Source organism: Bacillota bacterium, from assembly GCA_009711825.1.
Classification (GTDB): domain Bacteria; phylum Bacillota; class Proteinivoracia; order UBA4975; family VEMY01; genus VEMY01.
Genome location: VEMY01000021.1, coordinates 57,306 through 114,036, shown reverse-complemented (window position 1 = coordinate 114,036; position 56,731 = coordinate 57,306). Strand labels below are relative to the sequence as shown.

At 49.7% G+C, this 56,731-nt stretch carries 67 protein-coding genes (2 of these 67 only partly in view); 22 read left to right on the top strand and 45 right to left on the bottom strand.

Going from position 1 to position 56,731, the window contains the following annotated elements:
* From FH749_08210 to FH749_07995, 44 genes are all read right to left on the bottom strand, one after another.
* Positions 1-117, bottom strand: the 5' portion of a protein-coding gene (locus tag FH749_08210) for a hypothetical protein (protein MTI95460.1). The gene continues 450 nt to the left of window position 1, outside the view; the window shows 117 of its 567 coding nt (coding positions 1-117); it begins with the start codon at positions 115-117; its stop codon lies beyond the left edge, outside the window.
* A gap of 9 nt (positions 118-126) precedes the next feature.
* Complete coding sequence (locus FH749_08205; protein MTI95459.1) at positions 127-321, bottom strand: hypothetical protein; 195 nt, start codon at positions 319-321, stop codon at positions 127-129.
* Positions 322-335: 14 nt separating this feature from the next.
* Positions 336-2,849 (bottom strand): hypothetical protein, encoded by a 2,514-nt coding sequence (locus FH749_08200; GenBank protein ID MTI95458.1) that lies wholly within the window; start codon positions 2,847-2,849, stop codon positions 336-338.
* Between the two features lie 5 nt (positions 2,850-2,854).
* A complete protein-coding gene (locus FH749_08195; protein MTI95457.1) occupies positions 2,855-3,628 on the bottom strand; it encodes a phage tail family protein in 774 nt (257 codons plus the stop codon).
* Positions 3,629-3,640: 12 nt separating this feature from the next.
* Positions 3,641-5,923, bottom strand: coding sequence for a phage tail protein (locus FH749_08190; GenBank protein MTI95456.1), 2,283 nt, complete (start codon positions 5,921-5,923; stop codon positions 3,641-3,643).
* Positions 5,924-5,951: 28 nt separating this feature from the next.
* Positions 5,952-6,143, bottom strand: coding sequence for a hypothetical protein (locus tag FH749_08185; protein MTI95455.1), 192 nt, complete (start codon positions 6,141-6,143; stop codon positions 5,952-5,954).
* Entirely contained in the window at positions 6,140-6,529 is a 390-nt protein-coding gene (locus tag FH749_08180; GenBank protein MTI95454.1) for a hypothetical protein, read from the bottom strand. Before FH749_08180 ends, FH749_08185 begins: the two co-directional genes overlap by 4 nt.
* Positions 6,529-7,128, bottom strand: a complete 600-nt coding sequence (locus FH749_08175; protein MTI95453.1) for a phage tail protein — start codon at positions 7,126-7,128, stop codon at positions 6,529-6,531. The genes FH749_08180 and FH749_08175 overlap by 1 nt, the downstream gene beginning before the upstream one ends.
* A 3-nt stretch (positions 7,129-7,131) precedes the next feature.
* Positions 7,132-7,476 carry a hypothetical protein gene (locus FH749_08170; GenBank protein MTI95452.1) on the bottom strand — a complete coding sequence of 115 codons (345 nt, stop codon included), beginning with the start codon at positions 7,474-7,476 and terminating at the stop codon, positions 7,132-7,134.
* Positions 7,473-7,904 (bottom strand): HK97 gp10 family phage protein, encoded by a 432-nt coding sequence (locus tag FH749_08165; GenBank protein MTI95451.1) that lies wholly within the window; start codon positions 7,902-7,904, stop codon positions 7,473-7,475. The genes FH749_08170 and FH749_08165 overlap by 4 nt, the downstream gene beginning before the upstream one ends.
* The gene (locus FH749_08160) at positions 7,891-8,232 is read right to left on the bottom strand and encodes a head-tail adaptor protein (GenBank protein ID MTI95450.1); all 342 of its coding nucleotides are present in this window, start codon (positions 8,230-8,232) and stop codon (positions 7,891-7,893) included. Before FH749_08160 ends, FH749_08165 begins: the two co-directional genes overlap by 14 nt.
* 3 nt (positions 8,233-8,235) lie before the next feature.
* On the bottom strand, positions 8,236-8,544 hold the full coding sequence (locus tag FH749_08155; protein MTI95449.1) for a phage gp6-like head-tail connector protein: 309 nt from the start codon (positions 8,542-8,544) through the stop codon (positions 8,236-8,238).
* Between the two features lie 19 nt (positions 8,545-8,563).
* Positions 8,564-9,757 carry a phage major capsid protein gene (locus tag FH749_08150; protein ID MTI95448.1) on the bottom strand — a complete coding sequence of 398 codons (1,194 nt, stop codon included), beginning with the start codon at positions 9,755-9,757 and terminating at the stop codon, positions 8,564-8,566.
* Positions 9,758-9,778: 21 nt separating this feature from the next.
* Positions 9,779-10,468, bottom strand: coding sequence for a Clp protease ClpP (locus tag FH749_08145; protein ID MTI95447.1), 690 nt, complete (start codon positions 10,466-10,468; stop codon positions 9,779-9,781).
* Positions 10,465-11,718 (bottom strand): phage portal protein, encoded by a 1,254-nt coding sequence (locus FH749_08140; GenBank protein MTI95446.1) that lies wholly within the window; start codon positions 11,716-11,718, stop codon positions 10,465-10,467. The genes FH749_08145 and FH749_08140 overlap by 4 nt, the downstream gene beginning before the upstream one ends.
* On the bottom strand, positions 11,715-13,319 hold the full coding sequence (locus FH749_08135) for a terminase large subunit (GenBank protein MTI95445.1): 1,605 nt from the start codon (positions 13,317-13,319) through the stop codon (positions 11,715-11,717). Before FH749_08135 ends, FH749_08140 begins: the two co-directional genes overlap by 4 nt.
* Before the next feature lie 85 nt (positions 13,320-13,404).
* Complete coding sequence (locus tag FH749_08130; protein ID MTI95444.1) at positions 13,405-13,593, bottom strand: DUF5049 domain-containing protein; 189 nt, start codon at positions 13,591-13,593, stop codon at positions 13,405-13,407.
* On the bottom strand, positions 13,586-13,840 hold the full coding sequence (locus FH749_08125; protein ID MTI95443.1) for a DUF4314 domain-containing protein: 255 nt from the start codon (positions 13,838-13,840) through the stop codon (positions 13,586-13,588). Before FH749_08125 ends, FH749_08130 begins: the two co-directional genes overlap by 8 nt.
* Positions 13,833-14,495, bottom strand: a complete 663-nt coding sequence (locus tag FH749_08120) for a virulence protein (protein ID MTI95442.1) — start codon at positions 14,493-14,495, stop codon at positions 13,833-13,835. The genes FH749_08125 and FH749_08120 overlap by 8 nt, the downstream gene beginning before the upstream one ends.
* A gap of 91 nt (positions 14,496-14,586) precedes the next feature.
* Positions 14,587-15,828, bottom strand: coding sequence for a site-specific DNA-methyltransferase (locus FH749_08115; protein MTI95441.1), 1,242 nt, complete (start codon positions 15,826-15,828; stop codon positions 14,587-14,589).
* 6 nt (positions 15,829-15,834) lie between these two features.
* Positions 15,835-16,413, bottom strand: coding sequence for a P27 family phage terminase small subunit (locus FH749_08110; GenBank protein MTI95440.1), 579 nt, complete (start codon positions 16,411-16,413; stop codon positions 15,835-15,837).
* 116 nt (positions 16,414-16,529) lie between these two features.
* Positions 16,530-16,886: an HNH endonuclease gene (locus FH749_08105; GenBank protein ID MTI95439.1), complete on the bottom strand. Its 357-nt coding sequence runs from the start codon at positions 16,884-16,886 to the stop codon at positions 16,530-16,532.
* Positions 16,887-17,006: 120 nt separating this feature from the next.
* Positions 17,007-17,465: a hypothetical protein gene (locus FH749_08100; GenBank protein MTI95438.1), complete on the bottom strand. Its 459-nt coding sequence runs from the start codon at positions 17,463-17,465 to the stop codon at positions 17,007-17,009.
* Positions 17,462-18,844, bottom strand: coding sequence for a DEAD/DEAH box helicase (locus tag FH749_08095; GenBank protein MTI95437.1), 1,383 nt, complete (start codon positions 18,842-18,844; stop codon positions 17,462-17,464). Before FH749_08095 ends, FH749_08100 begins: the two co-directional genes overlap by 4 nt.
* Entirely contained in the window at positions 18,798-19,079 is a 282-nt protein-coding gene (locus FH749_08090; protein MTI95436.1) for a VRR-NUC domain-containing protein, read from the bottom strand. Before FH749_08090 ends, FH749_08095 begins: the two co-directional genes overlap by 47 nt.
* A 225-nt stretch (positions 19,080-19,304) precedes the next feature.
* Positions 19,305-21,638 carry a hypothetical protein gene (locus FH749_08085; GenBank protein MTI95435.1) on the bottom strand — a complete coding sequence of 778 codons (2,334 nt, stop codon included), beginning with the start codon at positions 21,636-21,638 and terminating at the stop codon, positions 19,305-19,307.
* Positions 21,635-22,066 carry a DUF4406 domain-containing protein gene (locus tag FH749_08080; protein MTI95434.1) on the bottom strand — a complete coding sequence of 144 codons (432 nt, stop codon included), beginning with the start codon at positions 22,064-22,066 and terminating at the stop codon, positions 21,635-21,637. The genes FH749_08085 and FH749_08080 overlap by 4 nt, the downstream gene beginning before the upstream one ends.
* Entirely contained in the window at positions 22,047-22,832 is a 786-nt protein-coding gene (locus FH749_08075; protein MTI95433.1) for a phage antirepressor Ant, read from the bottom strand. The genes FH749_08080 and FH749_08075 overlap by 20 nt, the downstream gene beginning before the upstream one ends.
* A gap of 92 nt (positions 22,833-22,924) precedes the next feature.
* The gene (locus FH749_08070; GenBank protein MTI95432.1) at positions 22,925-24,859 is read right to left on the bottom strand and encodes a hypothetical protein; all 1,935 of its coding nucleotides are present in this window, start codon (positions 24,857-24,859) and stop codon (positions 22,925-22,927) included.
* 65 nt (positions 24,860-24,924) lie between these two features.
* The gene (locus FH749_08065; GenBank protein MTI95431.1) at positions 24,925-25,506 is read right to left on the bottom strand and encodes a DUF2815 family protein; all 582 of its coding nucleotides are present in this window, start codon (positions 25,504-25,506) and stop codon (positions 24,925-24,927) included.
* A 2-nt stretch (positions 25,507-25,508) separates the two neighbouring features.
* Positions 25,509-26,645 (bottom strand): DUF2800 domain-containing protein, encoded by a 1,137-nt coding sequence (locus FH749_08060; protein ID MTI95430.1) that lies wholly within the window; start codon positions 26,643-26,645, stop codon positions 25,509-25,511.
* Positions 26,642-26,965: an rRNA biogenesis protein rrp5 gene (locus tag FH749_08055; protein ID MTI95429.1), complete on the bottom strand. Its 324-nt coding sequence runs from the start codon at positions 26,963-26,965 to the stop codon at positions 26,642-26,644. The genes FH749_08060 and FH749_08055 overlap by 4 nt, the downstream gene beginning before the upstream one ends.
* On the bottom strand, positions 26,940-27,152 hold the full coding sequence (locus FH749_08050) for a hypothetical protein (GenBank protein ID MTI95428.1): 213 nt from the start codon (positions 27,150-27,152) through the stop codon (positions 26,940-26,942). Before FH749_08050 ends, FH749_08055 begins: the two co-directional genes overlap by 26 nt.
* 79 nt (positions 27,153-27,231) lie before the next feature.
* The gene (locus FH749_08045) at positions 27,232-27,624 is read right to left on the bottom strand and encodes a hypothetical protein (protein ID MTI95427.1); all 393 of its coding nucleotides are present in this window, start codon (positions 27,622-27,624) and stop codon (positions 27,232-27,234) included.
* 470 nt (positions 27,625-28,094) lie between these two features.
* The gene (locus tag FH749_08040; protein ID MTI95426.1) at positions 28,095-28,808 is read right to left on the bottom strand and encodes an ImmA/IrrE family metallo-endopeptidase; all 714 of its coding nucleotides are present in this window, start codon (positions 28,806-28,808) and stop codon (positions 28,095-28,097) included.
* Positions 28,805-29,182, bottom strand: coding sequence for a helix-turn-helix transcriptional regulator (locus FH749_08035; protein MTI95425.1), 378 nt, complete (start codon positions 29,180-29,182; stop codon positions 28,805-28,807). The genes FH749_08040 and FH749_08035 overlap by 4 nt, the downstream gene beginning before the upstream one ends.
* 156 nt (positions 29,183-29,338) lie before the next feature.
* Positions 29,339-32,344, bottom strand: a complete 3,006-nt coding sequence (locus tag FH749_08030; protein MTI95424.1) for a type I restriction endonuclease subunit R — start codon at positions 32,342-32,344, stop codon at positions 29,339-29,341.
* Positions 32,345-32,347: 3 nt separating this feature from the next.
* On the bottom strand, positions 32,348-33,643 hold the full coding sequence (locus FH749_08025; GenBank protein MTI95423.1) for a hypothetical protein: 1,296 nt from the start codon (positions 33,641-33,643) through the stop codon (positions 32,348-32,350).
* A gap of 3 nt (positions 33,644-33,646) precedes the next feature.
* On the bottom strand, positions 33,647-35,716 hold the full coding sequence (locus tag FH749_08020; GenBank protein ID MTI95422.1) for an SAM-dependent DNA methyltransferase: 2,070 nt from the start codon (positions 35,714-35,716) through the stop codon (positions 33,647-33,649).
* Entirely contained in the window at positions 35,706-35,885 is a 180-nt protein-coding gene (locus FH749_08015) for a type II toxin-antitoxin system Phd/YefM family antitoxin (protein ID MTI95421.1), read from the bottom strand. The genes FH749_08020 and FH749_08015 overlap by 11 nt, the downstream gene beginning before the upstream one ends.
* 411 nt (positions 35,886-36,296) lie before the next feature.
* On the bottom strand, positions 36,297-37,793 hold the full coding sequence (locus tag FH749_08010; GenBank protein ID MTI95420.1) for a recombinase family protein: 1,497 nt from the start codon (positions 37,791-37,793) through the stop codon (positions 36,297-36,299).
* Positions 37,793-38,659 (bottom strand): hypothetical protein, encoded by an 867-nt coding sequence (locus FH749_08005; protein MTI95419.1) that lies wholly within the window; start codon positions 38,657-38,659, stop codon positions 37,793-37,795. Before FH749_08005 ends, FH749_08010 begins: the two co-directional genes overlap by 1 nt.
* A 15-nt stretch (positions 38,660-38,674) precedes the next feature.
* Entirely contained in the window at positions 38,675-39,130 is a 456-nt protein-coding gene (locus tag FH749_08000) for an ImmA/IrrE family metallo-endopeptidase (protein ID MTI95418.1), read from the bottom strand.
* A gap of 119 nt (positions 39,131-39,249) precedes the next feature.
* A complete protein-coding gene (locus FH749_07995; GenBank protein ID MTI95417.1) occupies positions 39,250-39,582 on the bottom strand; it encodes a helix-turn-helix transcriptional regulator in 333 nt (110 codons plus the stop codon).
* Positions 39,583-39,715: 133 nt separating this feature from the next.
* Between FH749_07995 and FH749_07990 the strand changes: the two genes are divergently transcribed.
* From FH749_07990 to FH749_07910, 17 genes are all read left to right on the top strand, one after another.
* A complete protein-coding gene (locus tag FH749_07990; protein ID MTI95416.1) occupies positions 39,716-39,928 on the top strand; it encodes a helix-turn-helix transcriptional regulator in 213 nt (70 codons plus the stop codon).
* Between the two features lie 613 nt (positions 39,929-40,541).
* Entirely contained in the window at positions 40,542-40,883 is a 342-nt protein-coding gene (locus FH749_07985) for a DUF3846 domain-containing protein (protein ID MTI95415.1), read from the top strand.
* An 11-nt stretch (positions 40,884-40,894) separates the two neighbouring features.
* Positions 40,895-41,155 (top strand): hypothetical protein, encoded by a 261-nt coding sequence (locus tag FH749_07980; GenBank protein ID MTI95414.1) that lies wholly within the window; start codon positions 40,895-40,897, stop codon positions 41,153-41,155.
* Complete coding sequence (locus tag FH749_07975) at positions 41,152-41,352, top strand: hypothetical protein (GenBank protein ID MTI95413.1); 201 nt, start codon at positions 41,152-41,154, stop codon at positions 41,350-41,352. The genes FH749_07980 and FH749_07975 overlap by 4 nt, the downstream gene beginning before the upstream one ends.
* An 83-nt stretch (positions 41,353-41,435) precedes the next feature.
* Positions 41,436-41,678, top strand: coding sequence for a hypothetical protein (locus FH749_07970; protein MTI95412.1), 243 nt, complete (start codon positions 41,436-41,438; stop codon positions 41,676-41,678).
* Complete coding sequence (locus FH749_07965) at positions 41,675-42,037, top strand: hypothetical protein (GenBank protein MTI95411.1); 363 nt, start codon at positions 41,675-41,677, stop codon at positions 42,035-42,037. Before FH749_07970 ends, FH749_07965 begins: the two co-directional genes overlap by 4 nt.
* Positions 42,028-42,333 carry a hypothetical protein gene (locus FH749_07960; GenBank protein MTI95410.1) on the top strand — a complete coding sequence of 102 codons (306 nt, stop codon included), beginning with the start codon at positions 42,028-42,030 and terminating at the stop codon, positions 42,331-42,333. Before FH749_07965 ends, FH749_07960 begins: the two co-directional genes overlap by 10 nt.
* Positions 42,330-43,487: a DUF2800 domain-containing protein gene (locus tag FH749_07955; GenBank protein MTI95409.1), complete on the top strand. Its 1,158-nt coding sequence runs from the start codon at positions 42,330-42,332 to the stop codon at positions 43,485-43,487. Before FH749_07960 ends, FH749_07955 begins: the two co-directional genes overlap by 4 nt.
* A 140-nt stretch (positions 43,488-43,627) precedes the next feature.
* Positions 43,628-44,194 (top strand): DUF2815 family protein, encoded by a 567-nt coding sequence (locus FH749_07950; GenBank protein ID MTI95408.1) that lies wholly within the window; start codon positions 43,628-43,630, stop codon positions 44,192-44,194.
* Between the two features lie 2 nt (positions 44,195-44,196).
* The gene (locus tag FH749_07945) at positions 44,197-46,134 is read left to right on the top strand and encodes a hypothetical protein (protein MTI95407.1); all 1,938 of its coding nucleotides are present in this window, start codon (positions 44,197-44,199) and stop codon (positions 46,132-46,134) included.
* A gap of 11 nt (positions 46,135-46,145) precedes the next feature.
* Positions 46,146-48,500, top strand: coding sequence for a hypothetical protein (locus FH749_07940; GenBank protein MTI95406.1), 2,355 nt, complete (start codon positions 46,146-46,148; stop codon positions 48,498-48,500).
* A gap of 388 nt (positions 48,501-48,888) precedes the next feature.
* Positions 48,889-49,179, top strand: a complete 291-nt coding sequence (locus FH749_07935; GenBank protein ID MTI95405.1) for a VRR-NUC domain-containing protein — start codon at positions 48,889-48,891, stop codon at positions 49,177-49,179.
* 129 nt (positions 49,180-49,308) lie between these two features.
* Complete coding sequence (locus FH749_07930; GenBank protein ID MTI95404.1) at positions 49,309-50,544, top strand: DEAD/DEAH box helicase; 1,236 nt, start codon at positions 49,309-49,311, stop codon at positions 50,542-50,544.
* 3 nt (positions 50,545-50,547) lie between these two features.
* The gene (locus FH749_07925) at positions 50,548-51,306 is read left to right on the top strand and encodes a lytic transglycosylase domain-containing protein (protein ID MTI95403.1); all 759 of its coding nucleotides are present in this window, start codon (positions 50,548-50,550) and stop codon (positions 51,304-51,306) included.
* Between the two features lie 317 nt (positions 51,307-51,623).
* The gene (locus FH749_07920; protein MTI95402.1) at positions 51,624-51,806 is read left to right on the top strand and encodes a hypothetical protein; all 183 of its coding nucleotides are present in this window, start codon (positions 51,624-51,626) and stop codon (positions 51,804-51,806) included.
* A 102-nt stretch (positions 51,807-51,908) separates the two neighbouring features.
* Positions 51,909-52,388: a hypothetical protein gene (locus tag FH749_07915; protein MTI95401.1), complete on the top strand. Its 480-nt coding sequence runs from the start codon at positions 51,909-51,911 to the stop codon at positions 52,386-52,388.
* A 218-nt stretch (positions 52,389-52,606) separates the two neighbouring features.
* A complete protein-coding gene (locus tag FH749_07910) occupies positions 52,607-52,768 on the top strand; it encodes a BC1881 family protein (protein ID MTI95400.1) in 162 nt (53 codons plus the stop codon).
* On the opposite strand, the gene FH749_07905 is transcribed toward FH749_07910, so the two are convergent.
* Positions 52,765-52,974 (bottom strand): KTSC domain-containing protein, encoded by a 210-nt coding sequence (locus FH749_07905; protein MTI95399.1) that lies wholly within the window; start codon positions 52,972-52,974, stop codon positions 52,765-52,767. The two genes, FH749_07910 and FH749_07905, sit on opposite strands and share 4 nt — an antisense overlap.
* A 90-nt stretch (positions 52,975-53,064) precedes the next feature.
* On the opposite strand from FH749_07905, the gene FH749_07900 reads away from it, so the two are divergent.
* The 5 genes in view from FH749_07900 to FH749_07880 are tightly spaced (at most 43 nt apart) and all read left to right on the top strand, a layout consistent with a single transcriptional unit that may run on beyond the window.
* Positions 53,065-53,265, top strand: a complete 201-nt coding sequence (locus FH749_07900) for a hypothetical protein (protein ID MTI95398.1) — start codon at positions 53,065-53,067, stop codon at positions 53,263-53,265.
* Between the two features lie 43 nt (positions 53,266-53,308).
* Positions 53,309-53,809, top strand: a complete 501-nt coding sequence (locus FH749_07895) for a terminase small subunit (protein ID MTI95397.1) — start codon at positions 53,309-53,311, stop codon at positions 53,807-53,809.
* Entirely contained in the window at positions 53,799-55,016 is a 1,218-nt protein-coding gene (locus FH749_07890; GenBank protein MTI95396.1) for a PBSX family phage terminase large subunit, read from the top strand. Before FH749_07895 ends, FH749_07890 begins: the two co-directional genes overlap by 11 nt.
* Positions 54,961-56,421 (top strand): phage portal protein, encoded by a 1,461-nt coding sequence (locus tag FH749_07885; GenBank protein MTI95395.1) that lies wholly within the window; start codon positions 54,961-54,963, stop codon positions 56,419-56,421. Before FH749_07890 ends, FH749_07885 begins: the two co-directional genes overlap by 56 nt.
* Positions 56,294-56,731: the 5' portion of a hypothetical protein gene (locus FH749_07880; protein MTI95394.1), read on the top strand. 1,317 nt of this gene lie beyond the right edge of the window; 438 of the gene's 1,755 nt are visible here — the first part of the coding sequence; it begins with the start codon at positions 56,294-56,296; its stop codon lies off the right edge, out of view. The genes FH749_07885 and FH749_07880 overlap by 128 nt, the downstream gene beginning before the upstream one ends.

The window sequence follows — 56,731 nt, the reverse complement described above, 5'->3', positions numbered from 1 at the left end:
GGTAAACCAGATGCTGCCTGTGCAATCGGCGATGACAGGGCGGACAGTAATGCTGACTACACGAAGTTCTTCCTTTGTTTTGAGGGTTTCAGTAAACCGAATGAAATTTCCCACCATATGCGTCACCTACCCATCAAATGTCCATTGAATTTCACTCACATGACCTACCCAGCCGGTAGCGATGGACCCAGCCTGCAGCATCAGGTCGGTAAAATACACTGAGCCTGTACAGTCAGTGATGCAGAGCCGGACAGTGATAGAGCGCAGGACTTTATAACCTCTGGGCGATGCATCCCGCGCAATCTGCTGAAAATATGTCATGCCGCCAACCTCCTCTAAAATAGGTCAATAAAGCGTGTTTCGGTGCTGCCATCCTCGTACTCAAACACCACCTCAATACCCACTTGACCATTCGCACCCTTTTGCAGGTTCTCCGAGCCAATCTGCGCCGATAGGGTATAGGTGCGCCTTGAAGCTGGATAAACCGTTTGTGCCATACTCTTGGTCAAACCGGGAACGCCAATTGCCTTGAAGGACGCCGTTCCCGTCACACCGTTTTCAGTATCAATCTCAAAGCCTGAGTTCTGCCAATAGGCAAAACCATCGTCAGCGCGTGAATTTCTCAGATGGTTAAAAGGTACCATGTCCCGGATTTCCTGCTGCACAAGGTCGGACTGCGCCAGTTGGTCAGCAACCGTTTCAATTGAAGAATCGCCAAGTTCTCTCAGCTTGCTGGACAGCTCCAGCACGGTTTTCCAAGGCTCCTGCAGATTGTACTCTCTGCGGACAATCCGTGTCCGAATGGTTAAATTCAAGTCTCGGTCGTCCACGGTGACAATATCGCCAAGCTCCCATGCCTCATGCTCATAGCCCGTCAGGGTGGATAAGTCCATAGCAGATAAAACATAGGAAACACGGGGCTTGGCGTACTCGGCCAACCGCATCCTTGTAAACTCCAGCATCTGATACGGATTACTGAAGTTGGATAAATCGAGGGCGGAAACCCGCACCTCATTAGAATAGGTGTAGTCCTCCACATACTCCTTGCCATCGTTGATGGAAGCAAAGGTCATGCCATCCTTGCCGTAAGCATAAAGCCGTGTCACCAGGGAGCGGGTATCTACCACCCGCTTAATACTATTAAGGTTCTTTCTATAAGCAAAGAGAGCGCCGCTTTCCTTACCGCTGAAGGTCAGCAGGTGTACCAATCGGTTGGCGCTATCGAAAACCAAGTCACCGCCATGGATGTTCTGTACCGCCCGAAGAATAGCCAGGGCGTTTTTTTCTATGCATTGCCATGTCCGCAGGGTGGATACATTGACCGTGCCTACAGACCAGCCGGTGCCTTGAAGTGCATATTGCATCGGCACATCCGGGGTGTCTGCATTAAACTCGATGGGCTGCTTTTCTGCACTGAACGCCAGATCATAAAAGGCCGCCTCAGCATACACCGTAGTGAGGGTAGCTCCGTCCGTTCCTTTTTCGTCTGAGATAGTACGGATGCGATAGATATCCTTGACAATTTGCACCGACTTTTCGTTGTCCAATGCCGCCCGCTTGCTGTCGCCCCAGGGCAGCTTGAATTCCAGCACCTCAGCGCCATTGACCTCGCCGGTGACAATAATATCAAAGGCGTTCTCCAATACAGCTTCCCATGCGCCGTTTGCGTCCAGTACCACAGGCCGGGCATAGCCTAATTTTTCAAAAGGAGGCCTTGGGATATCATGAAGCTGGATTTCCAAGAGTTTAGGCGTCCTTGATGGGTCGGTTGTTGCCAGTGTTACACGAAAGCGGATGTACTGCCTGTTCGGCGACTGCAGCTCGCCGCCGCTGCCTATGTTTTGCCACACCGACCACTCTTCCAAGTTATCGGAAGTGGCTGTTTCCACCTCTGTAATAGAGGTAACACCCGGTACATACTCACTGGTTACCGACACCCTACCGCTGCCGGATAGTGCACAAGGAGCCGCCTTAGTATACAAGACACCACTTGCGGGATAAGTACCGCCTGTCGCCTTGAGCAGGACTGTCCCAGGCTCGGTTAAAGCATCCACATTGGCAGCACTGTCAGCACCATTGGCCAGAAGAGCACTCCTGAAATATTCCGCCAAGTCTTCCACGGTAAGCTGCGAATCGGTCTCCAAGAACCAATCGTCGAAGCCGCCTGCGAAATAATAGGTGTTAGCCAGCATGCCCATGACGATATCAGCAGTGCAGGACGGATTAAGGGTACCAGTAAAAGTGCGCTTGGGAGCTATCCAAACCGCACCGTTACTCCGATCACAGAGGATTATCTGCGAAGTCTTGGCAGTGACCTCAATAACCGCTGCGATGAAGTACCAGCCGCCATTGACCATGGAGAAACTTGGCGTTTCACTCTGGTCAAGAATCAGCGAGCCCGCCGAGTTGTAAAGCATCATACGCGGTCTGCCCTGATAGAGCGACACATAAAAGATGGGCTGTCCGGGTCCTTGCCGGGTATTGAAAATGGGGATAAAAGTCTGACCGATTGAATAGGTGGTCGGGTTGATCCAGCCGCCTACGGCAATTTTATCCCCCAAATTATTAAAAAAGCTGCCGTCGTTGGCAGCTATAAGGTGGGTTCTTTCACTGGTCGGGTTATTGATATTTTGCCTGAAATACCGACCGAACCGGCTAAGGGGAAGGGCAGCGGTGGTGCCTGACCAGCCAGAAATGGTAAAATGTCGTCCGTGTCCGGAAGAATCCATGAGTTGGGTATTGCTATCTGGAGCGCTCTCATTAAACCTCCACAGCGCCGACGTGCGCTCTGTTACAGGAAACTCGCCTGTAAAATCCTCCTGCAATGTTAAGACTGTTTTAACTGCCATCCTCATCACCTCCAGCGGCTCTGTGCCTGTATTTTAAGTTCCGTGAACGTTGCATCCCCAACGGTTATTTCAATATTGTTAATCCCTTTGCGTAAGATAGGAAAGTTCAGTTCCTGCAAACACGGCAAGCCGTTCCGCAGGGTGTTTCCGCCAGCATCCGTCACTTTGGCTGTCACCAAGCCAGTATCAATGACAAGGGTCTCGCCCTCAGCCAGCGGGCCGACAACCCGCAGTTCCTCGCCGTTGGTAATAAGGTCGATATAGCTGGAAGAGGATGAGGTGACCACACCCTTAAAAAAATACACCGGTTCTGAATTGGCATTGCCTACTTGCCGTTCAATGACATGACCGCCTTCTGTGGAAATGGTGAAAATCTCGTCATCCAGTGCATAGGCATAAGGGTCGGGACAAACGAAGCGCAGGTCAAAGGAACCAGCCGAGCGCAGAACCCTTTCACAATCCACGGACTCAGAGAGCCGTGCCATGAAATATCGTTCAGGTACATCGTCCAGCACAAGCTGTTTTAAGCCCTTAACCGGGTTAAGCCATTCAGCCATACTGTCCAGTACAGCCACAAGCTCGGTAAAATTGCGCTGGGGATACACGCTGCAGCGCACCGTTATGATCCGCTCTGCAATATCGCAGCCAAAATCGGCCACGCCTGATTTGCCGGGCACGGTAACAAAGGCATTGCGCAGAGAGGGAGAGGTCTGCCAATTGGTCAGACGCGCCTTGATTTTCATGCTTTGCGACGATATGCCGCCATAGATAAAGCCCATTTATCTCCCTCCTTACGCCGGACTAAAGCGGCCTTGCGCCCTTGAGCCGGTCTGCATCAGGTTGTACAATTCCTGTGAAATCCTGCGGATGTCGTCCTCGCTGCGCACAATCATCTGCTGGACGACCACCAGCGGGTTATTTCCGAAACCGGCAATCCCACCGCTGCCGTTCACGTCCACACTGGAATTCACATCAAAGCTGGTTGGAACGGCGTCCTGCATATCCTTGGCAACCTTGTCCATAGCCTTGTCGAAGCCCACGCCGATACCCTGTGCCATATCATCACCAATACCTGCAAACACGGTAGAGGGGGATTTAATACCGAGGAGCCCCTTTACACCACTGACGATACCGCCCACAAAGTCGCTGATCTTATCCTTGATCCATGTGATCATGCTCTTGATGCCGTTCCACAAACCGGTGACGATGTTCTTGCCGATCTCAAACACCGAACCGACCGCTTTCCCAAGCCCCGTAATAATAGCGGCAATGATCTGGGGCAGAGCCTTAATGAGTTCAGGAATAGCCTTTATTAAGCCAATTGCCAGCTGTACGATGAGGGATAAGCCCAGCTCGATGATTTTTGGCAGGTTGTTGGTTATAAAGTTAATGATGGACGATATGATCCTTGGCAGCGCCTCAATGAGTCTGGGCAGCGCATTTAACAATCCTTGCGCCAAGCCCTCTATAATTCTAAACGCCGCATCGAGAATTTTATCCATGTTGTTTAAAAGCACTTCAACGATGAGAATTATTGCTTCCACTATAGCCGGAATCAACTCTGGCAAAGCGTCCGCGATTCCCTCGGCCAAGGTGACGATGATTAACAAAGCACCTTCCACCAGGGCAGGCAGATTTGCGATAATGCCATCCAATAGGGCAAGCACCAGGTATAATGCACCCTGGGTGAGCTGCGGCAGCGCATCAATCACACCTCCCAGCAGTGTTTGCACGATGCTGACCGCAGCGTCAATGATCGTGGGCAGATTATCCACGATCCCGACTACCAGCGCTTTAATAATGTCGGGTGCTACCTGGGCCAGGGCTGAGACGATGGAACTGACAATACCAAGCACCCTCGGGATTAGCTCGGTAATATTCCTGACGATTTCCTCCGCACCTTCCTTGAGTTTTTGCCCTGCGTCCTCCTGTCCCGTAAGAAGTCCCGTAAATCCATCGGTAATCATGGTCAGCCCCGGAAGAAGCTGCGCTCCGATAGCATTTCTTATTCCGCCAAAGGTGCGTTTGAGGGTATCCAAGGAATCGGTGAAAGCCACTGAAGCAGCGATTGCATCATCCGACATGACCATACCAAGTTCGTTGGCTTTCTGTTTGAGGGCCTCGGTGCTTTCGACAGTCTGATTTAAAAGCGGCGCAAGGCCTACTGCTGATTTTCCCAGCAGGTCACTGGCAATAGCCGCCTTTTCGCTCTCGTCCGACACGCCCTGCAGACCGGCAATGGTCATATTGAAGATTTCTTCACGGCTTTTGCCTCTTAGGTCATCTATGGAAATGCCAAGGCGCTCAAACTTTCGGGCAGCGGCTTCGTTGCCGTTAATAACGTCGTCCACCGTATTATTTAAGCCGTTTAGTCCGGTCTTTAGGGATTCGATATCCGCGCCGTTTTGGGAAAGGACGTAATCCCACTCCTGAAAGCCTTTGGTAGACAAGCCGACACTCTGGCTTACTTTATCAATTCGATCGCCTGCTGCTGCGGCATCGGTAGCCATATTGTACAGTGCTTTGCCCGCAGCCGCCGTGGCGGCACCAATTGCTGCCATAGCCGCGCCTACCGCAATACCGATACCCTTAACGATGGCACCCAGTTTCTCGAATTTCCCACCGGCATCATCGGCTGTATCCGCCGTATCGTCCAATTCTTCCCCAAATTCTCTGGTTTGCTTTTCAGCCTCGTCAAAACCCTCGGCAGCCTCATCCAGCGCCTTATTGTTCTGGTCAAGTTCACGTTCCATGCCGTTTAATTCGGCTTTGGCATTGTTTAACTGGATCTGCCAGGCTTGTGTGCGCTTATCATTCTCACCGAAGGAGGCGGCGGCATTGGCCAGAGCTTTTTCAAGGGTGGATATCTTGTTTTTCTGGGCGTCGATTTCTTTATTGAGCACCTGATTGCGGGCAGTAATTGCCTGCACCGATTTATCCTGCTTGTCAAACTGCGAGGATACCAGCTTCATTTCGCTCCCCAGAACCTTAAAGGACTGATTGATGTCCCGCAGGGCGTTCTTAAATTCACGCTCGCCCTCAACGCCAATTTTGAGGCCAAAATTATCTGCCATTTATGCCGCCTCCTTTCCCAAAAGATACTTAAATCCCATAGGGGATTACATCATCGATGGTCAGTTCCCGTTTGGGCTTTGAAAGCCCTAAGAACTGCTTGTGGCACTCCCACAAGTCCATTAATAGGCCAAGGGGCATAAGCCACGCTTCATCCTCACTGTGTCCAAGCTGGACTGTGCCGTAATACAAAAGCCGAGTGAACAATTCATCATCACTCACTCGACCTGGGCGTTTTTTGAAGGTTCATCCTCGCTTTGCACATTCCGCTTGGTCCCCCTGACCATAGCCTCCATGATGGCGTTTTTATACGCCGCCAGTTCCAGAGGGGAAGTCAGGAGTTCCACCGCTTCCGCAGTCAAAAGCTCCCGCTGGTCATCCTTGTTCTTCAGGTTGTGAATCAAAAGGCTCTGGTTCGCCAGCAGCGTAATCAGCCACACCACTTCATCCAGGGCCATTTCAAAGTTCTCTGATTTCATCAGCTTGGCACCCAGGTTTTCAAGTCCGCCGTAGCGTCCGGCGATTTCCTTGGTTGCTTTGGTGGTGAGAATCAGCTGATACTCCTCGCCGCCGATGTTGATGGTGGCACTTCTATCCTCGTTCGCCATCATTCACCGCCTCCTCCCGTTGCAAAGACCGGCTCATACACCGCTTCATACCAACCGGTGATAATCTCAGGTTCAACACCTAAGTCATCCTCGCTGACCTCCGCCTTCCACGGATGATTTCCCTGCCCGTCCAGCTTATTGCGGCGCATAACTGTTCCCTCAATGGTAGGTGTGGAAAAGGTGATGCTCTCGCCCTTGGTTTGCAGGTTTGTTGCCGGGATACCGAACTTGACCCGGTATAACCAGAAGTATCGGTACTTGCCGTTGGCCTTTTTCGCCCGAAAGCCGATGGCCACAGGTTTGCCGCCGTCCTCGCTGGAGGAGATCAGTACCTTGTTGTCGTCGATCCTGGCACCTGTCAAATCTTCGGCGGCTTTGACTCCGATGTCGTCAACACCCAATGAGAGTGTGCCGGATTGAAACTCCTTAACCACCTCCGCTGCACCGTCGTCGGCATAGAGGGTCGCTTCGGCCAGTTCCACCGAAAGCTCTGCGGTCATCGCCTTGGCCAGCGGTATTGGATCGGCATAAGTCTCATTGCCGTTTGTATCTTCAGTGATTTTGGCATAGTAAAGCCTGTCAAGGCCTATCGTCGCCATAACTCATTCCTCCTTAAATTCATACTCTTTCGCCACATCAATGGCGTAATGGTGATAACCGGTATCGTCCTCATGTCCGATATACCGGCGGTCGGTAATGGTAAAGCCCGCAGACAGCAATGCTTTTACCAGCTGGTTTTTACGGGTCAAATAATTGCCCTTGACAAACAAAGACAACCTAACCTCCTGGGTTTCCGCCTGGGGTCGGTTGTCGGCAAAGACCTCAAAGATATCCGCCATCGGGGTGATAACGAGATACTCATCAGGGGGCACACCGCTAAACACTCCTGTCTCAATGGGGATGCCTACAGCCGATAAGGCCTGGTTGAGTTCTTGTAAAATGCTCATAGATGATTCATCTCCTCATCCAGCTTGGCCTTCATCGTCTCCACACACCGCTTTCTGCTTGAGGATTTTGCCGGTTTCAGAAACGGCTTTGCTGGCTGGCCGCTTTTGCCATATTCGATGATATTGGCAAGCTTGGCGTTGCTCTTACCATCCCGCCGGGGTTCAGAAAAGCCGATCTTGATGTTGTAATTGCCCTTTCTGTCTTGCTTGGCTGGGGTAAGCCCTAAAGCATCCGATAGTTCACCGGTGGAACGGGACGGATATTTAGTGCCGCTGCCGATAACCGATTGCAGATTAGACTTCACTTTGTCCAGCACAACCTGACCACCAGCTTCCAGTACCCTTGGGATGATCTCGTCAGTCTTCTCTCCCAGCCGGGATATTTTCAAGAGAAATTCCTCCGGCATTTTTACGTCAGCCTTTGCCACTGGCCTGCACCTCCTTCTCTGCCAGCACCTCAATATACATGCCGCGTCCTTTCACGTCCTCCACGCTGATGATGTTGTACCTGCCGTCTGGGCAAACCAACACAAGGGAGGTTGTGATTTCAAGGCCGGGTATCCTGCGAAAGCGAAACAGGGCAGACGCTTTTGAAAAGGCCGCTCTGTTGGCCCATTTTTCATTACCGTGCCGGTCTTCTTTATATGCGCGGACGCTTGCCAGTACAGTGTCGCTTCTTGTCGAAAAGCCCTCGCTGTCTTTAACCGGCTCCGTCGTAACAATGTCTACAAAGGTGTTCATTTTCCCAAAGCTCATGTATCACACCTTCCAATCCCGGTCCAGCCGCAGAAGCAGGTTTACCGTATTCCACACCTGCTGCCCGGCCTGCACATTATCGGCAAAAAAGCCGCCGGTGCTGCCGTCCCGGCTTTCATAGAAATGGGACGACAGCATAACGACGGCTTGCTCTGTGGTGGGCGGCATGGGGTTGTCGGTGTAATAGCCCTCCGGCTTTTTCTGATAGCTCTCCGCATAGTTCACAGCAGCAGAAATGTACTCCTGTAATAGGGCATCATCCTCACTGTGCTGTAATATGAGGTTTGCCTTGACCTTTTCAAACAGATCCATCATGCCGCACCAGCCTTTCTTATTCTTTCTGCTGCAGCACCTTGATTGCCTCTGGCAGCACAAGCTTGCCATCCACGCGCTGGGTAGCGATAAAGCCTACCTGACCCGTTGCGGCGAACAATTCGTTCAGTCGCTTGAAGACACGGCCCTGACGGTCAGCCACCCAATAATAGCCGAAATCGCCGAACACCACGGTTTTTGCTCCTGCCTCAATGGAAGGCATATATGCCGAGGTATACAGCGGGCGGTTGAGGATGGTGTCGGGCGTTGCCTCCTTGATGGACGGCTGCCACAGGTACTGGCCGGTGCTGTCCTTAAGCTTGCGGATGGCCTTGACCGTCGCGTCATTCATAACGAAGGATGCACGCTTGCGGTAAGGTGACTTAAGGCTGTAGAACAAATCCAGCATTTCGTCCAGCGTGATCGCTGTCGAACCAGCCGTTGTAACACCGATCTGCCCACCGCCTGTTGCGGCCAGGATGCCGGTGGGTTTCCCTGAGCCGTCGCCCACAAAGAAGGCTTCCTCTTCTTTGGCACCAATACGACGGGCAAACTCCCTGGCGATATATCTCTCCAGATTAAACACGCTGTCGTTAAGAAGCTCCTCGCTGACCTTAATCATAGTGGCCAGCTTGAATGCTCCGATGGATACCTGACCGAAGCTGTCGTCGCTTTCAGGAATCTGCCCTCCCTCATCTACCCATGAGGCGGTTCCTTTGGATGCTACTACAGGAATCTTCCTGTCCCCGCTGGAAGTGGTAATGACATTGGCCAGCTGCCGGAAAATGTTTTCCTCCTCCAGCGCTTCCACAAGGGTGCGTTCAAACTCATCAGGTACCAGATAGCCGCCTTCCGTATCCTCGCCAACCTGCAGTGCGTTTTGTATATCTGCAGTACGCTTACCGCGCATGGCATTCCAGAAGGCACGCTTATACTCGGCGGCAGCCCTTCCGGTTTTGACCTCGTCACTTGAAGAAGGCTTGTTGGTAATAGGGGTGTTGGTGGGCTTGGAAAGTTCCAAGTCCAGGGCGGCCTGTCGCTCCAGCCGGTCAATCTCCTTACCCAATGCCACTACATCGGCTTCCATCTTTTCGTAAGTTGCGGTGTCCTCGGCGGATAATAGCCCGTCGCCGCCCCGCTTGGTATCCAGGAATGCCTTGGCCGCTTCCCATGCCCTTGCGCGCTTTTCACGCAGTTCTAAGATTTTACTCATTGTCGTTTCCTCCTTAAAATTTTAGTGGGAAATTAAAGAGAGCCGCTTATCCAGCGACTCAATGGGGGTACCCGTTTTCGGTTTGGGCTTGGGGATTTTCCCAAGCAGGGAGTTGGTGACCGCCAGGCGGCTGAATATCAGGCCTTGCCCTGTATCTTGCGGTTCCTCACTGGCCGCAAACATAATTTTGTCGGCAAAGCCCAGCTCCACAGCCTTTTTGGCGTTCATCCATGTCTCCGCGTCCATAAGGTGGGAGAGCCTGATACGGGAAAGCCCTGATTTCAGTTCATAGGCGTTGATGATGCTTTCCTTGACCTCATCCAGCAGCGCTTTTGCCCGGAGCATCTCCTCGCTGTCGCCGATGGCTATGGTTGATGGATTGTGGATCATCAGCATACTCACAGGAGACATATATACATCACCGCCAGCCATGGCAATGACCGAAGCAGCGCTTGCAGCCAGACCGTCAATCTTGACTGTTACCTTTCCGGCATAATCCATGAGCATGTTATAAATCTGTGCCGCTGCAAATACATCGCCTCCGGGAGAGTTAATCCACACTGTAATGTCGCCGGAAGCAGACAGCAGCTCATCCTTAAATAATTTGGGCGTAACCTCGTCGCCCCACCAGGTTTCCTCTGCGATTGGACCGTTAAGATAAAGGGTGCGTTCATCATCCGAATCCCGCACCCAGTTCCAGAATTTCCTCATTTACTGACCTCCTTTGCTTGATTATTGGCAAACACACCTGCGTCAGCCAGCTTGGTCATATTGCCGTTGACCAGATACAAATCGCCGCCTTCCTCGGCGGGAATGCGGTTCATGTCCTCCAGTTCACGGATGTCGTTGGCACTCATCCAACCATTCTGGCGCGCCGTAGCGTAACCGGACATACGGCTTTGGTAATCACCTCGAAGCAGCCCGTCCACATTGAACTTCACAAAATATCTGGGCTTTTCAGATGGCAGGAGAAGAGACTGCTGTAAAGCCTGCTCCCAACGCACCACCCACGGGTCGAGGGTGTATTTTACAAACTCAAGGCTTTGTTGCTCAATGTTTGAAAAGCTCGACTTCTCCAAATCCCCCACCATGTGGGGCGGTACCCTGAAAATGCGGGCGATCTCGTTGATCTGGAATTTACGGGTCTGTAAAAACTGTGCTTCCTCTGGTGGGATGCCAATCTGATGAAACTTCATGCCCTCCTCCAGCACTGCAATGCGATGGGCGTTGGCACTGCCCTGATACACAGTGTTCCAGCTTTCCCGCACCCGTTTCGGGTCTTTGACCACGCCAGGATGCTCCAGCACCCCTCCCGGATTGGCTCCGTTGGCAAAAAAGGACGCGCCGTATTCCTCCGTTGCCATCGCCATGCCGATAGCATTTTTGGCCATGGCAATGGGCGAGTAGCCGACCAGTCCGTCAAAGCCCAAGCCGGGTATATGCAGGACTTCATCACGCCGCAGGGTGATATAGCCACCTTTTGGTTTTAGTCCGCTTTCATCCACGTCACGGTAATAGGTGTAGACCAGTTCACCGCTTGCAGAGCGGTGAACATCCATTTTGTTAGGGAGAAGAGGGTATAGCCCCAGCACCCTCCCTAGCCCGTCCCGGATAACCTGCGCATAGGCATTACCCCAAAGTAAAAGATGACTCATCAGTGTCTCTCGGAACACAAATGAAGTCATCTCTGGGTTGGGTTCGTTATGGAGGAGGTAGTACAGCGGGTGCTGGCTTATGCGCTCCTTACCTCCGTCCAAGCGATAGCGGTATATGTGCAGGGGAAGCCCTGCAATGGCTTCAGCCAATATTCTCACACAGGCATACACCGCCGTGGTCTGCATGGCCGTTCGCTCGTTGACAGTCTTGCCACTGGTAGTACTGCCGAACAGAAATGAAAACCCGCTGCCCACATGGTTTTGTGGCTTATCTCTTGTGCGGAACAGTCGGGAAAATATACTCATAGAATCAATAGCCCCCTTTCATCATAGACTGAAGTGCCGCTGGGACCACTGCCATTTCGCAGCGCCCGGTCAAGTGCCATAATTGTCGCCACCGCGCCGTCAATCCTCTCGGTGGATTTCTCCTTATCCGGCTTGATATTACCCGCCGGGTCGGTCTTAATGAAAATGTTATCCATCATCCACCGCAGTACCGGATGGCCGCCATGGGCAAGCTTCTCCTCCAGCGTCAGCTTCATCAGTTCCTTGGTGGGCGGCGACATATCCTTAAAGCCTTGACCGAAGGGAACCACCGTGAAGCCTAGACCCTCCAGATTCTGCACCATCTGTACCGCTCCCCAGCGGTCAAAGGCGATCTCGCGGATGTTGTACCGTTCACCCAGGCTTTCAATGAACTTCTCGATGAAGCCGTAATGTACCACATTCCCTTCGGTGGTCAGTATATATCCTTGCTTCTCCCAAAGGTCGTACTGTACATGGTCTCGCCGGACGCGCAGGTCAATGTTATCCTCCGGCATCCAAAAGAACGGGAGAACAGTGTATTTGTCCGCTTCATCCTCCGGCGGAAACACCAGCACAAATGCCGTGATGTCCGTGGTGGAAGAAAGGTCTAACCCACCGTAACAAACCCGTCCCTCAAGGCTTGCTGCCTCTACCGGAAATGCGCAGGCATCCCATTTCGCCATGGGCATCCAGCGGACGGCTTGCTTGACCCACTGGTTCAGGCGCAATTGCCGGAAGCTGTTCTCCTCAGCCGGGTTTTGCTTCGCACTTTCACAGGCGGCCTTTACCTTGTCGATACCAACCGTGATCCCCAGGCTGGGATTTGCTTTCTTCCACACCTTGGGGTCAGTCCAGTCATCCTCTTCCTTCGCACCATATATCACAGGATAGAAGGTGGGGTCACACTTTCTGCCCTCAATGATGTCGAGGGCTTTTTGGTGTGTCTCATAGCAGATGCTCTGTGTGTCTGTGCCTGCTGTGGTAATGAGAAAGTACAGCGGCTGTCTCCTTGCATCACCTGATCCTTTGGTCATGACATCAAACAGCTTGCGATTGGGCTGGGTATGAAGTTCATCAAACACCACACCGTGGATGTTGAAACCGTGCTTGGAGTAAGCCTCAGCGGACAGCACCTGATAGAAGCTGTTAGTTGGCAGGTATATCAGCCGCTTGGTGGAAGCCAGCAGCTTAACCCGCCGTGATAAGGCCGGACACATGCGAACCATGTCAGCTGCCACCTCAAACACGATGGACGCCTGCTGGCGATCTGCAGCACAGCCGTACACCTCAGCCCGTTCCTCACCGTCACCACAGGTGAGAAGCAGGGCAATGGCTGCAGCCAGTTCGCTTTTTCCCATCTTCTTGGGTATCTCCACATAGGCCGTGTTAAACTGGCGGTAGCCGTTGGGCTTGAGGACACCAAACACATCACGGACAATCTGCTCCTGCCAGTCGATGAGTTCAAAGGGCTTACCCGCCCAGGAGCCTTTGGTGTGGGAGAGGGCTTGAATAAAAGATACGGCGTAATCGGCGGCGTCCTTGTCGTAATATGATCCCTCCGCCATAAAGACGGTAGGCTTGTATTTTTTTAGTTTTCGCAAAGGTACCGCCTCCTTACGGTGAATAAAGGCAAAAGAAAAGAGCCTCCGAGGAAGCCCTGTTTCCGTTTGCCTTGGCACTTTGTTGTTATTCTTTTTCGCCGTCCTCGCCTGTCAGGATAAAGCGGCTGTATTCGCCCTTATGGTCCTTCAGGTAAAGCACCAGTTCATGAAAGCCACGCAGATATGCTTCATACTGAACGCGGTGAAGGTCAAACATGTTTGTGACTCCGCTTGCCCTAATGGAAAGGATTTGCTCTTTAATTTTTTCATTCATGAATGGTGTCCTCCATTTCAACCGCTAGCTTTTTCACTATATCCTCACCGTAGACAACACCAAGGGTGGAGCCGCAGTCCCAGATGCAGAATAGAGTTCCCGTGTCGTCAACGAAGTCCACAGTTCCCTTATCGCCAGGCCTCAGTCTGGAATATGGGTCGTTCATCCTGACCAGTTCCACACGGGTACCGTGGGGATACTGCTTTCGCAGTTGCTCCACAATATCTCTGGAGGGAAAGTTATTCATCGGCGGTCACCTCCGCTTTAGGCGGCTTGCCGCTTTTGAACGCGCTGTTGCCGGAAAGGTTCTTCAATAGAATTCTACGCGCCGCCTTATACTCATCGCCCACAAAGCCCAGCCGGATGAGGAACACCCGGAAAGCAAACTTCTCATTTTCTACCGGCTTTTCCTTGGCAGTCACTCGCTTCTGTTCCTTTGCTGCCGCGCAAAGGGCACCAATAAAGCGGGAGTAGGCGGTGACCGTTTCACCGTCGGCATCAAACCTGAACCATGGAAACTTTAATGTTGTTTCCGTCCGTTCCACAGGCAGTGCGTCCGCTCCAATTGCTTTCTTAATAAGTTCTGCTTTGCTTGCAATGAGCCTGTCGAGGTTCTCAAGAGCCGCTTCGGTAAAGCCCTCCAGCGGCATCTCAATGGTCAGGAGATCGTCGGTTTCGCACTCGAAACCCCGCTCGGCAAGCTCATTAAGCAGCCTTTCAACCAAGTCGCTGTCCGTCATGCTGTCAAAGGAGAGCGTTCCCTCCTTGTTTACGGTAAAGTCGCCTATTTCATAGGCGAAGGTCGGCGCACCCTTATAGTTGGCCGGAGTGTCTGTAACCTCGGTGATCGCGTTCACCAGTTCCTTGCGCCGCGTGCCTGTTACGTTGAATCTGATTTCCATCTTTGTAAGCCTCCTTTGCTTCTTTGGTGCTTACATATATCACTCTAAAGCTGTGAAATAGCAAGTTGTTTATTTAAATAATGAGCAAATATTATTCCGCCGCTCCCCCCGGTACATCCATGTACGCTGTTTTAACGCCGTCACGGATGAGAAACACATTCTCCGTACCACCTGCCTGCTCGATGTACCTTTTGACGATCACATCACAGAACTTTTCGTCCAGTTCTACTGTGTGGCAAACCCTATCTGTTTGCTCACAGGCGATAAGAGTGCTACCTGAACCACCGAAGGGATCAAGCACGATACAGCCCGTCAGACTGGAGTTCAGGATGGGATAAGCAATCAGCGGCACCGGCTTCATGGTGGGGTGGTCGGCATTCTTCCTGGGTTTGTCAAACTCCCAGATGGTGGACTGCTTACGGTCGGAGTACCAGGCGTGCTTACCAGCCTTCTTCCAGCCAAAGAGTATCGGCTCGTGCTGCCACTGGTAGGGCGAGCGCCCCAATACCAGCGACTGCTTCTTCCAGATGCAAGTTCCAGACAGGTAAAAGCCAGCGTCAGAAAACGCCCTGCGGAAGTTTAATCCCTCAGTGTCAGCGTGGAACACATAGATGCTGGCATCTTTTGCCATTGCTTTTTCAGTAAGGATAAAAGCCTCCAGTAGGAATTGATAAAACTTATCGCCAGCCATGTTGTCGTTTTTGATTTTGCCCGCAGTGCCTTCATAATTCACATTATATGGAGGGTCGGTCACCACAAGGTTAGCCAGTTTGCCGTCCATGAGCAGGGTAAAGGTATCGGGCTTTGTACTGTCACCGCAAACAAGACGGTGTTTTCCAAGAAGCCATAGGTCACCCGGCTTTGTGATGGCAGGCTTTTGCAGTTCTCTCTCCACGTCGAAATCGTCGTCCTTGACATCTTCCACACTGCCCAGCAGCTTATTTAACTCCGCATCATCGAAACCAAGAAGGTTGATATCAAAATCCGACCCCTGCAAATCCGCAATCTCCACTGACAGCATCTCAGCATCCCAGCCAGCGTTCAAAGCTAGACGGTTGTCCGCGATGATATAGGCCCGTTTCTGGGCTTCAGTCAGGTGTTCTGCAAATACGCAGGGAACCTCTGTAATGCCTTCCTCCTTGGCGGCCATGATTCTGCCATGGCCTGCAATGACGTTTAAATCCTTGTCCACGATGGCCGGATTGACAAAGCCAAATTCCCGTAAGGAAGCCCGAAGCTGGAGAATCTGCTCCTTGCTGTGGGTGCGGGCATTTCGGACATACGGCACCAGCCGGTCTATATTCACTTTTTCAAAACGCTCGGTTGTGTTCATATATTGTTACCGTCCTTTCCTGCCCGATAAGAGGGCTTCCATAATGTCGTCCTGTGGGTTTCCCACAAAAGCTGTGGTGCAGTTTTGCTTGACGATGTCGAAAATCTCATACCAGAGCAGGTTTGCCTGTTTTTGAAACGACTGACTCATCTGCACAAAGGGACTGGTTATGGCACCGCCTGTAGTTGGGTGCTTCCCCAAAAGCCCGTATGTGCTTATGGCTTCCTCGCACTGAATGTAGCGGGTAAATGCCTGTGCATATGCTTCGATGAGCCTTGGATTGACGAATTTCTCACATCCGCGCTCCTTGAGCCATCTCCATGTTTCTATGAATAGAGCATCTGCACCCAGGGGCTTACCATCTTTCTGCCTTGAGCTAAGGTAATCGCTCGGGGTCGGCATATCCTCGCCGTATAAGTCGGCGGCTCCGTCCAGATCTTCTGCTTCCAGCATCGATTCAGGGTGAATGTCCGGCACTTCAAGCACTTTTGCAGCCTTGCCTTTTGTAATTTTATCTGCAAGGGGCTGCGGCTTATCGCCTGCTCGGACGCGCCTGCCGCCTCTGTTGGTTCCGTCTTTTGCCACGCGTCGTCACCTCCTCCTTGCTGTGGCGGGTTAATCCCCCGTTTGAACTGCAATTTTTGCGCGCGTGACCCCCCGCCCGTTGCACGGGAAGAGGGTCATAGAGATTTTGACCGCCCCTACCGTCCCCAGCGTCCGCCTTCGCGGGCAGTAATCCCGGAATGACAGGGGGTACACAAGGCCATAAGGTTGGCATAGTCGTTTGTGCCGCCTTGAGAAAGCGGCTTAATGTGGTGTACTTCCTCGGCGGGTGTCAGCCGTCCATGCTTTTCACACTGCTCGCAAAGGGGATGGGCGGCAATGTACCTGTCTCGGATTCGCTTCCAAGTCCTGCCGTAGCGTTTCTTTACAGCAGGGTCACGCTGGTATCGCTCGTATCGTTTAGCCTCCATCTTGGCATGCTCCGCACAGAACCTGCCGTCTGTCAATTTCGGACAACCTGAGTGGGAACATGGCCGTTTGGGTTTGTAGGGCATTGGGTCACCTCTTTTTCGGCAAACAAAAAGCCCTCGCGGGTATTCCCGAGAAGGCTATTGCATAGTTTTCGATAATACTATAATAACACCGCGAAATTAAAAAATCGTCCGCGAAATTACTCATTTGCCATACAAGAGTAGTGCCAGATGCTGCAGCGCACGGTTTTTCTTATTGTAGGCGGAAGACCGCTCAATGTTGAACCGATCGCAAATGTTTAATACCGCTTGGATTTGTTTGTGTTCCACGTTCAGATAGAATTCCTGCAGAACAAATCTCTCTTCTTCAGAGAGTGCTTCCCAGGCAGGCTGAAACCAATTCATGTATTCCAGAGCTTGCCTGTAACGCTCTTTTAGAACATCGATTTCATCAATACATGCAGCCAGCTTGTTTTCACCCGCTTTGGGGTCATGTGCTGACGGCATTCCAGTTAGCTTGGGGCTTCTTGGAGAATTCATTCTTTCTTGGATGCCTGCAATCTCTTCATCGGTGTGGTCAATAATGTACTGCATGCTGCTATAGTCTTTCAAAGCGTTAATTGCCGCCGCTTTTTTATCTAAATACTGCCAAACGATATTCATACGCAATCCTCCTTCAACGCTGCTTTTACCGCATCAATTAATGCAGTCTGGGTTTTATCCTTTTGCCGCAGGGCTTTCATAACCTGCTCGTCAATCGTGCCTTCGGCGATGATATGGTGGATAACCACCGTGTTCTTTTGCCCCTGCCGCCAGAGCCTGGCATTGGTCTGCTGGTAGAGTTCCAGGCTCCACGTCAGTGAGAACCAAACCAGGGCAGAGCCGCCAGCCTGCAAGTTCAGTCCGTGCCCGGCAGAAGCCGGATGGATAACAGCCACAGGGATTTCGCCATCATTCCATCGTTTGATGGAATGGGCACTGTCCAGTCGTTCCGCTGGGAAACGCTCCAGTATCCGCTCCAGGTCATGCTTGAACCAGTAAGCGATAAGGACAGGCTTGCCGTTGGCGGCTTCAATCAAATCCTCAAGGGTGTCCAGTTTACGGTCATGCAGGTGGGCCACCCCGTGGCTCTCGTCATAGACAGCACCGTTTGCCATCTGCAGGAGCTTCCCAGATAAGGCCGCCGCGTTGGCAGCATCAATCTCCTTGCCCTTTAAGGACAACACCATCTCATCCTTCATGGTCCGGTAGTGTTTCTCCTCAATGGGCGACATTTTAACGCGAACCTCGTTCATCACCAGTTCCGGCAGCTTCAAGTAGTCGGTATTCTTCATGCTGATGGTAATGTCGGAAATAAGGCGGTAAATAACATCATCCGCGCCAGGCTTTGGCTTGTAGGAAAATACTACCTGGCCATTGCGCTTGTCGGGTACAAAGAAAGCACTTCGGTACTGTCCAATAAAGCGTCCCAGCCGATGGCCCATATCCAAAAGCCGATATTCTGCCCATAAATCCATCAAACCATTTGTGGAAGGAGTGCCGGTTAAGCCAACCATCCTTTTTACTAAAGGCCGGACTTTCATAAAACTCTTAAACCTTTTCGACTGATGGGACTTAAAGGAGGACAACTCATCGACCACCACCATATCGTAGTCAAAGGGAAGCCCGCTCTTTTGTACCAACCATTCTACGTTCTCCCGGTTGATGAGGTAGACTTGAGCTTTTTGCAGGAGAGCCGCCTTGCGCTCTCGCTCGTTTCCGATGGCAACCGAATATTTCAGCCCGTGCAGGTGGTCCCATTTCTCAATCTCGGCAGGCCATGTATAACGGGCGACTCGCAGCGGGGCGATAACCAGCACCTTACGGATTTGAAAGCTGTCCAGCGTCAGGTCAAAGACAGCGGTCAGTGTAATTACTGACTTGCCAAGACCCATATCCAGCAGGATTGCGGAAATGGGATTCTGGAGGATATACTCAGTAGCAAAAACCTGATATTCATGTGGATTGTATTTCATCAAGTATCCCTCCAATCTGCACTTCATCGTCAATGACATAAACCTTAAATTCCAGCCGCTTGAGCATTCCATGCCTGCGAGTCTGCAAAGGCCGGGGTTTCATTCCATGGGCCTTTACCTCGACAAAGGCCATCTTTCCACCGGGTAAAAGTATAAGGCGGTCGGGCATTCCATCAAATCCAGGCGATACAAGCTTCAAGGCAAGCCCTCCAGCCATTTTCACAGCCCGGACAAGTTTTTGTTCTATCAGTTTCTCGCGCATAAGAACCTCCTTGTGCCCATGTCTGTGCCCAAGCACTTTAAACTCTTACGCGCGTATACGCGCTTACACGTGCCCATTATCCCTTTATTACTTATAACTACAACATTTAATAGATGATTTTTAGGCACAATGGGAACAGGCAAAGCAAGAAGGCTGGTAAATATGGGGCTTGCGGCCCTGCCCATGGTATGGGGTTTTGGCATAGCTGGAATGTTGAGCATATGCCTACACCTCCTTTTCGGAGCGGACGAACACCCGCTGGGGACCATAAAGGGACAGATTCTTTTTGCCCGTCTTGTTACCAGTGAACTTCTCCCAACCACCGATCTTGCCCAGAATGCCCTCAATCTCGTATGAATCAGCCTTCTTGATGGCTTCGCGGTTTTTGCAAAAACACTCGCACCATATCTCCATAATGCAGACTTGTTTACGCCGCAGCGTTCCTTTGGGCGTATCTCCTCCAAATTCACCGCCATTTAAGAAATTCCGGCGGGCATATAAGTCCATGCCGTCCCAGTTTTCCGGCAACAAAGTATCGAGGTATTCAGCTACCAGACCTTCACGGTCGTCACCCTCCATGGCATCGCGCTGCTGGGTGACGGCTTCCTCCGCAAGGCTACCTTTAAGGAATAACTCCTCACCCTCGTTATAGCGTTCAATGGCTTCAGCCCAAATTTGGTCAACATCGGTCAGTTCCCATGCGTGGTACTTGCCCGCGCCCTGTACCCGTACCGGCCAGAAGCGGCGGTTCCCAGTAATGTCCCTTAAGAATCCACCATCGCTGTTGGTGGTGCCGACGATAATGCAGGAGCGCGGATGGCTTTCCACTGTGACACCGTAGGATTGTCGATATTTGTCGTCTACACGGGTAATGAAGGATTTTACCGTCTCCACATCCATTTTCTTAATACCCGCCAGTTCGCCCAGCTCCAATATCCAATAGCCCTGCAGCTTCTCCGGCGCAGTCTTATCCTTCATATCGGATATAGCAAGGGAATCGGAGTACCACTGGCCACCCAACCGGGCAAAGAGCGTGGATTTACCGATACCCTGTGCACCGTTTAGCACAAGGATGGAATCAAACTTTATTCCCGGCTGATAGATGCGGGCAACTGCCGCCACCAAGGTTTTTCTTGTCACTGCCCGGACATAGGGCGTGTCATCTGCGCCTAGATAGTCGATGAGCAGGGTGTCCAGCCGCTCGGTGCCATCCCAGGATAGCTTGCCAAGGTATTCCTTGACCGGATGATACAGCCGCTCCACGGAAACTACGCCCAGCAGGGCATCCTTAAATTTAGTTGGTGACCAAATCCCATAGCTGCGCTCGAAGTACAGCTTGGCGCAGGCAAGGTCGGTATCACTCCAGCCGGGCTTCACCTGGGGCCAGGGGAGTTCGCCGATGACGTCGATCATGTTCTTAAACTGGTTGAACACAATGGACTTTAGATTTGGGTCAAATCGCAGGATGATGGAGATATTGGTAAGCGTGTCCTTTACAGCACCCGTTTTATCTAGTTCAAGCTGGCTCTGCCAGTTGTCTTCATCGGTAAATTCGGCTTCCGCCTGCGCCCGGCGCTCCTCGGCAAGCTGCACCTTAACACGCTCATCCTTAACAGCGAAATCGGACATGGCTCTAAAAGATGCCTTTTCATCAAGTTCACTGAATTTATGGAGCCGCACCAGGTCAAAGGCATTGAGCAGCTTTCCACACACCGGGTCTGTAGCGTGGTGACTGTAGGCGAACTTACCGTCGTAGACCACCACACCTGCCGAACTGTCGGCGGGAATATAATCATAGCGGCCTGCCATAGTCGAAGGCTCGTACACATCTGAAAGGAATGCTTCGATTGCATCCTCTATGGAATAAGCCCGGCAGAAGGCGCCGACTACACCACCTTTGGCAAGGGGGTCCTGCTGCTGTTTTAGCCTGCGCTCCAGCACCTCCGACTGCCGTTTCGAGGTAGGCCACATGGAGGTGTCCCGCCAATCAGCGTATTTGGAGAGGTAAACATCGGGATCAAGCAGCTCGCCTTCCTTTTCACAAAACACAAACTCGCCGTCAGAGGGTGTGGATGGCCAATACATCAGCCGTGAGGGTTCGTATGTCGTGTCGTCAAACAAATCAATACCGATTTCCTTTGCTACCATTCGTCCCAATGCTGGATATTCATCTTCGCTGACCTCCCGGGCAAGGGGAACGACCAGCCGCAGGCGAGGTGCTTCCGGTGTATGCTTATGGGTAGAGTAGACACAGCACGACCAATCATAAAGCGCTTCTATCTGCCCCCAGATGTCGGAGGTAGCATAGTCCATGTCGAGGGTCAGCAGGGATCGGCATATAACGTAACCGTTCCTGCGCTTTCCTTCCCGCAGAGCACCGCCCACGAAACCGCCGATGTCTTTGACCTCATCCTGCTGGGGCTTGCTCATTTTGCGAAACTCGGACACTGTCTCCGTCGTGCGTTTTGTGGTGCGGACAGTGTTCTTGAATTCCTCCCATGAAATGTCCTTGTTTTTCCACTTCTTATCCATACGACTGTTACCCACCGCTATTTTCATGTGCCTTGCACCTCCTGGCATTTCTCGTTAAAGTACCGGATCGGAATCCCGCATCTCCTGGCTTTGGCAATTTCTCGGGTCATTCCATCCGAAATCCGGCTGCCGAACACCCACACCGTGTCACATTTGGTAAGGAGAATCAGTGCAAAAAATAGCCCAAGCTCACGGCTTTCCTTATCGGTGTCATCCATGAACTGTGGGTAGTGGAGGTGCGGTGCAAGGGGAATACACCCCTCGCTGACCGCAAACCGGCAATAACCGCGGGCACGGCTTGTATTGTAGTCAATATCCCCCGCAAAGGGCGAGCAAATATAGACAAGCGGGCGGTATTGCTTTACTTTTGCTTTTTCCTCCAGAGCCACGTTTGTCAGGGCTTCTGCGGCGGTGGGGTCGGGGTATCCTTCGCTGTTACGCCTGTCCATGGCCATTCGCACCTCCACCGAGAAAATAATTGATAAAATACTGCTGTCCTTTGCCGGTCACCTTAGTGGTCTTGGAAATGGTGACATGTCCGTCTGAATGGGTGATGGCGGTTTCCTTGACCCTAAACAGCCCCAGTTCCATTGCCTTCTGGGTCGGTGCATTGTAATCGGTGCCTTTGCGCTTGATGAGGAAGCCGTCCTGTCGGAGCCTTTCAAACAAGCGGTTCTGCCCAATTTCTATTCCATTGCCTTTGAGGATTTTTGCCAGCTCGCCAATAAGGATGGTGCCTTCCGAGACCGACACCGCATCGGCAAAGACCACTTTGGGCCTGTCTTCAGCGGCCTGAAGCTGGAGTCGTTCCTTTTCCTGCCGCTCTTTCTTAAGGGCTGTAAGCAGCTTAATCCAGGAATCGGGATCATTCATGATCTCTTCCAGCTTGGAGGTGGTGATGTATGCGCCATGTTTGCGGATTTGCGGTAGAACCTCGTGAGTAACCCAGCGTTTGAACTTCTTGGCTTCCGGCTTATCAGAGCGCAGGATAACATTGTAAAGCCCGCTCTCACTGACAATAAGAGTTTCCTGTTGTCTGCCGATTGCGTCGGTGAGATGAGTCTGACTCACTTCATCTTCGTCAAGCCGCTCAGCTACTCTGGTAGGTGTCGTCAATCCTAATACATCACATACATCTTTCAGCACCCACCACGGCTCCCCATTTCTCTGAATCGTTCTGACCTCTTTCCCCTCGTAGGAGAAAATTTTTAGTTCGTTCATATGGTTTGTCCTTTCCGAAGGCTCAGTTTTGTTGTGGCCTTCGGTATAAGCCACAGGAAAGGACGGATTCGGACGGTATAGAAAAATTTCTTTTAATCTTTTTTATAAAATGGGCACAAGAACCCATCGGCACGAAGCAAAAGTCCTTTTGCCCAGGGAGGGGTTTCTGCCATACAGCTACAAACAGACTCAAGCGACACATCTGGTGATGCTTCAATGACTACCTCATCGTGAACGCTCATAACAATGGAGAGTCCCATATTATCCAGTCTCCGCATGGCATAGCAGAGGATGTCACGGGAAATTGCCTGCACGATGTTTTCCACAAACTTGGGACCATAGGATTCGATGCGCTCCCATTTTTTCGTCGCACCCACCCCTTCGTAGGTAACAGCGTCACCTCCAAAGCGGTTCTGACCGATATTAGGCTTCACATAGGCAAGCCGCCTGCCGGAAGGCAGGGTTATAAACAGCATTCCGCTTTTGCACTCAAAACGGATACCGTGGGTGTCTATTGTTGTCCGTTCCCGAACTGCGGTCATGGCCGCCTTGTCCACGTCCCACCATAGCCGTACAATGTTGGGATTGGCAGTTCTCCAAGCATTCACCAACGGTTGTAGTTCTGCTTCCGTGACACCCATATCCAATGCACCCATGGTTTTTAATGCGCCTACCGAGCCACCGTAGCCAAGGGCGAGCTCCGCAATCTTACCCTTTTGCCGGAGCGGGCTGCCCTTGGTGATTTCCTCAATGGGCACTTGGAACATCTGACTTGCCGACGCTTCATAGATCTTACCGTGAGTAGCAAACACCTCATTGCGCCACACTTCCCCAGCAAGCCATGCTATGACACGAGCTTCAATCGCACTGAAATCGGCTACAATGAAATTACAGCCCGGTTTCGGAACAAAGGCTGTACGGATGAGTTCGGACAGGACACCGGGAACGGAATCATAGAGGGCTTCCAGCATTTCGAAGTTGCCGCTTTTCACAAGGCTTCGAGCCTGTGCCAAATCCGGCAGATGGTTCTGGGGCAGGTTCTGCACCTGAATCAACCTACCCGCCCAGCGCCCGGTTCGGTTTGCACCATAAAACTGCAAGAGCCCTCTGGCCCTGCTGTCTGAGCAGACGACACTCTCCATCGCCGTATATTTCTTCACGCTACTCTTGGCCAAGGATTGCCTGAGTGTCAACACCTCTGCCAGATTCTCCGGTGCTGTTTTCAGCAGTTCCTTAACCGCCGCCTTACCAAGGGTGTCTGTCTCCAGACCGTTATCGGCCAGCCACGCCTTCATCTGCGCGACCGAGTTGGGGTTGTCTAGTGCGGTCATTTCCTTCATTAATCGGGTAAGTTCAGCCTTTGCCCGCTCTTCACATCGGATTGCTTTTGTAACCAGACCCATGTCTAGCCGGATGCCCCTGTCATTGATATGCTGATCAAGAATATAGTTCTGCCATTCGTCCTCCGGCACGGGGAACTTTTGAAGTCGCACCTGAATCGCTATTTCGGTCTCCACATCACGGGCGTTATATGCTTTGAACTGCTCCCATTTGTCCGGCGCGTCGGTGGGGAGATTCCGTGTGCGTCCGCCGTTAGCCTTGGTAGGTTTGCAGGACACGGAGAAATATCGGATGAGGTCTTTTCCTTCCTTCAGTTTCTGCTTTTCCAATCCGAGCACCGCACCTGCGCCTTCCAGAGATAGGGGAAGTCCCATGTACGCTGCCCAGATCATCGTGCATCGCCATGATTCCGCTCCCAGCCATATTTCCAAATAACGCGATAAGCAAATCCGCTCAAACTGAGCGTTGAAGGCCCATTTCGTGACATTTTTATCTATCAAAGCTTCCTTGATTTCCTCCGGCAATGTTTCGCCGTTTGCCAAATCAATGACATGTACCTTTCCTCCGTCAACGGCGTAACCGAACAGCAGAATTTCAAAATCAGGTGACTCAGCATACTTATAGACACCGCACTTGGATAGATCACGATCGCTATACGTTTCAACATCGATGCTAATATTTCTCATACGCCCTCCATAGCGGAAAAGGGCGGCAAGTTGCCCCGCCGCCCCATCCATGGTTGTTTTTGCTGTTATTCCAGAAAATCTTCGCCGTCATAATCCGAGGTGAAATCGTCAGCTGCACTGGTCTTGCCGCCAAGCGGCTCTCCATCGCGGATTTTTTGGATATTCCCCAGTCCGCAGGCGATGCCACGATTACCGTTGGAATTAAAAGCGTAGAAGTTCACACTGACCCTTGCATACACACCGGAGTAAACCTCCGAGCGGCTCATGATGGGGTTAAGCGCCTTGTCCACAATCTCCGGTGCGGAGTTGCTGTTGGCGTTTACGAAGTAGCTGTTTGCATAGGCTTCGTCGTCCGGACGATCAATGTCACCATCGCGGAGCGGGAGTTTCAAAGCGGCCTTGTTTGGAATTTTGCCGCCGAACTTACCGCGCCCTTCTTCGATAGCTGCATCCACTGCGGCATTGATGGCTGCGATGGTCTTGGTGTCACTTTTGGGAATGATAAGAGACACGCTGTACTTGGGTGTCCCGCCATTGATAGACTTCGGCTCGTGGACGTTGGCATAGCTCAGACGAACAATGCCTGTGATAACCTTGGTGGGGCTTAATTTTGCCCCGGTATTTACTCTGTTTGCTGTGTTTGACATGGTTACATTTCCTCCTTAAAATCATGCTTTGCAGATGTATTGATTGCCTGACGCTTGTCCGAAAGCGGAACCAGCGTCGGCTTACCAGGCGGTTTTTCAATAAGACCGCCGAGAATTTCTTGAAATTTTGCCTTACCGAGCAGTTTTTCCATCGCAGTAATGCCGATAAGCTTAGTCTCATAGATATCACGATACCCGGCTGCCTTAGCCGCTTCTGCGACGGCTTCTTCGTTTAAATACTTCCTAATGGAACGCCCTTCAACCAACTTGAAGCCGCGCCACTCCTTACCGTGGCTGACCGCCGCTTCCAGAGCGTATGCTTTAATGTCGTTAGCCCAGGATGTCAGGTCGTCCAGTTTGGTGAGGATTTCTTCAATGTCGGTGTCCGTAAGCAGTGGGGGCAGTGTGAATTCGAACCGGGCTAGCTTGAGCTTTTCCTCTGCCCGTGCACGGCACTTCACCGCCGCACGGCAGAACTGGCAGTGCTCGCCTGGGACATAATCACCGTCGCCTTTGAAGGCGATTGCCGCTGTGGGCTTTAAGATTTCCTCTGCCCACTGGTACAGCGATTCCTTGAAAACCGTATAGGTGCTGACGTTTTCACGGCGTGGCTGGTAGATGGTCATGGACACTGTGCTGATGTCATAGATGCCATCGAAAAGCTCCAGAGCACCAAGGGCATACAGCTTCATTTGCGGATTATCCTCCGCACTGACAAGGACACCCTGACCATACTTAAAGTCAATGATGTGGAGTACCCCGTCTGCTATAATTACGCAGTCACCAGTGCCAAAGCCGTCTGGCACGTATTTGGAGAAGTTTAGCCGCTGTTCAATAAGGACTTGTGGGTCAACACATGTTTTCTTTGCCAGAGCAATCTGCTCTAGTACAAACTCCACATAGCCATCCGTGTATGAGTCCATCTCTTTGGAGTCGTACTGTAAGATGGGTTTTTTCGACCGCATCTTCAGCGCACTGCGCAGCTTATGTTCAGCCAGTGCGTGAGCAGCCGTACCTTCTGCAGCCGCCTCGCCGCTGTTATCCTGAAATGTCTGCTCCAGTCGTGCCGAGGGTGTGCAATTCATCCAGCGATAGGCAGCGGAAGCGGAGAGCAGTGCATGTTGTTTTTCTTCACTCATTTCAACCCCTCCGCATCTGCCAGTAGTGCAGCATAATTCGCCGGGTCTATCTGGCTGAGTTTGGGAGCGCCGTACTTTTCCAGCAGAGCCCGCACATCAGCTGTAAAACCTTGCTGGCTCTTGTCGGCCAGCACAGCCCGCACCTGTTCCAGCGTAACCGCCTTTGCCGCAGGCTTTGCTTCCTTTGCTGTGGCGAGTTTTTCGCCCTGGGCGGCTTCGGCAGGTTCATTGCCCGCCATCGCTTCCGCGACCGCCTGCAGGCTGTCCGCAAGGGAACGCAAATCGCCCACCACATTAAGTAACAGCTTGGTTTTGCTCACGGTTTTCACCTCCCTCCTCAACAATGGACAGTGCCTTTACGCTGTCCCCCGGAACGATGACCGTCAGCCTTCGCTTGTCACCTAACAGGAGGCGCAGCAGCCTTTCCCGCACGGTGACATGGCGGCAGCCGACTATCCCGCCGTCCTGCGGTTCCTTTGAAACACTGATTTTGAGTATGTGTTTCACTTGGAATCACCTTGCCTTTCCGAAGGCTGATTTTGTTTGCCTTCGCCATATACCATGTGGCGATGGTAAATCGGACGGTCTATGACAGGATTTTTTTCAGCTTGTCCTTTGCGCGGTTAACGGCATGGCGAATAGCTGATTCATCTTTCCCTTCGAGTTTGGCTAGGTCTGTGTATGACCAGCCCTCAATACAGCACTTTTGAATAAGGTACTGCTGACGTTCTGTAAGCTGCGACATGGCATGGCTGACTGCTTCAGAACTCATAAGGTCAGCAAGTAAGTCTGTACCGTCAGAAAAGAAGCGCACATCCTCGTAGGTGAAGGTGCTTAATTGGGTGTGGCGGTCAGGGCGACTATTGCGCCGGTCGTTGCTCTTCTCTGCTGCCACGGATTCTAAATAGAAGGTTCCGACTTCCTCGGATACCTCTAACTCAATGATTTTACCGTCTGCATCTTTGTAATTGATTTTCATTGTTTGGCTCCTTTCGGAGCCTGAACAAGCAACTACAAAGCAAAGAACGAGCCTAAACGCATAGCTTTACAGCTACTTGTCAGGCTCGTCCGTCATATTTAATCTCTGCCGCTTATAGCGGCATTTGCGCCGTGCTCAGTACAAGGTACTCAGTGGTTATTCAATTTTTCTCAATCCGACTTCTGCTTTACAGTGGTAGCATTTAGTGTAGTAGTCCGCTTTCCAGGGGTCATTCTTTTCCATCACGTGTAACTCTGAATGTGTATTCTGCTCAGCATCAATCAGCCGACCGAAACCACAAGCTGGACAGGGTAATCGCTTTTTTTGATACTTGTGTCCGAAGGGCTTCATTCGCTTTACCGTATTTGTTTGCATAGAAATACCTCCGTTTTTATTGTGTCTATGTTAGCGAACTTGCGAACACTGGGGTAAAATATATGGAGAATCCTTAAGTTTAGAATTCTCCGAATTTAATGGAGTAACAAGTTCAAATCTTCAAGCCGTATCGACATAGCAGACTTGGACACATTATATATGTCGGCCATTTCCCTGATGCATGAATCAGATAAGTACACAGGGGAGAGAGCGTCAACCGCTATTCCCAAACGTTCAGCCATCATCATCCTCACTGTCTTGGCAGGCATAATTAATGCAGCAGCCAACCGATTCGCCTGCCACTCACGAACTTCCTCATCTGTCATAGGCAATCTCCGTGCACCATCTTCAATTTGATAAACGGCACATTGAATTTTCGGTATTACATTCCCTGGCTTTTGGTAGTAAAAACGGCGATGAAGAATAAGGTGGGCGCACTCGTGGATGATAGTAAAGCGGACTCTCCCCTCAACTTCACTGCAAAGAATCTCTTTATCGACAAATATATAACCCTTTTCAACCTCAAGCGGGTATTGTTTTGTTCGGTCGTCATTCCAGACCATCAATACTCCATCGTTGAAGCATGTACATCCTAAGGTCTTTTTGTCCTGAGATAGGTTGGCGAAGTCAATCTTTGCATCCAAGTGAAATTCCGCAAAGTGGTCTACATCCATCGCCTGCGGTGTAACAAGAAGTTCCCCCTGTTTATATATTTTGAGAATCTCCTCAGCTTTTTTCTCAAGCCGTTCTGGGGAGTAGTTGTGATACAAGCTGTTCCCTCCAATCATGGAATTGTCGTCGGCGGTCACTCGCCAATTTTTTTGTTAATAAGCTCGATGACCTCCCGCCACCCCTCGTCCGAAAGGTTTCCCGATTTCGCCCTACGGAGGGCAACTCGTGCTAAGTCCTTCTCCATAATGTATTCAGGAAGGTCGGAGGACACAGTCTTTGTTTTGGTCAGTGCTGCCAAATCCAGCATATGGGCTTTTTCCTCCTCCTGCAGTTTCAGGATTTGGGCGATTTCATCCAGTTTCTTGTCAGGGGGATATCGACGCCCTTTTTCAATATCGCTCATATAAGCGGGTGCAATATCCAGTTCAGCTGCAAATCCCCTAAGTGTTAATCCCAGAGCCTTGCGTCTTTCTTCTATGAATTTACCGAAAGCTGTTTCGTTTTCGTTCATTATAGGCTCTCCTTTCATTTTTGTGTATATGTTCGCTAACATAGTTACATTATACTAAGATTAAATTTGCATGTCAATGCCCTGTTATAATATTGATACATTATTTTCAAAAAAATAGCGACGGTTGGGTTACCGCCGCATTCTTGCCTGATTACTTTATATTTTTGATAGTCGAGCGTGTACCAGGGGAAGAAGTATTTTGTCGATTTCTATACGAAATTCCTCGTCCTCAAGATATTTCTCGCAGAATTCTTGGTTCTTAGTCATGCGGCTGAGAACGACATCCATAATAGTGTTGTCGTAGATGATTTTGAACAGGTCAAGCGGATTCTTGGCACGTAGCACTAATTCGTCGATGGTAGCCATATCCTCCACTATCTGCTCAAGAACCTTATCCTCGTTAGTGAAATTTGTGCCGAGCCGTTCATTGAGTTTTGATAAAATCACTGAGAGATTTTCTTGCTCATCTTCAAGAGGAAGTCCCGTACCGGAAGTTTTGCCATACAACACGCCGTCCTCTTTTACTAAACTGATAGTTCCCTCGTATACTCTCTGAAGACGGTAATACTGAAGTGTCACATCGTTATCAAGGCTCGGTGTGCGTGTTCCTCCATCTTTTGGCAGCTTGCGAATCAGGCATTTGGCGTAAGCGTAGAATTTATGGAGGTTCGCATCGCCAAGGCTGATTATATGCGTGAGGAATGAATACAGGCGAATGAATTTAGAGAGCGCACCTTTAAAGTCCATTTTATCCTGTTCTTCGGTCAATGCCTCGTAACGGTCGACGGCAGGGTCAATGAAAGAGTTCAGCTTTGCCAAGTCGATGTTGCCCTGCGTCTTTGATTCCTTAAAGAACACCTTGGCAAAGGCATCAATCTCGTTGTCCGTATATAGCATGAAGCTGTCCAGTACATTTTTAATGTCGTAGATGGTGTTCGGGTCGGTTGTCTCGGCTACACTGGTTCCCTGATAGTAATCCTGGAACGCTTTCTCAATATCCTCCGGGGAGTTGACGAAGTCCAATATAAAGGTCTCCGTTTTACCGGGGCAGGTTCGATTGACCCGGGAGAGCGTCTGAACCGCCTTAACACCGGACAGCTTCTTATCGACATACATTGTGTGCAGAAGCGGCTGGTCAAATCCGGTCTGGTATTTCTCGGCGACGAGCAGAAGCTGATATTCCCCGGTTGCGAATTTATCTACCGTTTCCGTGTCAGGAAACTTGTTCAGATTTGCTTCTGTGTATTCCTTAAACTCTCCGGTCACATTGTCTTTAACCATGCCGGAAAATGCCACCAAGACACCCAAGTCCGTGTAGCCCATTTTTTTGATGTACTTTTGGAACTCAAAAAAGTAACGAACGGCATGGAGTCGCGAACCTGTAACGAGCATCGCTTTCGCTTTGCCGCCGATACGGTGCTGAACTTGACTGCGGAAATGTTCCACAATGACCTCGGTCTTTTGGGCGAGGTTATGCGGGTGCAAGCTCATATACTTGCCAAGAGCCTTGTTTGCCTGACTTTTCCCATAGACAGGGTCGTCGGCAATCTTCTTACCGATTTGGAAGTAGGTCTCGTATGTCGTATAGTTTTCGAGGACGTTAAAAATGAATCCCTCCTCGATAGCCTGTCTCATGCTATAAAGATGGAACGGTTCGGGTTTTCCAGCGGCAGTCTTTGTTCCAAATATCTCAAGCGTTTTTTGTTTCGGTGTAGCGGTGAACGCAAAAAACGAAAGATTATCCTGCTGACCATGCGCCGCCATTTCAGCCGCGATTTCCTCATCGGGATCCATTTCCTCGGCTTCAGCCTTCGCTTCCTCAACGGCATACTCGTGTAGCTTTTTTTCGATGGCGTCCTCGCCCTGTGCGGAAATGTCAGCGAGAACCTCCTTAAGCCGTTCACTCGCCTTGCCTGTTTGGGAAGAGTGTGCTTCGTCAACAATAATTGCAAACCGTTTTCCAGCGGTCGCCACATTTTTCACATCCACAAACGGGAATTTTTGCAAAGTGCAGATAATGATTTTCTCTCCCTTTTCAAGAGCGGTAGTCAGTTGTTTTGAGTTTTTATCGACGCGTACAACTACGCCAGGCTTGTGCTCCATATTGTAGATGTCGCGCTGCAGCTGTTTGTCGAGAACACGGCGGTCGGTAATTACAATAATGCTGTGGAACACCACTTCGTTGTTGGCATCGTGCAGGTTTGCCAGATGATGGGCGAGCCATGCTATAGAATTTGATTTGCCTGAACCTGCTGAATGTTGTATAAGGTAGTTCTTGCCTGACCCGTTTTTGAAAACGTCATCCACGATTTCGCGCACTGCGTCCAACTGGTGATAGCGCGGGAATATCAGCTTCTCTTTACCTGTTTTCTCGTCTTTTGTTAGCTGGACAAAGCGATGGAGGATGTCGAGCAAGCTGTCCTTCCGCATGACTTCCTTCCAAAGGTATGAGGTGCGGTAATCGCCCTTCACAGGCGGGTTGCCCGCTCCCTTGTCGTAGCCTTTGTTGAACGGGAGAAAAACTGTATCCAGCTTCTTAAGCCACGTTGTCATCCAGACTTCCTCGGTATCCACAGCGAAATGCACGATAGCCCGCTTTTTGAAAGCGAGCAATAATTCACGCGGGTTGCGGTCATTTTTATACTGGTCTATGGCGTTTTTGTATGTCTGCCCCGTGAGCGGGTTCTTGAGTTCAATGGTAATAATCGGAAGTCCGTTCAGAAAGATGACCGTATCGATAGAGTTTTCGTTGGCGGTACTGTATTTGACCTGACGTGTTATTTGGAGGACGTTTTTATCGTACAAATCCGAAAGGCTCTTGTTCATACCACTTCCTGGCTTGAAATAGGCGAGCCGAATGGGCACACCAAGATCAACGATTCCGTGGCGAAGCGCATCAATCATCCCACGCTTGTCAAGTTCGGCGCACAAGCGCTTCAAAAACTCCCGCTCCACATCCGCGCCGTGACGTTTTTCCAAGTCCACCCATGCTTTAGGCTGTGAATCTTTCACAAAAGCGATAACCGCCCCTGTATCCATCGCCAATTCACGGCTAAACTCGGAGGGACTGCCCTTGACGTATCGGTCGGTTTTTTTCGCACCGTTCGTCAGCCAGTATTCAATTTCCTGTTCAAAGGTTCGCTCTTTTGTATCTATAGTCATTTCCTATCCCTCCGTTACCTTAATTTTACCCGTGACCGCATCGTGGATGACGATTTGGCGGTATTGCTTCAGCTTTTCTATCTGCTCGTTGATGTCTGCGATTAAGCCTTCAATCAATGGGATTTTGTCGTCAAGATACTCGACTATTGCTTGTTGTTCTTCAACTGGCGGTACTGCAAAGGGTATGTCCTTAATCCGCTCGATTTTGAAATCCCACTGGTCGGTACGGATACCGTATGAATCCCGTCCAAAAAAACCAATATACTTCGTACTTCGTATTGCGTAATTAAAGAAGGCTGGGTTCGGGAAATTCAAGGCAAACACAAAGTACGCCGGGCTTACGATTCCGTCATATCTTGAAACTCCATAGGATCCCCGCCAAGCCTTCATCTTGTTCATAACAAAATCCCCTGCGCGAACAACCTTATAATTACTTAAGTCATCGGGAATGCGGTTGTGATTATTCTCCGAGCCTTCCGTTTCACGGTCAACAACGCCTTTCTCACGCTCAACTGAGAGCAGTGGTAAATCGACACTATTCTTAACGCTCACGGCTTTTAGGAAGGCTCGCAGCGTGGTCATTTCCCAATGTGACGGCACTTTACCAATCCAATCTGCGCCGCTATCTTTTCGTAGTGCGGCTTTATCCAAACCACTTGTAACCACATCGGCAATGAGTTCCCGTTTATACCGTTCGAGCATCTTCGCTTGGGCGTGCAGGTCGGCGAGTAAGCCGTCAATTTCGGCGGTTCGGCGGTCGAGATAGGCAACAATTTTCTCCTGCTCATTATAAGGCGGGATAATTGTTTTCAGCGAAGACAACGCCGTGCTTGTTATAGCTGGGTAACTAATCCCCACAGAATGACGCTCAACATCAGATACAAACCAATCTGCATTTAAAGCATAAAAGAGAAACCGGCTATTCACGCCCTTCTTTGGAGTAAAAACTGCGAAACCTGTAGAGCAGATATAGCTGTCGTATTCATCCGAGATATAGGCGATTGCCTTCAGGTAGGTTCTTACCGTGGAGATAATTGTATCACCAGACTTTACAATCCTTCTCGCTCTGCTCGGAGCGTTCGCAAATGTAAACTCCTGCGTATTGCAAACGCCTTGCCCGTAATTCACTGAACTGATGTCAATATATGTAATTTCGGCCCCCTCATCGGTTCTCTCAGATAACACACGAGAATTACAATCAGCTATGAACTTGAGAGTTTTTGCTTCCCATTCCAGAGGTATATAAGGAACTAATGATATTCCGCTTTTCTTGTAATCTACATATCGCTCTACGCTCACACCTCACACCTCCTCCGCAAACAACCGATTAATCCCTGACTGAATCCGCTCACCCAGCGATTGGATTTCAAGCAAGGTTTCTTCGGAATCGCCGAGTTCTTCATATTTATAGAAGTGGCGCGTGAACGGGATTTCATAGCCCTTTTTTGTTTTGGAGTAATCCACCCATGCATCGGGCGCATAAGGTTTGACCTCCCGCTCGATGTAATCGTCGATGGCTTCTTTTTCCGGCACTTTTCTTGTGAATGGTATTTGCTCGGTATCGCGCAAATCTGTATCAGGTTCAGGATTCCCCTTGGCATCGGTGCAAATGTCGGCGGCTTCGTCCTTTTCAGACAGTCCGGCAAGGATAGCTTTCATGAGAGGCGCTTTTACATCAAGCCCCGCTTTTTTCAATGCCTTCTGGAGCAGCTTGGAGAACTCGGCACGGTTCTTGTACAATACGGAACCGTCAATCGTGGTGATGGCGGCGAGGATTGCTTCCTGTTGCTTTACACCCTCAGCGACTTCTTTAGCGTTTTCCTCCGGCTTGCGTTTACGGCTCTTGGCGAGGTTGGCAAACGCCGTTTGCTCACGGATACGCTCAATGCGCTCCGGCGAGGCTTGAAAATTCAGCCGGAGCGGGCGTTCCACTGTGACCTTCCAGTAGGCGAAGTCATCCTCATCAAATATTTTGCAATACTCACCATCCACAAAATTGCCGTAGATTTTAGTGAGTTCGGCGATGTGGGTTTCGTTCAACATCTTGCGCTTTTCGCCGAGTGGTTTCCTCATTCGCTCAAAAAAGGACGTGCCGTCAATCAACTGGATTTTGCCCTTTCGTATGCCCTTTTTGCGATTCGTCACAATCCATACATAGGTTAAGATGCCCGTGTTATAGAAAAGCTGATCGGGGAGTGCGATGATGGTTTCGAGCCAGCCATTCTCAATAATCCACTTGCGGATTTCGCTTTCACCACTTCCGGCATCGCCCGTGAAGAGCGGTGAGCCGTTGAAGACAATGCCAAGACGGCAGCCGGTGACTCCATCGGCTTCGGGGTCATATTCCATCATTTTGCTTATCATGTGTTGCAAAAATAACAATGAACCGTCTGACACGCGGGGCAGTCCTGCGCCGAAACGCCCGGCGAAGCCCTTGTCCTCGGATTCATCGCGGATGAACTTCTCATACTTTTTCCATTCTACGCCGAACGGCGGATTGCAAAGCATATAGTGAAACCGCTCCCTAGGCAAAGCATCCTCGGTGAAACTGTTTCCGAGATGAATGTTTTCGTAGCCATCTCCTTTAATCATCGTGTCGGATTTACATATGGCATAGGTTTTCTCATTCAATTCTTGCCCGTAAACCCGTATGATGGCTGACGGGGAATGCTCTGCTGCATATTCTATTGCCGCCGAAAGCATCCCCCCCGTTCCAGCTGCTGGGTCGTAAAGCTTCGCCATAAACGCCGGGTCAATAATTTTATCCAAATCTGGGTTAAATAGCATAGATACCATCAGGCGGATAACCTCACGCGGAGTGAAGTGTTCACCTGCGGTTTCATTGGACATTTCCGAAAACTTGCGGATGAGTTCCTCGAAAATATAACCCATCTCATTATTTTTTACGCGGTCGGGGTGTAGGTCTATATCGTCCACAAACTTACAAATTACAAGGTACAGCAAGTTTGCCCTGTCGAGCCGCGCAATCTGCGAGTATATATCAAAAGACTCCAATATCGTCCGGGCATTCTCCGAGAAACCCTTTATGTAATCGGTGAGATTATCCGCGATGTTAGTAGCATCGTTTTTCAGTTTGGCAAATGTGAATTCACTTACGTTATAAAACCTATAGCCTTCAGGCACACTCTCTGTTTTTGTTGCTTTCATTAAAAACGGAGCCTTGTTTTTAAATTTGCAGGTTCTGTTTACCTCCAGAACCGCATCTTTCGTTGGAGCAAGTACGCTATCCAAACGGCAAAGCACGGTAAACGGCAGAATAACATCGCCATACTCACTCTGCTTGTAATCGCCGCGAAGCAAGTCCGCTATTTTCCATATAAAGTTGGATTTTTCGGATATGTTAATATTCATTGATATCGACTCCCTTCTTTAGCAATCGTTCATAGCGAGCATTGGACATTACAACTGCGATAGGCTTACCGTTTTTTTGAATGAATGCCGTCTTGTCATCTGCGACCAGGCCTCTTATCAGCTTTGAGGATTGGCCACGGTTGAACTCTGCAATGTTGAGATGCTCCATTGGCACCTTTGATTTAGCGTTTTTCTCAACCAACGGGTTACTCCTCCTTTGCCTTAATATGGCATTTATTATAACACAAAGTAATTATTTTTACAACTTTAATGTTAAATTTATTTCTACTTATATTTTTAGTTGTTATTATAATTACTTTTTAGGTGAAAAACGGCATACTGTTCGCTAAAATTAGTAATCTTCTAACGATTATCCAATCTTTCAACGATTGACCCAGAATATGCACACCCCTGCTAACTTTCAACGATAACCCCTGTGAAATTCCTGGGTAAATTCAAAAGTTACTTCTTATGACCGCCGAAATAGACCCCAGTAAATATTAAAAGCCGCTCCTCTAAAATAGCAGGAACGGCTTTATTGCTGGGCTTTTGGGCAAAATAAAAACCACCTGCTGATAAATTATTTTTTATCAATAGATGGTAGATTATTTGGTGGAGGCGGCGGGGTCAAATCCGAAATATTAACTGTTTGCGTTCCCCCGGTGTAGTTAAAAGTAATAATTATCTTTTTATTTCCATCATCGTCTTGAGGATCATAGAGAAACACAGCATTTATAAAGGTGTCGACCAGCCGGCGCCGGTATTCAGGGTCGTTGATTTCCCCAGACCTAAATTGCTCAAGCCAGTATCGGGCCTGTTCTTTAGTTACAAAGACCCTAGCAGTCTGTTCCTGGGTTATGGTTGCTAACAGCTCCGCCTTTTCGTGCTCCAGTTCTTTCATCCTGCTCTTTGTAGTAGGAGTTAATACACCCTGTTCAATGGCTTTTAATAGGTTTTTAGCGGCCTTTTCATTCTCTTTTAGTTTGTCCTGAAGATAGGCAACAGGATTATCCCTTTGCTCTTTTCTCTGGATTGCCTCAATGTTTTCAGAAATTAGAGTGATAACTTCATCAGTTAGCACAGTATTAATTGTTTCGCGAATAACCAAATCTTCTATCCAGTCCTTAGCGACTGGCACTTTACCACAAGCCTTTTCTCTTTTCCGCTTGATGCATTTGTAATAGTGATATACCTTGCCCCGTCCAGCTCCACTTTCTCCGACCATTGCAGAGCCGCAGTGGCCGCAAAAAAGTTTTGTTGATAGTAAATAGTCCACCTTAGCCTTCCCCCTTCCCGGGGCTTTTTTGTTTTTGATAAGTTTAGCTTGTACCCGATAAAATAGATCCTCACTAATGATTGCAGGCACGGCAGCGCCGGTTTCCTGCCCATCAAAGGTATAGACGCCAATGTATTTTTTATTCTTTAGTATTGTGCCGAATGAGTTTTTATTAAACGGAACTCCACGGGAAGTTTTGTAGCCTTTATTGTTCAAATGTTTATTAATCTCTGCGGCTGTATACCCAGCGTCATAAAGTGTAAAAATCTCTTTGACTATCGGCGCTGTGAACGGGTCAATCTCAAACTTTTTATCCTTATTAATTCGATAGCCCAAAGCAACATTGCCGCCTGTGACTAAACCCTTGAGGGCATTTTCCTGCATGCCGCGCTTAATGTTTTGGGATAGGTTCGCAGAATAGTACTCGGCCAACCCTTCCAGGAGACTTTCAAGAATAATGCCTTCCGGGCCGTCAGGAATATGCTCCTTGGCATATAAAACTTTGACCCCGTTACGGCGAAGCCGGACTTTGTTTGCAGCGATCTCTTCACGGCTGCGACCAAATCGGTCAATCTTCCAGACGACGACTGCATCAAATAGCCTTTTCTCGCTGTCCTTCAGCATCTTCTGGAACTCTATCCGGTTATCGTTCCGGCCTGTTGCGGCCCTATCTACGTACTGGCCAACTATGGTCAGTTCCTGCTTTTGTGCAAACTCCGTACATTCGCGAATTTGACCCTCAATAGACTCTTCTCGCTGTTGTGGCCCAGGAGAATACCGGGCATAAATTACAGCTTTCATTATTTCCGCTTTCCTGGTCTAAACTGGTGGCCACACTTTAGGCAGGTGACTTTAACTTTACCGGAGCCGATACCTCCTGCTGCCGCGAGAGGTAGCCAGAGAACGGCCCCTACCGCCGCCTTACCCGCGCCAAACCCCTTTTTGTGCGCAGTCAAGTCGGCGGAGTAGCACTTAGGACAGTAGGCTTTACCTTCCCTGTCCATCTGGGCGATTCGTTCTTTTAGCTGCCGCTTCTCTTCTGCCTTTTGGCGGTTTAGCTCGTCCGCTCGCTCCATTGCTGACGCCCAGAACCCTTTTTTCTCTATAGATTTTCCAGGAGTAATAAAAACATTGTCCTGTGTTGAGAGAGTTGCCTCAATATCTGCGCCATGTCCATTGATTGAATCATGGGTGTCCGTGACCATAGTTGAGTTTGCAGCCCTGCCGCATTCTGAACAAAAGGCTCCAAATAGCTGACTACCGCAGCCGCTACAGAACTTTTGCATTATGCTTGGTTCTGTGTTATTGGGTTTTTCTATATTCGGCTCTTCATCAGTAAGCGGCGCTGCGAAGCCCTCTTGGGCTTCGATTCTTTCTTCTGTTCCAGTTGGCACGACTGTACTTGTGTTAGTAGATTTTTTTGCTTTGGTCACTTCTCTGACGGCAATGTATAGCGGAATTGTCAAAAAACCCAAAAGCCCTAACGCCCCATTCGAAGAATCTTCCTGATAAAAAAAGCCGAAAAAGATGAAAGCTATAATGCAAATTAGAACTAATAATAAGGTATTAGCTGCCCCGCCTCTATTGGTTAGTCTCCAGGTTTTTTTTATCCCCATAAGAATAGCAACCATACTCGAAAGAGCAAGACCCACAAAATAATCCGGCATTAAGATTTACCCCCTTCAATCATTGATAGCCTTGAAAATCATCAACGGTTCAAAATAAATTATGTAATTGCCTAACTGGTGCTGTAGGCCATGTTTCTCCCGGTAATACTTCAACACAGCCAGCAAAAATTCCTCGGTTACGGTCAAATACTCAGCTAGATCATGTCGGGATTGAACTCCAGCCTCATAGGCATTTATGAGCTTACCCAGAGGGACCAGGCGCTCGTACCCCCATGCGCAGGCCCGCCGTTCTTGCTTCCGGTTTATGATATTGCTCTGGTCAAGTATATCGCCACTTGAAGTATGGTAATGTCCCAGCTCTTCCACAAGAACACAGACTGTTTCGGCTGTAGTCATGCCCTGCCTAAGACCTATAACCTTTTCGCAGTACAACCCCTTCACTTTCTGAAAAGGGAATTCCACAACTTTGATTCGCTCTTTTTCAGCCTCAACAAGTAGTTTTTCATGCATTTGGCAACCTCTCAGAAGTAGTTTTTATCATAATAACATGACCTGGTGACAGCTATCGTCATTATTGATTCTGCAACTTGCACAAAAGCCATCTAAGGCCTGTCCGTCTTAGATGGCTTTTACTCGTTATTTTGCTCACTTTGGCGCTTCATCCGAACGAACTCCTTAAATCTTTCTATGTCCTCAAGCTCTTCTGGGGTCCAGTCCCCTTCTCCATCCCGGTGCGCGGCGATAGTTTCAACAGGGGTCCGAACAAGAGTGTTCCCCAGTAGATAGTCAACACTCACATTAAACAACTTAGCAAGCCGCGTCAATGTTGCTGTATCTGGCTCCCTAGTCCCGTTTTCCCAGTTGCTTATGGTATTTTGTGCAACGTTAAACATCTGCCCTAATGCTTTTTGGCTTATGCCTTTTTCCTCTCTTAACTGCTTGATCCTTAACATGGAACGCACCCCCTTGAAAGAAATCTATCACAGCTAGTGATAGACGTCAATAATTCACCACATATAATCTCATAAAGTGATTGACAAGCCCGTTTTGAGGTGTTATCATCACATTACGGGATACAAAGCGAGGTGAAAACTTATGCAAAGGCGTTGGCTTATACGTCTTAGAGGGAATACATCCCAACAATTAATAGCCCAGCAGTGCGGCATATCTCAAAACTTTTACAGCTGGATTGAACAGGGCGAACGTCGCCCCTCCGTTGAGGTGGCAAAAAAAATAGCCGCAGTGCTGGGTTTTGAGTGGACCAGATTCTTTGAAGAGGAAGACGATGAAGATCCGCAGAGCGCGTGAGGGGGTGAAGTCGAAGATGAAAGGGATGCGTGTAGAATGCGACACTATTGCTATTCCAACTGTTGAAGCCCTAGAGAAAAGGATGAGCGAGTTAGAAAAAAGAGTGGCCGCCCTAGAAGAGCGGACCCAAGAGCGGCCATAGAAACATAAGCAATAGTAAAGTTACGCGAATATTGGATTTGCGCTTGGCACTTCTAGCTGCGCTTTTTTGCAGTCTCCACATACCATAACGTTCACTTTAATTGCAGACGAAGGCCTTAAATTCTCTTCCTTGTAGTTGATCGTCGTCAGCACTACGCTGTGGCCTTCCGGGGGGATTAACTTGGAGTAGACACTGCTTCCGCAAAATGGGCATCTCATTAAGTTCACCTCCCTTCGTGGGGAATTTGGTTTGTCTGGACAACTCACCTTTTCGACACGCGGGGAGAAAATTCCTACAACTGGAAGGAGGAGTAACCAATGACTGAAAAGGTAACCATCCCTCAATATGATTTAGATCATTTGACAAGACCGCTGGTAAAACTTATCGCCAAGTATTTTGAAGACCCAGAGAACCAACGGAAATTTGAGGAGTGGCAGAAAGAACAGCAAATCAAGAAAGGGGGTTATGTAGATGCCTAGTGAGGCGCGCATCAAGATAGTGTTACTGCGGGCCGCTGAACAGCCTCAGGAGTTGACAATTGATAACACATTGGCCTCTTTACAGCAGCTGGTTGGCGGCTATATCCAGGCCGTGCCAGTGACAATCGATGATTGCCAGTATGTCCTGGTTGTCGATGAAGAAGGCAGAATCAATCATAAACCAACTAACCTTGTATGCCATTTCGGAGCGTTTGTAGGCGATATCCTATTTTGCAAAAGCGATGCTGAAGGTGAATTTATATCACTTAATCACGAAGACATTAAGCGGATCAAAGAGTTTCTGGAATCCGAATCCGTATCGTACTACCTATAGGGAGGTGTACCATGGACAAGCTTGCACATAAGGCAAAAAGCTTGATTGAAAACCTAAGGCCTATTCAAGAAGACTCTAAAGTAATTCCCTTCCCCTGTCCCCGTTGCGGGCATGACCGCATGAACCGGGACATTATCAAAAATGCGTTAAGTCGGTATGTCGACGTCTATATTTGCAACCAGTGCGGAAGAGATGAGGCAGTAAGAGATTTGGCTAACTTAGCGCCTCTGCCGTTCAAGGACTGGGGAATGGTTAAGGGGATGTGGCGATGAAATGGCATGCTGAATGTTGCGTGTGTCAGTTTAGTATTCTTTCAGACAGCCGTAAAACCGTTCGCAAACTTGCAAAGCAGCATAAGCAAAAAAGCCAGCATGATGTAATCATAACTGGCGAGCTTGCCGCTCAGGAGGTGAAACGTTGCGAACAATCAGGAATATCATTTGTAGTTGCAGTAGGCGAGATATTTTAAATAAAAAAAAAACCGCATAGCGCGGCCAAACAATCACTCAGATTATACCCCATTACCACGATTTTGCCAAGAGGAGGATGTAAATGGACACTTTTTGTCCTTTGCTCGTAGTTGCTGAAGCGGTAGCCTGGCTAAAGGAACTCGACTGGCCCGACAAATGCGCCGGCCCTAAATGTCAGTGGTGGCATAAATGCCGAAGACCTGACCAGTGCCCAAAGTGTGGCAATTTTGGAACCCCAAATAACACCGCCGGCTACAATTGTCTTACCCCCGACTGCGGTCGCTTTTTTGCTAACGGTGACCACATTGAGGAGGAAAAACTATGAAGCCAAGTCGAGCGACATCAAACATTGAAATCTCATTTGGTCGTGATTTAAGCCAATTCATACATGACAGGACTTTCGATTTGTCGGCCAAGCTTTTCCGGATACCTGCATACTCAAAAGCCAAGAATAAAGCAATTGACTTAGAGGTAAAAATGTGTCGCCTAGCTAAGCGTGAAGGATTCAATGAGTATGCAGAGTTCGAAAATGCAAATGCCCTCGCTTACGGGATAATGCTAGATGAAACATACTTACAAGGCCTGAGAGATGGCTTAACTTTAGCTAAACTCTTGTCTGGTACAGCACTTGAAGAAATTGCAAAACTTGAACACTCACCTAAGGAGGATGCCGAATGCAAATAGAAATTACGATTCTCGCCCCCCAGCTTTCTGAGGCCATATATGCACTAGCAAAAGCACTGGAAGGACAAGCAGTGTCTGCGCCGCCGGTTTCAACTTCCACATCATCGACCGTTGAGCAGGAACCAAAGCAAACTGTATCCCTGGAGCAAGTTCGAGCGAAACTCGCTAACCTATCTCAAAACGGTAAGCAAGCTGAGGTTAAACAGATCATCACTGACTTCGGCGCAAGCAAGCTTACAGAGATACCTGCTGAGCGCTACGCGGAGGTTTTAGCCCGGGCTGAGAAGATCGCATGAAACATGCACTGTTAAGCGCATCCGGATCAGCCCGGTGGCTGGCTTGCCCGCCCAGCGCCAAGCTGGAAGAACAGTTTCCTGATGCGCAGAGTGAGTACGCAGCTGAAGGGACATTTGCCCACGAACTGGCGGAGTTGCTATTGTCGCGGGCTGTAGCCAACACCACTAAACCAAGCGTCTATAAAACCAAGCTTTTGGCCCTGCAAAAACACGAGTTCTACTCCCAGGAGATGCAGGACTATATCCAGCAATACGTGGATCAAGTGTCCGAAATCTTCATGGCGGCCAAAGTGCGCTGCTGTGATACTGTCGCGCTATTAGAGCAACGCCTTGATTATTCAAACTGGGTCCCTGACGGTTTTGGCACGGGAGACGTCGTAATTATTGCTGACAACACGGTCGAGATTATAGACCTCAAGTATGGAAAAGGGGTTCCCGTGTCTGCCGAAAACAACTCCCAGATGCGCTTGTATGGCTTGGGTGCCTATGCCGCTTACTCTATCCTTTACGATATTCAGACAGTGCGCATGACCATCATTCAGCCCCGTCTGGATAACATCTCCACGGAGGAATTATCCGTGGACAAGCTATTGGCCTGGGCCACTGATTACGTGGCCCCCAAGGCCAAGTTGGCGGCTAGCGGCAAAGGCGAGTTTGTTGCGGGTGATCACTGCCGGTTTTGTAAAGCTAAGGCTACATGCCGCGCCCGGGTAAAGGCCAACCTTGAACTAGCTAAGCATGAATTTAGGAAGCCACCATTGTTGGACGTCCCAGAGATTGCAGAAATTCTAACTCAGGCTGAACAGCTACAAAAGTGGGCGTCAGATATCCAAGCCTACGCCCTGGAGCAAGCCGAGAAACATGGAGTGAAATTCCCTGGCTATAAACTTGTCGAAGGGCGAAGCAACCGGAAATATGCTGATGAGGCGGCAGTGGCCACAAAACTATCAGCAGAAGGTTATACCGAAGACCAGATTTTCCAGAAGAAGTTACTGGGCATCACTGCCATGGAAAAGCTGTTGGGGAAAAAAGAGTTTGGCCTACAGCTGGGCGATTTGGTTATTAAGCCGCCAGGCAAACCTACCCTGGTCCCCGAATCAGACGGGCGCCCGGAACTTAATTCAGCAGAAGCCGCCAAAGCGGACTTCGGTTAAGAGGTGGCGTCATTGTCTAGTGAGTGGACATGCCCCCTAACTGTAAAGGCGCACCTAACTATGGTTATCAGTGTCCAGATGATCTGTTTCCAGATGAACCTTGTCCCGTTGGGATAATTAAAACTAAGGAGGATTCCATAATGTCAACTGCAAAAAAAGCTCCTGCCACCAAGGTGATTACTGAAAAAATCAGATTCGCTTACGCACACGTCTTTAAACCAGTTGCAATCACCGAAGGCGCAGACCCAAAATACTCATTGTGCTTGCTGATACCCAAAACCGATAAGGTTACTCTGAAGAAAATCAAAGCCGCTATTGAGTCAGCCAAGCAGCAAGGCTCCTCTATATGGGGTGGCAAAGTTCCCGCCAATCTTAAGTTACCTGTTCGTGATGGTGACGAAGAAAGATCTGACCAGGAAGAATTTCAGGGCATGTACTTCATTAACGCAAATTCTTTACAAAAGCCTGGCCTGGTTGATGCGGACCTTAATCCCATCATGGACCAGAGCGAATTTTACTCTGGCTGTTATGGGCGCGTCAGCATAAACTTCTACCCTTATAATACGGCTGGCAACAGGGGTATCGCTTGTGGCTTAAACAACATTCAAAAACTCGCTGATGGTGAGTCCCTTAGTGGACGGAGCCGGGCTGAAGATGATTTCAATGACGACTTTGCTGATGACGACGATGACGACATTTTAGGATAGTTATGAGAACCCTGGCGATCGATATAGAGACCTACTCCAGCGTAGAACTGAATAAATGTGGGGCTTATCGCTATGCGGAGAGCGAGGACTTTCAGGTCCTCCTCTTCGCCTATGCATTTGATAATCAACCAGTGCAGTTAATTGACTTAGCCCAGGGTGAAAAAGTACCTACGGAAATTCAAGCTGCCATATTTGACCCCCAAGTTGTTAAAACGGCATTTAATGCCGCTTTCGAACGAGCATGCTTAGCAAAACACTTTAGCCGAACCCTTCCTCCAGAGCATTGGCAATGCACGCAAGCTCACGCCTTAACTCTTGGACTGCCCGCCAGCCTGGGACAGGTGGCAGAAGCGCTGAAGATTGCACAGCGTAAGGATAAAAAAGGGCCCACGCTCATTAGATACTTTTGCACTCCAGCAAAAACTAAACAGGCTAACAATCTATGGCCAAGAAACCTGCCCGAGCATGATCCTGAACGTTGGGGGCAATTCCGTCAATATTGCGTCCAAGACGTAATTGTTGAACGCGCTATCCGCGATAAGCTACAGCGCTATCCTATGTCAGGTTACGAACAAAGTCTGTGGCAATTGGATCAGCATATCAACGACAGAGGGATCCAGGCGGACCGTAAACTGATTAAACAGGCAGCCGTCTGCAATAAGCGGCATCAAAAGCAATTGCTTGAGGAAGCTAAGCGGCTGACTGGTATCAGCAACCCTAAAAGTGTAGCCCAGCTAAAAACCTGGTTAAAAGACACTGAGGGCATTGATACAGACAGCCTAGCCAAAGAATCTGTGGCTCAAATACTTGCTGACACCGACAATCCAAACGTTACCAGAATGTTAGAGCTGCGCCAGGAGCTAGCCCGGACATCGATTAAAAAATACCAGGCCATGGCGAGAACCATCGGCCAGGACGACCGAATTCGGGGCACTCTTCATTATTACGGCGCCGGCAGGACTGGCCGTTGGGCAGGGCGGTTAATTCAACCGCACAACCTCCCACGGAACTACCTAAAAGATATTGAGGTGGCCCGGGACATGCTTAAGAAGGGTAGCTTTGAGGAGCTAGAACTCCTCTTTGGTAGTATCCCTGACACGCTGGCCCAGCTAGTCCGCACAGCTCTTATACCTAAAGACGGCTGCAGGTTTCTCGTTATAGATTTCTCGGCAATTGAGGCCCGTATCTTATCCTGGTTAGCCCGGGAACAGTGGCGTCTGGATGTGTTCCGGGGGCATGGGAAAATCTATGAAGCGTCAGCCTCCCAGATGTTTGGCATTCCCCTCGCTCAGGTTAACAAAGAGCTACGACAAAAAGGTAAGGTTGCAGAATTAGCCTTAGGCTACCAAGGTAGCACTGGAGCCCTGATAAAGATGGGCGCTTTGAGCATGGGCCTTTCTGAAACAGAGTTGCCAGGTCTGGTTAGTAGCTGGCGAGCATCAAATCCTAACATAGTGCAGTTTTGGCGCGATGTTGAAACTGCTGCTGTCCGAGCTGTTCAAGAACAAAGCACAGTTAACTTAGGACAGCTGGAGCTCACTTGCTCTGCAGGTATGCTTTTCGTTAAACTTCCCTCCAATCGTAGTTTGGCCTATGCTCGGCCCAGGATTGAGAATGACCCTAAGTTCAATAAACCTTGTCTCACCTATGAGGGCCAAGATACAGGCGGTTGGGGGCGGCTCCAAACGTACGGAGGCAAGTTAACAGAAAACATAGTACAGGCTATTGCCCGAGATTGCCTGGCTGAGGCACTTATGAAAGTCGATGCCGCAGGTTATGAAATAGTGTTACATGTGCATGATGAGCTAGTTGTAGAAGCACCCATTGGCACTGGATCTGTCCTGGAACTTGCGCAGATACTAAGCAAGCCTTTGCCCTGGGCGCCGGAATTACCGCTGGCCGCAGAAGGTTTCGAAAGTGATTATTACCGTAAAGACTAGGAGGTGCTGCAGTGTTCATACAGCACGACGACCAACTAAGGATAGCAACCGGCCGTAATCGGAAAGAAACCCACTGGAAGAATAAAGATATCTCCTGGTCCAAACTAGTTGACAGATTAAGTCAGACATCCCGGACAGGAGAAACTTATGCTGAATATTTGCAGCTGTCCAAGCCAGAGCAGGACGACATCAAAGACGTCGGAGGCTTTGTTGGGGGCCAACTAAAAAACGGACGTCGCAAAGCTGATAGCGTTATTAATCGGCAGGTACTCACCCTCGATGCGGATTATGCCCAGGGCGATTTATGGGCCTCTGTAGAAACCCTCCTAGGGTGCGCGTGCGCGATGTATAGCACTCATAAGCACTGCCCAGAGAAACCCCGTCTAAGGCTTGTACTGCCCCTCCAGCGGCCTGTAACGCCCGATGAATACCAAGCTATCGCCCGACGCGTTGCAGCCGATTTAGGGATAGATTTCTTTGACGATACAACCTATCAACCACACAGGTTAATGTACTGGCCCTCCACTGCCTCCGATGGAGAATTTATCTTTGAGTATCTTGATGAGTCCTGGCTTAACCCAGACGAAATCTTGGCTCGATACGAGGATTGGCAAGATCAGTCTCGTTGGCCTGAATCATCCAGAGCCCAAAATTCCCGAAAAAAGCTTGCTGATAAGCAGGGCGATCCTTATGAAAAAGACGGTTGGATTGGCGCCTTCTGCCTTACTTACGATATCGCAGATGCTATAGCGACTTTCTTGCCCGATATATACGCTCCTGCTGCTGATGGCCGTTATACCTATATCCCTGGGAGTACTGCAGGGGGGTTGGTGGTCTACGATGGCGGCAAATTCGCCTATAGCCACCATGGCACCGATCCCGTCAGCGGCCAGCTAGTCAACGCCTTTGACCTGGTTCGGATACACAAATTTGGCACCCGGGATGAAGATGCCAAACCCGATACCCCAATTACGAAACTAGACTCATTTAAAGCAATGCTAACTTTAGCCGAGACAGACCCGCAGGTTCAGGATACAGAACATGCTCGGCGTCAGGAGATTATGTCCGGCGAGTTTAATACCAATAACCAGCAGAACGTTCCTATTGTTAAAGCCTTTTTTCAGGAAAAGAAATTCGTTGCTGCCTACCTGGGAGAGTGGTTCCTCCAGCAACATCATGCAATGCTGCTTAATGATGATTTGTATATCTATGCTAACGGAGTCTACACCAAAGGCGAGCGACTATTCCAGGAAAAATGCACGGCAATTCTGGGGACTGAATTTTCCATTACCCGGGTGCGTGAAACACTTGCCTATGTCAAAAACACGGTTGAGGTAATTCCTTTGGAGAAGGCAACCAACACCGGCAATTTGCTCAACGTCCAGAACGGTTTGCTTCATTTAGAGACCATGGAACTCTTGCCCCATACCCCCGACTGCAAGACCATAGTCCAACTCCCGGTCAATTACGATCTTAACGCAGACACTACCGTTATGGATACTTTCCTGGAGCTGGTGGCGCCGGCCGATGCAATTCCAGTGCTTTATGAAATGGCCGGCTACTGTCTCACCCCAGAGATGAAATATGAAAAAGCTCTCCTTCTTTATGGTGAGGGCGGCAATGGTAAGGGGACTTTCATCGAAGTGTTGTCCCAACTTCTAGGAACCAATAACGTGGCACAGGTGTCTTTTCAAGATCTGACGGAGAACAAATTCGCCTCGGCTGACCTCTTTGGCAAGATGGCTAACATGCATTCCGATATCCCGGACAAAGTCCTGGAAAACTCCAGCCGGTTTAAAGAACTGGTATCCGGAGACTTAATCCGAGCCGAGGAAAAATACAAAGGATCCTTTAGTTTTAAGAACCGGGCAAAGCTTGTTTTCAGTGCTAATGAACCGCCAATCAGCAAGGACAACACCGAAGGATTTCACCGCCGACTCCTCTTTATCCCCTTCTCAGTTAAATTCAACAATCGAAAGTTGCGTCAAAGCCTATTTACTCCAGAGGCGTTGTCGGGATTTCTGCTGCGGGCCTTGGAGGGCCTGCAGCGCCTTCAAAAGCAGGATGGGTTTTCGGAATCCGGGACCATCGCCAAGACGCTATCGGAGTACCGCAAGGCCAGCGACACAGTGGCCCGCTTTCTGGATGAATGTTGTGAGCTGGACCCAGAAGGGATGACTGCGAAACAAGCGCTGTATGACGCCTATCGCAACATGTGCTTCCAGTGGGGCAACCATCCGCTAAACCAGGCAAAATTCAACGCACGGCTTCAAGCTATTCATCCGGAAATCATCGAATACAGAAAAGGGACCCCGCGAAGATGGAGGGGAATTAAGCTAGCAGCACCAGAGGATTTCATGGATTAGGGTAGACGACTAAGGTAGACGGGTGTCAAAAGGTAGACGGGTAGACGTAGACGGGGTGGACGAGGTAGACGGGTTTTTGACACTTGCCAGTTCTTGGGTGGACGGAGTAGACGCGGAAGACGTGCAAAGATGACAAACCAAATTGCAAAAAGTAGACGGCTGTAGACGAGTCGTAGACGAGTAGCGTGACGGGAAGAAGCCTGTTGTATCAGGGCTGTAGACGGAGTAGACGGGTATTCTCTTTTTCCTTATATAAAGAAAAAATAAGAAGTACTAGTACAGAAGTACAATAGTACAAGTACATATATAGGAGGTGTACGCCCGGAACCCGTCATCCCCGTCTACCCCCTGGCGCTGACTGTCATGCGAAGGAGAGCGAGGTGCGATCATGAGCGAACAAAAACTGGAACGGCGGTTCAAGAGAGAGATTGAGCGTCGAGGATGGCGGGCGTTTAAATTTACCTCCCCGGGCATGGCGGGCATGCCAGATCGGATTATTCTTATTCCGGGCAATAGGACTTTTTTTGCAGAGTTAAAAGCACCGGGTAAAAAGTTGCGGGAGCTCCAGCGGAAGCGTATCAATATGCTAATCGCCATGGGCTATCCGGTGTATTTCATAGATTCGATTGATGCTATTGATTTATGTGTTGGGCACATCGAGGAGGTGGTTTCGAAGTGAAGTTCATACCACGGGTATACCAGCAGCATGCAATCCAGATGATTCTGGATCATCCGGCTGTTGGCCTCCTGCTTGATATGGGCCTCGGTTGACAAGACTGTTGCCACACTTACCGCTGTGCAGGAGTTGATGTATGACCGGTTCGAAGTCGCCCGCGTGCTGGTGATTGCGCCCCTGCGGGTAGCGGAGACAGTTTGGACTAGTGAAGCAGCCAAGTGGGAGCATCTTCGACACCTAAGACTATCAAGAGTTATTGGCAGCCAGAAACAACGTTTGGCCGCCTTGGGTGTCCCAGCAGACATTTATCTAATCAACCGGGAAAATGTTGAATGGCTTGTAAACCATTATGGCAAAGACTGGCCTTTTGACATGGTGGTTGTGGACGAGCTCTCCAGCTTTAAGTCTCCCAAGGCCCGACGCTTCCGGGCACTGCGGAAGGTGCGCCCTTTAGTTAACCGGATTGTGGGTCTGACCGGCACTCCAGCCCCCAACGGTCTCATAGATCTCTGGGCCCAGGTCTATCTGCTGGATCAAGGGGAACGCCTAGGCAAAACAGTTACAGGTTACCGAAGCAGATACTTCGAACCGGGACGCGGGGATAGATCCAGACGAATAATCTACAACTGGGAGCCAAAGGCTGGAGCTGAGGAGGCCATACATGCCAAGATTGCTGATATCTGTATCAGCATGAAGGCCGCAGACTGGCTGGAGTTGCCCGAGCGGATTACCAACGTCGTTCCGGTCAACCTGTCGGAAAAAGCGGCCAAGCAGTACAAGCAGCTGGAGCGGAAACTACTGCTACCCTTCGCTGAGGGTGATGTGGTTGCCGACACTGCAGCAGTCCTGTCTAACAAGCTGCTGCAGTTGGCTAACGGAGCTGTTTATGATGAGCATGGCGGCGTCCAGGAGATTCACCAAGTTAAATTGGAGGCCCTGGCCGATCTGATTGAAGCCGCTAACGGTAAACCGGTGCTAGTGTTTTATAACTATCGGCACGATTTAGACAGAATAAAGCAGCGCTTCCCAGGGGCTAAGACTCTGGAAAGTGCAGCTGAAATACATGCCTGGAACGCTGGTGACATTCCGCTGCTACTAGCCCACCCAGCCTCTGCCGGCCACGGCCTCAACCTCCAGGCAGGAGGCCACACCATTATTTGGTTTGGGCTAACATGGAGCCTGGAACTATACCAACAGGCCAATGCCAGGTTGGATAGGCAGGGCCAGCAACATAACGTTATAGTCCATCACCTGGTTTCTGAGGGAACTATGGATGAACAGGTGATGCTAGCACTGGACACAAAAACAGCCGGGCAAGACGCGTTGTTAGCTGCAGTCAAAGCCCGACTCGATAGATTGGAGAGGTGAATTATGCGTGAAAAGTTATTTAACGGGTTGTGGGTAACCCTGGTATGTTTTGTGGTTGTTTTTCTAGCATCGGCACTGGTTGAAGCTGAGCGACAAGGGGACAAGCTCTATGCCCATGCCGTTGAGCTTCAAGAGCACATTGATGCACAGGAGCAAGTTATAGCTGATCAGGGTGGCCTAATAGCCGCCTATGAGGAGCAGCAAGCAGCTGTAATATCCGTGCTGACTCAAGCTGCCGAAACTTTAGAGGTTGTTGCATATGGGCCCTATGATCGCAAAGAGCTCCAAAGATTAATAAGCGAAATAGCGGATATCATCCGAGAGGTTAACAGCACTTTGGGTCCAGATCAGGCTGATGATATTAGCCGGGCAATCGTTACCCAGGCAGTGGCTGCGGACATAGACCCCTACCTGCTGTTGTCTGTGGCGGTAGTTGAAAGCGATTGCCGGCCGGTTGTCAGGGGTGGTAGCGGTGAATATGGCATGATGCAAGTCATGCCTGGTACCGGCAGGTGGATTGCGGGCCGTTTGGGGTATGCAGACTTTGAGCCGTCTCAACTACAAGACGCGCAGATGAACATACAGTTCGCCACTTATTATCTGCGGACAGGTATTGCAGAATTCGGTGGGGATACCCAGAAAGGGTTGCTTGCTTACAATCGCGGGAGTGGTGGTGCCCGGAAGTGGCTTAAGGAGAATAGGTCAGACGAACACAGGTACGTCAAACGAGTGATCCAGGCTTACGGGGAGGTGAAAACATGAAGCGGGCAATTGAAGTTTCTATACCTGAGGGGCGCTTTTGTTTTTTCACTTCTAACGGACTGCCTTGCCAATTTATGGCCCATTTGAAAAACGGAAAACCTATATGCACCCTATTTCCGAATGAGCCAGAGGCACTTGAGCCTGCGTGCAATGGATGTGAAGATAGCCGAAACTGTCACCTTTACGTAAAGTGCAAAACCTGTCAGGAGGCTAACAATGGCTAATAAACTGAAAACTCAGGCGGCATGGTCTGTGATTATCGCTATCGCCTTGACTTCTTTGTATGCCTGGCTACTGGTTACCCAAGGGATTGAGTTGTGGCGATGATCTATCAAATGTCTTCTCAGCTGTACTGGAATTTACGTCGTATGCTTGAAGATGAACAGCCCCGGAAAGTAATCCATCACCGTGACGCCGTGGCCTATATTATTGACTACGTCAATGCCACCTTCGGTCTTCGACAGCCGGTAACCGAACTAAAAATTCAGGAGCCTCGGTAATGAAAACCCCGGAATGTCCCTTCTGCAACGTTATTTTAGCCTGGACTCCTGAACAAGTGTCCTGGCAATGTCCCGAATGTGAAGGTCGGTGGATTCCATTGGATGCGCAGAGCCATTGGGAGCGACCGTAAGCAAAAATCGCAGGCGTTTGCGAATTTGACACTGGGAGGGGTAATCATGTTTCACCTGCTAGAAAGCGTCCGGGTAGACACTATCAAAATTCACAACCTCCAGGAGCGGATTGCCAGGCTACGCAGTGCGATGGAACGTATGACCCCCCTCCCCTCCACTCGCCCTGGCGCCAGCTGGATAGAACACGACAAACTTGCGGCCAAGATGGCAAAGCTAGATGAGCTGGAGCGGGAGCTTCGGACTCGAATAATATCTCTGGAGGAAAAGCTGCGCCGGGTGGAACCGATTCTCGAGAACTTGCCACCCAAGCAGAGGGCAATTGTACATATGCGGTTAGTAGAAGCCTTGCCTTGGCGGCAGATCAGCAGGCGAGTGAATTACTCTGAACGCCATGCCCGACGACTCTATCGCTGGGCTGAGAAAAAGATGTCCGAAAATGTCCGCTTTTGATGTGTTATTATGATAGCGTGGATAGTTGGCCAGCTATCCGCCTCCTCCTCCTTGTTATATGGCATAGAGACGCCTGGCGTCGACGCTGGGCGTTTTCTATTGCCCGTTGATGATCAGGCCCCGCCGCGCCTCCTAGCAATGCGTACCATGGCGGGGCTGCAGATAATATAAACCTTACTACAGGATAATATAAAGTATACGGCGAAAGGGGGATATCCATGTTAAAACAAGTGAGCACGAAGGAGTTAACAAATGAGCTTATCAACCGCCTTGGAGTCCAAGCTATCACCTTAGAACCATACCAAGAAGCTAAAATAACGACTGAAACCTCTGAGCAAATCTTCCAGGGGCCAGCCGTTATTTTAATCAACCAAGATTAGAGTTTGCGGTATCGGTAACTATTTTTGATGAATGCGGCATGATATTCGCCGTGTGATGCTGCATTCATCAATCCATGGTAGACACTCTGCGGTACATCGTAGTAAGCATACGTTCCGCTACTGTGGAAATGTATATATAAGGTCTGAGTTGAAACGTCATAAGCCACAGCAGCTAAGTTAGAAGAGCTTACTGGAATCCAGTTCATGGCCTCTCACCCCCTTTTGCATTAATGTTCTGTAAATAGCAGGTGTTCCCTCCTCACATGTCGAAATAAATATTAAAGGGGGAGATTTACTTGCTGAACATTGGACTGCCCAAATCAGAACTTTTAGCCGTGTTAAGGCAGGCGGAACTAACACCTGAATTGATTGCAGAAGCTATTGAACTGAACAACAAAAGAATCCTTAAACAACTAGAGGGGCCCGAATTCGCTCGATTAATTGACCAACTGCAGGCCAAAAACTCCGGCACTTTTAGGCGTCCACGAGGTTTATGAGCCATAAGGCTCTTTTTCTTTTTCCCAAAGTGAGGTGGTGATCATGGCCCGAATTTCAGAAAAACAGAAACAGTTTGTTGACGCCCTCCTGGCTGATCCAGAGATGCATCAGACCAGGGCATACATGCAAGTATATACAAGCGTCAAAAACGAGGCCACCGCCGCTGTGAACGCCACCAGGCTCCTGAAGAAACCACATGTGCAGGAATACCTTCGGCAGCGCATGAAGGCCCGCGAGAAGCGAATTGAAATATCTCAGGACAAAGTAATTAACGAAATCGCGAGAATGGCCTTTAGCGATATAATCAACTATGCGGAGGTAGATGGTCACCGGGTAAAAATCAAATCCACCCGTGATATCCCTGCAGATATGCGAGCTGCTATCATTGCGATTAAGGAAGGCGCCAACGGCATTGAGGTTAAAATAGCTGATAAGCTGAAAGCTCTGGAGCTTCTTGGCCGTCACCTAGGTATGTTTAATGATAAACTGGATATCACCACTGATATAGTTCTCGACTTTGGTGGGGATCCTGATGGCGATTAAACTTACCGGGATAGATCGAGCGATCAACCCCTCTTTCCGCTCCAGACTTTTTGACTACAGCCACAGAATCAACGTCGAATATGGAGGTGCCGGCAGCGGGAAGTCCCACTTTGTCACCCAGAAGACGATTCTCAAGGCATGCCGACTTAGGCGCCGTATCCTGGTGGTCCGAAAAGTTGGCACTACTATTCGGGAAAGCATCTGGACGCTGTTTCTGGACCAGCTGAGCAATATTCGGCCTGTAGTCCGGGCGGTAAACAAGACAGACATGACCATTACCCTGGTAAATGGCAGCCAGTTCATTTTTAAGGGCCTAGATGATAGGGAGAAAATCAAGTCCATTACCGGGGTTGACGATATTGTCATTGAGGAAGCAACGGAGCTCACCCAGGATGACTTCACCCAGTTGAACCTACGGCTTCGCTCCAAGCGGCCGCACAACCAAATTCACCTGATGTTTAACCCGGTCAGCAAAGCTAACTGGGTTTTTAAATACTTCTTTGAGCAGGAGCAGCCTGACACAGTAATAGCGCATAGCGCCTACCATGATAACCTTCACCTCCCCCCCGCTTACGTTCAGGAGCTGGAACACCTAAAAAACACCTCTCCGGCTTACTACCGCATTTATGCTTTAGGTGAGTTTGCAACGCTGGATAAACTCGTGTTCCCGGTATTCACAAAGCGCCTAATAAGTCCCTCAGAAGTCGCTAATTTGCCGTTGTGGACAGGCCTGGACTTTGGGTATACCAATGACCCTACCGCGCTAACCTGGGGCCGTTATGACGCTTCTGGGAACAAAATCTTCGTGACTGGGGATTACAGTCGCAAGGGTATGACAAATGAGCAAATATACCAGACGATATGTGACCTTGGTCTTGCTAAAGAGACTATTGTTGCCGATAGCGCAGAGCCAAAGAGTGTTGATGAGCTCAGGAGTATGGGCCTTTGGCGATTGCGGCCAGCAGCCAAGGGTAAAGACAGCGTCATGCACGGCATAGATTTCATTTTGCGGCATGAACTTATTGTTGACGAACGTTGCACCGGTTTAATTGAGGAGTTGGAGAACTATACTTGGCAGAAAGACAAAAAGACAGGCGAATACATCAATAAGCCTATAGATACCTTTGACCACAACATAGACGCCATGCGCTATGGGCTGGAGCTGGTACGCCGGCCTGGCGGCCAGTGGGTTAATGTCAAACATTAGGGGGATTATTATGCTTACTAACTTGAATTGGTTGAACGAGGGGGCAACATATCCCCCACCCAGCGAAAAGAAGCGCATAGAACGTTATCGGCTGCATGAGCAGCTTTTTTTGTCTCAACATCCTAAGGTCTGGGAAGATGTGTTTCGGGAACTGGCCCGAAGACACAAGAAAAACGACCACCAGGCAGAAACTGTCATAAACTATCAGCAACTCTTAAGCAAGAAGACTGCTGATTTTATTTGTGGCGAACCGCCTACCCTGGAGACCGAGGATGATACTGACAAGCTGGAGAGATTGCTTGACCAGCTGCAGTGGCATACAAGGCTGTATGAAGGCTTTATAGATGTCAGCCGCTACGGTAACGGAGTATTCAAGTTGATTGGTAAGCGGCTAACCCAAGTCTCTCCTCTTTACTGGTTTCCTATCGTAGACCCAAGTGACCTCAAAACTATAATTCAGCATGTCATTGCCTATCCGATTACTCCAGACAAAGATGGTAACATGACAGAGCTTTACGTTGAGGTCCACGAGAAAGGAAAGATAGAGCAGCGGATCTATGGTTACAGGGCGGATAACGGTGAAATCGGGAAACTTAAAAGCCAGAAGGTAGAACGGACGAACCTTGATGACTTCGCCGTCCAGGTGCTGACCAATGTCACCCACAGCGGAGACATATATGGCATTGATGATTACGCGATCATTAACAGTATTGTCGCCAAAATTATGTGGCGGCTTCATTGCGCAGATACGATCCTGGACAAGCACTCTGAACCGTCTATGTCCGGACCCTCATCCGCTTTAGAGTATGATGAGCGCACAGGCATGTATTTTCTGAACCTCGGCAACTATTTTCAGCGCAACAAGACAGATGATCCAGACGTCTCTTATATTACCTGGGACGGTAACTTAGAGGCGAATTTTAAAGAGCTTGACTTGCTATTTCAGCAGCTTTATACCCTAACCGAGATGGGCCAGGCTTTTGCTGAGGGTGGTGGCGGGGGTGAGGCTTCAAGCGGTACTGCCCTTAAGTTGCGGATGGTATCGCCTAGAATTAAGGCTGCCCGGCTGACGGCTATAAATGCGGCAGCAGTAAAGCAGGTTGTTGCCCTCCTGGCCAAAGTTAACGGCATCTCAGTGGACTACGATACACTGAGTATAACTTGGAATGATGGTCTGCCTGATGATGAGGTGGAAGAAGTCAACACCCTGACTACCGCAACTGGCGGCAAAGCAATAATGAGCCAGTATAGCGCCCTCAAGCGTCGTGGCCTTACCGATGAAGAGGTTGAGGCAGAACTGGAGCAAATGCGCCAAGAACAGGCGGCCTCCAGTCCGTTCCCCCTTGGCGTTGTTGATCAAAACGCAGGGACGTCCGGGGATGGCCCCGGGGCAGGCGATGAATAGGCTGACACAAAAAGAGCTGGATAACCTGGCTAAACTTTATCTAACGGCCAGGGACCGGCTTTTCGATACCATAGTCAACTATCCTGGTGTAGGTACCAAGACCTATTCCAACACTGTCTTGCAGCACCTTAACCGGGAGTTAGAGCTTCTAAAGCGGGCGTCTTCTAAGTTTGTAGATACCGGCATCCCCCGGGAGTACGAGCAAGGCCTTAAAGATATCTATAGCTATTTTACTCGAAACAATCTCCTGATGAACAGGCCAGAAATGTGGGCCGATATTCACACTGATGCAGTCTACGGCATCGCCAGG

Excerpts from the sequence above, each read along its gene's own strand:
- FH749_08205 (MTI95459.1), bottom strand. The coding sequence starts at position 321 with ATGACATATTTTCAGCAGATTGCGCGGGATGCATCGCCCAGAGGTTAT.
- FH749_08200 (MTI95458.1), bottom strand. The coding sequence starts at position 2,849 with ATGGCAGTTAAAACAGTCTTAACATTGCAGGAGGATTTTACAGGCGAG.
- FH749_08195 (MTI95457.1), bottom strand. The coding sequence starts at position 3,628 with ATGGGCTTTATCTATGGCGGCATATCGTCGCAAAGCATGAAAATCAAG.
- FH749_08190 (MTI95456.1), bottom strand. The coding sequence starts at position 5,923 with ATGGCAGATAATTTTGGCCTCAAAATTGGCGTTGAGGGCGAGCGTGAA.
- FH749_08180 (MTI95454.1), bottom strand. The coding sequence starts at position 6,529 with ATGGCGAACGAGGATAGAAGTGCCACCATCAACATCGGCGGCGAGGAG.
- FH749_08175 (MTI95453.1), bottom strand. The coding sequence starts at position 7,128 with ATGGCGACGATAGGCCTTGACAGGCTTTACTATGCCAAAATCACTGAA.
- FH749_08170 (MTI95452.1), bottom strand. The coding sequence starts at position 7,476 with ATGAGCATTTTACAAGAACTCAACCAGGCCTTATCGGCTGTAGGCATC.
- FH749_08160 (MTI95450.1), bottom strand. The coding sequence starts at position 8,232 with ATGAGCTTTGGGAAAATGAACACCTTTGTAGACATTGTTACGACGGAG.
- FH749_08155 (MTI95449.1), bottom strand. The coding sequence starts at position 8,544 with ATGGATCTGTTTGAAAAGGTCAAGGCAAACCTCATATTACAGCACAGT.
- FH749_08150 (MTI95448.1), bottom strand. The coding sequence starts at position 9,757 with ATGAGTAAAATCTTAGAACTGCGTGAAAAGCGCGCAAGGGCATGGGAA.
- FH749_08145 (MTI95447.1), bottom strand. The coding sequence starts at position 10,468 with ATGAGGAAATTCTGGAACTGGGTGCGGGATTCGGATGATGAACGCACC.
- FH749_08140 (MTI95446.1), bottom strand. The coding sequence starts at position 11,718 with ATGAGTATATTTTCCCGACTGTTCCGCACAAGAGATAAGCCACAAAAC.
- FH749_08130 (MTI95444.1), bottom strand. The coding sequence starts at position 13,593 with ATGAATGAAAAAATTAAAGAGCAAATCCTTTCCATTAGGGCAAGCGGA.
- FH749_08125 (MTI95443.1), bottom strand. The coding sequence starts at position 13,840 with ATGAATAACTTTCCCTCCAGAGATATTGTGGAGCAACTGCGAAAGCAG.
- FH749_08120 (MTI95442.1), bottom strand. The coding sequence starts at position 14,495 with ATGGAAATCAGATTCAACGTAACAGGCACGCGGCGCAAGGAACTGGTG.
- FH749_08115 (MTI95441.1), bottom strand. The coding sequence starts at position 15,828 with ATGAACACAACCGAGCGTTTTGAAAAAGTGAATATAGACCGGCTGGTG.
- FH749_08105 (MTI95439.1), bottom strand. The coding sequence starts at position 16,886 with ATGCCCTACAAACCCAAACGGCCATGTTCCCACTCAGGTTGTCCGAAA.
- FH749_08100 (MTI95438.1), bottom strand. The coding sequence starts at position 17,465 with ATGAATATCGTTTGGCAGTATTTAGATAAAAAAGCGGCGGCAATTAAC.
- FH749_08095 (MTI95437.1), bottom strand. The coding sequence starts at position 18,844 with ATGAAGTGCAGATTGGAGGGATACTTGATGAAATACAATCCACATGAA.
- FH749_08090 (MTI95436.1), bottom strand. The coding sequence starts at position 19,079 with ATGCGCGAGAAACTGATAGAACAAAAACTTGTCCGGGCTGTGAAAATG.
- FH749_08085 (MTI95435.1), bottom strand. The coding sequence starts at position 21,638 with ATGAAAATAGCGGTGGGTAACAGTCGTATGGATAAGAAGTGGAAAAAC.
- FH749_08080 (MTI95434.1), bottom strand. The coding sequence starts at position 22,066 with ATGGCCATGGACAGGCGTAACAGCGAAGGATACCCCGACCCCACCGCC.
- FH749_08075 (MTI95433.1), bottom strand. The coding sequence starts at position 22,832 with ATGAACGAACTAAAAATTTTCTCCTACGAGGGGAAAGAGGTCAGAACG.
- FH749_08070 (MTI95432.1), bottom strand. The coding sequence starts at position 24,859 with ATGAGAAATATTAGCATCGATGTTGAAACGTATAGCGATCGTGATCTA.
- FH749_08065 (MTI95431.1), bottom strand. The coding sequence starts at position 25,506 with ATGTCAAACACAGCAAACAGAGTAAATACCGGGGCAAAATTAAGCCCC.
- FH749_08060 (MTI95430.1), bottom strand. The coding sequence starts at position 26,645 with ATGAGTGAAGAAAAACAACATGCACTGCTCTCCGCTTCCGCTGCCTAT.
- FH749_08045 (MTI95427.1), bottom strand. The coding sequence starts at position 27,624 with ATGAAAATCAATTACAAAGATGCAGACGGTAAAATCATTGAGTTAGAG.
- FH749_08035 (MTI95425.1), bottom strand. The coding sequence starts at position 29,182 with ATGAACGAAAACGAAACAGCTTTCGGTAAATTCATAGAAGAAAGACGC.
- FH749_08030 (MTI95424.1), bottom strand. The coding sequence starts at position 32,344 with ATGACTATAGATACAAAAGAGCGAACCTTTGAACAGGAAATTGAATAC.
- FH749_08020 (MTI95422.1), bottom strand. The coding sequence starts at position 35,716 with ATGAATATTAACATATCCGAAAAATCCAACTTTATATGGAAAATAGCG.
- FH749_08015 (MTI95421.1), bottom strand. The coding sequence starts at position 35,885 with ATGGAGCATCTCAACATTGCAGAGTTCAACCGTGGCCAATCCTCAAAG.
- FH749_08010 (MTI95420.1), bottom strand. The coding sequence starts at position 37,793 with ATGAAAGCTGTAATTTATGCCCGGTATTCTCCTGGGCCACAACAGCGA.
- FH749_08005 (MTI95419.1), bottom strand. The coding sequence starts at position 38,659 with ATGCCGGATTATTTTGTGGGTCTTGCTCTTTCGAGTATGGTTGCTATT.
- FH749_08000 (MTI95418.1), bottom strand. The coding sequence starts at position 39,130 with ATGCATGAAAAACTACTTGTTGAGGCTGAAAAAGAGCGAATCAAAGTT.
- FH749_07990 (MTI95416.1), top strand. The coding sequence starts at position 39,716 with ATGCAAAGGCGTTGGCTTATACGTCTTAGAGGGAATACATCCCAACAA.
- FH749_07985 (MTI95415.1), top strand. The coding sequence starts at position 40,542 with ATGCCTAGTGAGGCGCGCATCAAGATAGTGTTACTGCGGGCCGCTGAA.
- FH749_07980 (MTI95414.1), top strand. The coding sequence starts at position 40,895 with ATGGACAAGCTTGCACATAAGGCAAAAAGCTTGATTGAAAACCTAAGG.
- FH749_07975 (MTI95413.1), top strand. The coding sequence starts at position 41,152 with ATGAAATGGCATGCTGAATGTTGCGTGTGTCAGTTTAGTATTCTTTCA.
- FH749_07970 (MTI95412.1), top strand. The coding sequence starts at position 41,436 with ATGGACACTTTTTGTCCTTTGCTCGTAGTTGCTGAAGCGGTAGCCTGG.
- FH749_07965 (MTI95411.1), top strand. The coding sequence starts at position 41,675 with ATGAAGCCAAGTCGAGCGACATCAAACATTGAAATCTCATTTGGTCGT.
- FH749_07960 (MTI95410.1), top strand. The coding sequence starts at position 42,028 with ATGCAAATAGAAATTACGATTCTCGCCCCCCAGCTTTCTGAGGCCATA.
- FH749_07955 (MTI95409.1), top strand. The coding sequence starts at position 42,330 with ATGAAACATGCACTGTTAAGCGCATCCGGATCAGCCCGGTGGCTGGCT.
- FH749_07950 (MTI95408.1), top strand. The coding sequence starts at position 43,628 with ATGTCAACTGCAAAAAAAGCTCCTGCCACCAAGGTGATTACTGAAAAA.
- FH749_07945 (MTI95407.1), top strand. The coding sequence starts at position 44,197 with ATGAGAACCCTGGCGATCGATATAGAGACCTACTCCAGCGTAGAACTG.
- FH749_07935 (MTI95405.1), top strand. The coding sequence starts at position 48,889 with ATGAGCGAACAAAAACTGGAACGGCGGTTCAAGAGAGAGATTGAGCGT.
- FH749_07930 (MTI95404.1), top strand. The coding sequence starts at position 49,309 with ATGTATGACCGGTTCGAAGTCGCCCGCGTGCTGGTGATTGCGCCCCTG.
- FH749_07925 (MTI95403.1), top strand. The coding sequence starts at position 50,548 with ATGCGTGAAAAGTTATTTAACGGGTTGTGGGTAACCCTGGTATGTTTT.
- FH749_07915 (MTI95401.1), top strand. The coding sequence starts at position 51,909 with ATGCGCAGAGCCATTGGGAGCGACCGTAAGCAAAAATCGCAGGCGTTT.
- FH749_07910 (MTI95400.1), top strand. The coding sequence starts at position 52,607 with ATGTTAAAACAAGTGAGCACGAAGGAGTTAACAAATGAGCTTATCAAC.
- FH749_07905 (MTI95399.1), bottom strand. The coding sequence starts at position 52,974 with ATGAACTGGATTCCAGTAAGCTCTTCTAACTTAGCTGCTGTGGCTTAT.
- FH749_07895 (MTI95397.1), top strand. The coding sequence starts at position 53,309 with ATGGCCCGAATTTCAGAAAAACAGAAACAGTTTGTTGACGCCCTCCTG.
- FH749_07890 (MTI95396.1), top strand. The coding sequence starts at position 53,799 with ATGGCGATTAAACTTACCGGGATAGATCGAGCGATCAACCCCTCTTTC.
- FH749_07885 (MTI95395.1), top strand. The coding sequence starts at position 54,961 with ATGGGCTGGAGCTGGTACGCCGGCCTGGCGGCCAGTGGGTTAATGTCA.